The organism is Streptomyces hundungensis (assembly GCF_003627815.1).
GTDB lineage: Bacteria > Actinomycetota > Actinomycetes > Streptomycetales > Streptomycetaceae > Streptomyces > Streptomyces hundungensis_A.
Genome location: NZ_CP032698.1, coordinates 4,687,141 through 4,744,811, shown reverse-complemented (window position 1 = coordinate 4,744,811; position 57,671 = coordinate 4,687,141). Strand labels below are relative to the sequence as shown.

Annotated in this window: 47 protein-coding genes, 1 tRNA gene and 1 pseudogene (2 of these 49 only partly in view); 21 read left to right on the top strand and 28 right to left on the bottom strand. The window is 69.5% G+C overall.

Annotated elements, in window-relative coordinates:
- From DWB77_RS21150 to DWB77_RS21120, 7 genes are all read left to right on the top strand, one after another.
- Positions 1 to 880, top strand: partial view of a hypothetical protein gene (locus tag DWB77_RS21150; RefSeq protein WP_120722734.1) — the 3' portion only. The gene continues 665 nt to the left of window position 1, outside the view; the window shows 880 of its 1,545 coding nt (coding positions 666-1,545); its start codon lies off the left edge, out of view; the stop codon is at positions 878 to 880.
- A 302-nt stretch (positions 881 to 1,182) separates the two neighbouring features.
- Entirely contained in the window at positions 1,183 to 2,661 is a 1,479-nt protein-coding gene (locus DWB77_RS21145) for an ATP-binding protein (RefSeq protein WP_120722733.1), read from the top strand.
- Between the two features lie 62 nt (positions 2,662 to 2,723).
- Positions 2,724 to 5,501, top strand: a complete 2,778-nt coding sequence (locus DWB77_RS21140) for a Z1 domain-containing protein (protein ID WP_120722732.1) — start codon at positions 2,724 to 2,726, stop codon at positions 5,499 to 5,501.
- Positions 5,498 to 6,517, top strand: a complete 1,020-nt coding sequence (locus DWB77_RS21135; RefSeq protein ID WP_120722731.1) for a PD-(D/E)XK motif protein — start codon at positions 5,498 to 5,500, stop codon at positions 6,515 to 6,517. The genes DWB77_RS21140 and DWB77_RS21135 overlap by 4 nt, the downstream gene beginning before the upstream one ends.
- On the top strand, positions 6,510 to 8,519 hold the full coding sequence (locus DWB77_RS21130; protein ID WP_120722730.1) for an AIPR family protein: 2,010 nt from the start codon (positions 6,510 to 6,512) through the stop codon (positions 8,517 to 8,519). Before DWB77_RS21135 ends, DWB77_RS21130 begins: the two co-directional genes overlap by 8 nt.
- 216 nt (positions 8,520 to 8,735) lie before the next feature.
- Complete coding sequence (locus tag DWB77_RS21125) at positions 8,736 to 9,311, top strand: very short patch repair endonuclease (RefSeq protein ID WP_120722729.1); 576 nt, start codon at positions 8,736 to 8,738, stop codon at positions 9,309 to 9,311.
- Positions 9,308 to 9,937 (top strand): hypothetical protein, encoded by a 630-nt coding sequence (locus DWB77_RS21120; RefSeq protein WP_120722728.1) that lies wholly within the window; start codon positions 9,308 to 9,310, stop codon positions 9,935 to 9,937. Before DWB77_RS21125 ends, DWB77_RS21120 begins: the two co-directional genes overlap by 4 nt.
- Before the next feature lie 5 nt (positions 9,938 to 9,942).
- Here the strand turns inward: DWB77_RS21120 and DWB77_RS21115 are convergent, their stop codons facing one another.
- From DWB77_RS21115 to DWB77_RS21105, 3 genes are all read right to left on the bottom strand, one after another.
- Positions 9,943 to 11,751: a DNA cytosine methyltransferase gene (locus tag DWB77_RS21115; protein ID WP_342777984.1), complete on the bottom strand. Its 1,809-nt coding sequence runs from the start codon at positions 11,749 to 11,751 to the stop codon at positions 9,943 to 9,945.
- A gap of 642 nt (positions 11,752 to 12,393) precedes the next feature.
- Complete coding sequence (locus tag DWB77_RS21110; protein WP_120722726.1) at positions 12,394 to 12,876, bottom strand: NUDIX domain-containing protein; 483 nt, start codon at positions 12,874 to 12,876, stop codon at positions 12,394 to 12,396.
- Positions 12,877 to 12,886: 10 nt separating this feature from the next.
- Positions 12,887 to 14,107 carry a helix-turn-helix domain-containing protein gene (locus tag DWB77_RS21105; protein WP_120722725.1) on the bottom strand — a complete coding sequence of 407 codons (1,221 nt, stop codon included), beginning with the start codon at positions 14,105 to 14,107 and terminating at the stop codon, positions 12,887 to 12,889.
- A gap of 191 nt (positions 14,108 to 14,298) precedes the next feature.
- Between DWB77_RS21105 and DWB77_RS21100 the strand changes: the two genes are divergently transcribed.
- The 10 genes from DWB77_RS21100 (at position 14,299) to DWB77_RS21055 (ending at position 23,709) form a co-directional block, all read left to right on the top strand.
- Positions 14,299 to 15,192, top strand: a complete 894-nt coding sequence (locus DWB77_RS21100; protein WP_120722724.1) for an aminoglycoside phosphotransferase family protein — start codon at positions 14,299 to 14,301, stop codon at positions 15,190 to 15,192.
- An 80-nt stretch (positions 15,193 to 15,272) separates the two neighbouring features.
- Positions 15,273 to 16,523: a methionine adenosyltransferase gene (locus DWB77_RS21095; RefSeq protein WP_120722723.1), complete on the top strand. Its 1,251-nt coding sequence runs from the start codon at positions 15,273 to 15,275 to the stop codon at positions 16,521 to 16,523.
- Positions 16,523 to 17,455, top strand: a complete 933-nt coding sequence (locus DWB77_RS21090; protein ID WP_120722722.1) for an aminoglycoside phosphotransferase family protein — start codon at positions 16,523 to 16,525, stop codon at positions 17,453 to 17,455. Before DWB77_RS21095 ends, DWB77_RS21090 begins: the two co-directional genes overlap by 1 nt.
- Positions 17,452 to 18,168: a histidine phosphatase family protein gene (locus DWB77_RS21085; protein ID WP_120722721.1), complete on the top strand. Its 717-nt coding sequence runs from the start codon at positions 17,452 to 17,454 to the stop codon at positions 18,166 to 18,168. Before DWB77_RS21090 ends, DWB77_RS21085 begins: the two co-directional genes overlap by 4 nt.
- Complete coding sequence (gene serS, locus DWB77_RS21080) at positions 18,161 to 19,453, top strand: serine--tRNA ligase (protein ID WP_120722720.1); 1,293 nt, start codon at positions 18,161 to 18,163, stop codon at positions 19,451 to 19,453. The genes DWB77_RS21085 and serS overlap by 8 nt, the downstream gene beginning before the upstream one ends.
- The gene (locus DWB77_RS21075) at positions 19,454 to 20,476 is read left to right on the top strand and encodes a glycosyltransferase (RefSeq protein WP_120722719.1); all 1,023 of its coding nucleotides are present in this window, start codon (positions 19,454 to 19,456) and stop codon (positions 20,474 to 20,476) included.
- Positions 20,470 to 21,513 carry a hypothetical protein gene (locus DWB77_RS21070; RefSeq protein ID WP_174248594.1) on the top strand — a complete coding sequence of 348 codons (1,044 nt, stop codon included), beginning with the start codon at positions 20,470 to 20,472 and terminating at the stop codon, positions 21,511 to 21,513. The genes DWB77_RS21075 and DWB77_RS21070 overlap by 7 nt, the downstream gene beginning before the upstream one ends.
- A gap of 157 nt (positions 21,514 to 21,670) precedes the next feature.
- Positions 21,671 to 22,420, top strand: a complete 750-nt coding sequence (locus DWB77_RS21065; RefSeq protein ID WP_428985193.1) for a DUF317 domain-containing protein — start codon at positions 21,671 to 21,673, stop codon at positions 22,418 to 22,420.
- A 92-nt stretch (positions 22,421 to 22,512) separates the two neighbouring features.
- A complete protein-coding gene (locus DWB77_RS21060) occupies positions 22,513 to 22,920 on the top strand; it encodes a hypothetical protein (RefSeq protein WP_120722718.1) in 408 nt (135 codons plus the stop codon).
- Positions 22,921 to 23,025: 105 nt separating this feature from the next.
- On the top strand, positions 23,026 to 23,709 hold the full coding sequence (locus DWB77_RS21055; RefSeq protein WP_120722717.1) for a hypothetical protein: 684 nt from the start codon (positions 23,026 to 23,028) through the stop codon (positions 23,707 to 23,709).
- An 87-nt stretch (positions 23,710 to 23,796) separates the two neighbouring features.
- Here DWB77_RS21055 and DWB77_RS21050 read toward each other — a convergent pair whose 3' ends face one another.
- The gene (locus DWB77_RS21050) at positions 23,797 to 24,177 is read right to left on the bottom strand and encodes a hypothetical protein (protein WP_120722716.1); all 381 of its coding nucleotides are present in this window, start codon (positions 24,175 to 24,177) and stop codon (positions 23,797 to 23,799) included.
- A gap of 268 nt (positions 24,178 to 24,445) precedes the next feature.
- A complete protein-coding gene (locus tag DWB77_RS38295) occupies positions 24,446 to 25,849 on the bottom strand; it encodes a mobilization protein (RefSeq protein ID WP_246033589.1) in 1,404 nt (467 codons plus the stop codon).
- Positions 25,850 to 25,873: 24 nt separating this feature from the next.
- On the opposite strand from DWB77_RS38295, the gene DWB77_RS21040 reads away from it, so the two are divergent.
- Positions 25,874 to 27,019 (top strand): IS701 family transposase, encoded by a 1,146-nt coding sequence (locus DWB77_RS21040; RefSeq protein WP_120719399.1) that lies wholly within the window; start codon positions 25,874 to 25,876, stop codon positions 27,017 to 27,019.
- A gap of 173 nt (positions 27,020 to 27,192) precedes the next feature.
- Here the strand turns inward: DWB77_RS21040 and DWB77_RS21035 are convergent.
- The 5 genes and pseudogenes from DWB77_RS21035 to DWB77_RS21015 all read right to left on the bottom strand — a co-directional run.
- Positions 27,193 to 27,546: pseudogene (locus DWB77_RS21035) on the bottom strand (mobilization protein); the annotation flags it as partial.
- Positions 27,543 to 28,103: a MobC family plasmid mobilization relaxosome protein gene (mobC, locus tag DWB77_RS21030; RefSeq protein ID WP_120722715.1), complete on the bottom strand. Its 561-nt coding sequence runs from the start codon at positions 28,101 to 28,103 to the stop codon at positions 27,543 to 27,545. The pseudogene DWB77_RS21035 and the gene mobC, both read right to left, overlap by 4 nt.
- Before the next feature lie 321 nt (positions 28,104 to 28,424).
- Positions 28,425 to 29,309 carry a DUF2637 domain-containing protein gene (locus DWB77_RS21025; RefSeq protein ID WP_428985135.1) on the bottom strand — a complete coding sequence of 295 codons (885 nt, stop codon included), beginning with the start codon at positions 29,307 to 29,309 and terminating at the stop codon, positions 28,425 to 28,427.
- 395 nt (positions 29,310 to 29,704) lie between these two features.
- Positions 29,705 to 31,042, bottom strand: coding sequence for a DUF3631 domain-containing protein (locus tag DWB77_RS21020; protein WP_120722713.1), 1,338 nt, complete (start codon positions 31,040 to 31,042; stop codon positions 29,705 to 29,707).
- Between the two features lie 230 nt (positions 31,043 to 31,272).
- Complete coding sequence (locus tag DWB77_RS21015) at positions 31,273 to 31,503, bottom strand: hypothetical protein (RefSeq protein WP_120728056.1); 231 nt, start codon at positions 31,501 to 31,503, stop codon at positions 31,273 to 31,275.
- A 94-nt stretch (positions 31,504 to 31,597) separates the two neighbouring features.
- On the opposite strand from DWB77_RS21015, the gene DWB77_RS21010 reads away from it, so the two are divergent.
- Both DWB77_RS21010 and DWB77_RS21005 read left to right on the top strand, forming a co-directional pair.
- Positions 31,598 to 32,299, top strand: a complete 702-nt coding sequence (locus tag DWB77_RS21010; protein ID WP_120722712.1) for a helix-turn-helix domain-containing protein — start codon at positions 31,598 to 31,600, stop codon at positions 32,297 to 32,299.
- Positions 32,296 to 33,954 (top strand): tyrosine-type recombinase/integrase, encoded by a 1,659-nt coding sequence (locus DWB77_RS21005; RefSeq protein WP_120722711.1) that lies wholly within the window; start codon positions 32,296 to 32,298, stop codon positions 33,952 to 33,954. The genes DWB77_RS21010 and DWB77_RS21005 overlap by 4 nt, the downstream gene beginning before the upstream one ends.
- Before the next feature lie 128 nt (positions 33,955 to 34,082).
- Here the strand turns inward: DWB77_RS21005 and DWB77_RS21000 are convergent.
- The 11 genes from DWB77_RS21000 to DWB77_RS20950 all read right to left on the bottom strand — a co-directional run bounded on the left by DWB77_RS21000 (position 34,083) and on the right by DWB77_RS20950 (position 50,642).
- Positions 34,083 to 34,156 (bottom strand) — tRNA-Thr (locus DWB77_RS21000).
- A 95-nt stretch (positions 34,157 to 34,251) separates the two neighbouring features.
- Entirely contained in the window at positions 34,252 to 35,811 is a 1,560-nt protein-coding gene (locus DWB77_RS20995; RefSeq protein WP_120722710.1) for an alpha/beta hydrolase, read from the bottom strand.
- A 250-nt stretch (positions 35,812 to 36,061) separates the two neighbouring features.
- Complete coding sequence (locus DWB77_RS20990; protein ID WP_120722709.1) at positions 36,062 to 37,267, bottom strand: DNA polymerase III subunit delta'; 1,206 nt, start codon at positions 37,265 to 37,267, stop codon at positions 36,062 to 36,064.
- Positions 37,268 to 37,639: 372 nt separating this feature from the next.
- The gene (gene tmk / locus DWB77_RS20985; RefSeq protein ID WP_120722708.1) at positions 37,640 to 41,065 is read right to left on the bottom strand and encodes a dTMP kinase; all 3,426 of its coding nucleotides are present in this window, start codon (positions 41,063 to 41,065) and stop codon (positions 37,640 to 37,642) included.
- 140 nt (positions 41,066 to 41,205) lie between these two features.
- Complete coding sequence (gene topA / locus DWB77_RS20980) at positions 41,206 to 44,025, bottom strand: type I DNA topoisomerase (protein ID WP_120722707.1); 2,820 nt, start codon at positions 44,023 to 44,025, stop codon at positions 41,206 to 41,208.
- A gap of 188 nt (positions 44,026 to 44,213) precedes the next feature.
- Positions 44,214 to 44,429 (bottom strand): hypothetical protein, encoded by a 216-nt coding sequence (locus DWB77_RS20975; RefSeq protein ID WP_120722706.1) that lies wholly within the window; start codon positions 44,427 to 44,429, stop codon positions 44,214 to 44,216.
- Between the two features lie 235 nt (positions 44,430 to 44,664).
- Entirely contained in the window at positions 44,665 to 46,164 is a 1,500-nt protein-coding gene (locus DWB77_RS20970; protein WP_120722705.1) for a DUF7059 domain-containing protein, read from the bottom strand.
- 96 nt (positions 46,165 to 46,260) lie between these two features.
- Positions 46,261 to 46,914, bottom strand: coding sequence for a small secreted protein (locus tag DWB77_RS20965; RefSeq protein ID WP_120722704.1), 654 nt, complete (start codon positions 46,912 to 46,914; stop codon positions 46,261 to 46,263).
- Between the two features lie 168 nt (positions 46,915 to 47,082).
- On the bottom strand, positions 47,083 to 49,476 hold the full coding sequence (locus DWB77_RS20960) for a sodium-translocating pyrophosphatase (RefSeq protein WP_120722703.1): 2,394 nt from the start codon (positions 49,474 to 49,476) through the stop codon (positions 47,083 to 47,085).
- A gap of 260 nt (positions 49,477 to 49,736) precedes the next feature.
- Positions 49,737 to 50,183 carry an ATP-binding protein gene (locus DWB77_RS20955; protein WP_120722702.1) on the bottom strand — a complete coding sequence of 149 codons (447 nt, stop codon included), beginning with the start codon at positions 50,181 to 50,183 and terminating at the stop codon, positions 49,737 to 49,739.
- A 105-nt stretch (positions 50,184 to 50,288) separates the two neighbouring features.
- Positions 50,289 to 50,642, bottom strand: coding sequence for an STAS domain-containing protein (locus DWB77_RS20950; protein WP_053728100.1), 354 nt, complete (start codon positions 50,640 to 50,642; stop codon positions 50,289 to 50,291).
- A 79-nt stretch (positions 50,643 to 50,721) separates the two neighbouring features.
- Here DWB77_RS20950 and DWB77_RS20945 point away from each other — a divergent pair, with 79 nt between their 5' ends.
- Positions 50,722 to 53,199 (top strand): DEAD/DEAH box helicase, encoded by a 2,478-nt coding sequence (locus DWB77_RS20945; RefSeq protein WP_120722701.1) that lies wholly within the window; start codon positions 50,722 to 50,724, stop codon positions 53,197 to 53,199.
- On the opposite strand, the gene DWB77_RS20940 is transcribed toward DWB77_RS20945, so the two are convergent.
- The 7 genes from DWB77_RS20940 to ssd all read right to left on the bottom strand — a co-directional run.
- Positions 53,141 to 53,494 carry an Rv3654c family TadE-like protein gene (locus DWB77_RS20940; protein WP_342777983.1) on the bottom strand — a complete coding sequence of 118 codons (354 nt, stop codon included), beginning with the start codon at positions 53,492 to 53,494 and terminating at the stop codon, positions 53,141 to 53,143. The two genes, DWB77_RS20945 and DWB77_RS20940, sit on opposite strands and share 59 nt — an antisense overlap.
- An 80-nt stretch (positions 53,495 to 53,574) precedes the next feature.
- Positions 53,575 to 53,952 carry a TadE family type IV pilus minor pilin gene (locus DWB77_RS20935; RefSeq protein WP_120722700.1) on the bottom strand — a complete coding sequence of 126 codons (378 nt, stop codon included), beginning with the start codon at positions 53,950 to 53,952 and terminating at the stop codon, positions 53,575 to 53,577.
- Positions 53,939 to 54,172: a DUF4244 domain-containing protein gene (locus DWB77_RS20930; protein ID WP_428985134.1), complete on the bottom strand. Its 234-nt coding sequence runs from the start codon at positions 54,170 to 54,172 to the stop codon at positions 53,939 to 53,941. Before DWB77_RS20930 ends, DWB77_RS20935 begins: the two co-directional genes overlap by 14 nt.
- A gap of 140 nt (positions 54,173 to 54,312) precedes the next feature.
- On the bottom strand, positions 54,313 to 55,107 hold the full coding sequence (locus DWB77_RS20925; RefSeq protein ID WP_120728050.1) for a type II secretion system F family protein: 795 nt from the start codon (positions 55,105 to 55,107) through the stop codon (positions 54,313 to 54,315).
- Positions 55,104 to 55,976 (bottom strand): type II secretion system F family protein, encoded by an 873-nt coding sequence (locus tag DWB77_RS20920; RefSeq protein WP_120728048.1) that lies wholly within the window; start codon positions 55,974 to 55,976, stop codon positions 55,104 to 55,106. The genes DWB77_RS20925 and DWB77_RS20920 overlap by 4 nt, the downstream gene beginning before the upstream one ends.
- Positions 55,977 to 55,987: 11 nt before the next feature.
- Positions 55,988 to 57,190 carry a TadA family conjugal transfer-associated ATPase gene (locus tag DWB77_RS20915; RefSeq protein WP_120722699.1) on the bottom strand — a complete coding sequence of 401 codons (1,203 nt, stop codon included), beginning with the start codon at positions 57,188 to 57,190 and terminating at the stop codon, positions 55,988 to 55,990.
- Positions 57,191 to 57,219: 29 nt separating this feature from the next.
- On the bottom strand, positions 57,220 to 57,671 hold the final stretch of the coding sequence (gene ssd / locus DWB77_RS20910) for a septum site-determining protein Ssd (RefSeq protein WP_120722698.1). It continues 652 nt past the right edge of the window; the window shows 452 of its 1,104 coding nt (coding positions 653-1,104); its start codon lies off the right edge, out of view; the stop codon is at positions 57,220 to 57,222.

Here is a 57,671-nt window from a genome sequence, read left to right as displayed (position 1 = left end):
GGAGACAGCGCACCGGCTCTCGAGACTGGAGTCAACGCTCGCTCACATGCCGATTCCACGGCTGATGGCTCTCCTCGCGGACATGTGCCCGACCGTGTCGGAGGCTCATCGCGCCCTCGCAGTGGAGAGGCTCACCTACCGCACCGGACGTTCCTGCAGGACGTCCCCGCTGGTGCCGTACGGTGACTCCGTGATCATCTGCCCGCCCCTGATCACTCCCCGGGCCGTGGACCCGATCATGCTTCGTTCCGCTGCCCACGACTCCCGAGGGTTCGGCAGTATCGGACGTGAACTAGGCAACCGTGCAACCGCATGGACCGAATGGCTCCGCGCGACCCCAGGTGCTCTCGTCGCCGAGCGAGTGCCCGCGACGAGAGCCGACGGCCGATCTGCTGGCGACCTGGACGTGGTAGCCGTGGACCCGGCCAGGCGTGTGGGCCTGTGCTTCGAGATCAAGTGGCCGATCGAGGCGCTGTCACTGCCCGAGGCGATGAAGGTGGAGAACTGGGCCACCTCCGCCGCCCGCCAGTTGGAACGGCTGAGAGAAGAACTACGCGCGGGAACGGCGACGGCCCTGCTGCCGAGCGGCTGGCCACCTTTCGAGTCGATCGACTGGACCTGGTGCGTCGGCACTCCACAGCAGCTCTGCCTGCGTCCGCTCCCAGCGCAGGCCATGCGTGTCACATCCCTTCGTTACGTACAGGCTCTGGGAACGCCACCCGACCTGGCGACCTTGTCAGACGCGCTCGTGAGGCCCGACCTACCGACCGAGGGGGTGCATTTCAAGGTCGCCAAGAGATCTTTCCCCGTGGGAAGTCGTCAGGTCCATCTCGATGCGCTGGGACTGATCCCTGGCCACTGGCGCCCCCGATTCCGGTGAAGGTCGACGAGGTGGACGGCCTGTTCGACGGGGTCACTGCGTGAGCAGGTCCGAAGCCGTTGCCGGGAGGGACAGGAAGTCTCGACCCCATCCCACCTCCCGAAACCACGGGTCCGGCGAACTCCGGCCGGCATGCGGTGCTGCTCTCGTAGCATCGATTGGTGGTGGAGTGTGTCGCCCTGAGTGAACGAACGCACGCAGCGGCCCCTCTTGGTCCGGGGTCGCATCCGCCCGGTTTCAACGAGTCTCCGGGACGGTCACCTCCGGAGAACAACGTCACGGGGAAGCAGAGCCGGGCACATATGACGTACGACATCGCCGCCCCCGAGCCGGCAGGCATGGTGGCTTCGCTCAGCTCGCTGGGTTACTCGCTGCCAGCTGCCGTCGCTGACCTCGTGGACAACAGCATCTCCGTCGAGGCCCGGACCATCGATGTGGAGTTCACCTGGGACGGCGCCGACTCCTGGATCGCGGTTGTCGACGACGGCTGGGGCATGACCGCCGAGGAACTCGTCACGGCCATGACGGTGGCCGCCCGCGGCCCCGCGACGCCACGTTCGGCCACCGATCTCGGCCGGTTCGGCGTCGGCCTCAAGTCCGCCTCGTTCTCCCAGGCCAGGCAGCTCACCGTGAGCTCGGCCAAGGCCAGGGGTCAGTGGCACACCCGAACCTGGGACCTTGACGTCGTCGAACAGTCCGGCCAGTGGCGCCTGCTCCACGACGCGGACACCGACACCATGGCCGTACTGGACAGACTCCGGGGAGATTCCGACCACGGCACCATCGTTCTCTGGCGGCGGCTCAACGGATACCACGCCGATGAAGTGAGCACCGGCGACGAGGGCACCCAGAAGCAGTTCTACGCCGAGGCGACGCGAACCGAGTCACACCTCGGCATGGTCTTCGCTCGGTTCCTCACCGGTACCCGGCGCCGTGACCTGCGGGTACGCGGAACCACGGTGGAAGCCTGGGATCCCTTCCTGCGCAACCATCCCTCGGTACAGCCCCTGCAGCCGGAGGAGCTGCCACTGGGTGACAGCTCGGTTCGAGTCGAGCCGTTCATCCTGCCCGGCTCCCACCGGCTCAGCTCAGAGGAGTACGCCCAGGCAGCCGGCCCTGAAGGCTGGCTCGACCAGCAGGGCTTCTACGTGTACCGCCGGAACCGCCTGATCCTCGCCGGTGACTGGCTGGGGCAACGGGGAATGCGACGTGAGGAGAAGTACAACCTGGCGCGCATCGCCGTGGACATCCCGACCGAGACGGATGCCGAGTGGAGCGTCGACGTGAGGAAGTCGAGCGTCGTCCCACCCGTCGCCCTCCGGCCGCATCTCAACCGCATCGCGCGCAAGGCCCGGTCGACCGCGGCGGACGTGCTCCGGTACCGGGGGCAGGTCGCCGCCCGCACTCACGGCGACCCGCTGTCGTACGCGTGGCTCGTACGCCGCCCCGAAGGCAGAGTCACCTGCAAGATCAACCGCAGCCACCCGCTGGTCCAGTCTGCTCTGCGTCCGGGCGGCAACACCAGCGCCGACGTGCGCGCGTTGATCCGTCTCCTTGAGGAGACGATCCCCGTCGCGGCGCTGCGCGTGATGCACGAGACCGACAGCAGTGACGACCCGGAACCGTTCGGCGGTCCAGGCCCGGCTGACGACGCGGCCGTCGAGGTCGCACAGCGCATCTACGAGTCCCTGGTCTCGGGTGGCCGTTCTCCGTCCGCCGCCAAAGATCGGCTGCGGACCATGCCACCCTTCGACCAGCTGCAGGGTTTCTGGAGCAGATGACGCGTTGTCAGTAGCCGCCCCTACGCTCCCAGACATCGACTTCGACCGACCGGAGGTTCCACATGAGCGACGTTCCCGACGACCCCATGGCCAAGGCCCGGCGCCTGGTGCTCAGTTTCCTGCCTCAGGACCGGCAGCCGAAGTCCGACGAGGTGTACAACGCGGTCAACGTCATCTTCGGCATGATGGCCGCACAGGGTGAGGCCGTCGACCGGGACGTGCTGGTCAAGGAGATCGAGGCCCTGACAGCCGTCTTCCAGGAGCGGTCCCTCGCCCTCACCGAGGGCGAGGGCCACGAACCGTGGCTGCCCGAGGCGAAGAACGACCGCGACTGGGACTTCTGGGAGCGCTACCGCAGGTACCTCGAAGACGTGGTCAGCCTCCCCCCGTGGGTCGTGCGCCGACTGGACCAGAGCTCGGACGACGTACTGAGCCAGCTGGAGGATCCTCGCCGTCCGGGACCGTGGCGCCGCCGGGGCCTGGTGATCGGCCAGGTGCAGTCGGGAAAGACCGGCCAGTACATCGGGCTCACGGCGAAGGCGGTGGACGCCGGCTACCGCTTCATCGTGGTGCTCGCAGGCATCCACAACGACCTCCGCAGTCAGACCCAACTCCGGATCGACGAGGGGCTCCTGGGCTTCGACACCCAGAACCAGAGCCGCTCGGACGAGAACGGGCGTTCCCGTGCCATAGGTGTGGGCAAGATGCCGCTGGCGAAGAAGCTCAAGATCGCCTCACCGACCAACAGCGGCGAGAAGGGGGACTTCGGTCTCGCGACGGCGAAGGCGATCAACTTCCCCCTGGGTGACTTCCCCGTCGTCCTCGTCGTCAAGAAGCACTACAAGATTCTCGAGTACGTACGTAAGTGGGTACTGGACGTACACGGCGTCGAGGACGAGAACGGTGACAAGGTCATCAGCGACCTCCCGCTGTTCGTCATCGACGACGAGGCCGACAACGCATCCATCAACACGGTGCGGGACCCGGAAGCGGATCCGACCAAGACCAACGCGGCCATCCGCAAGCTCATGAAGAGCTTCGACAAGTCCGCGTACGTGGGCTACACGGCCACGCCGTTCGCCAACATCTACATCGACCCGGAGGCGGACCACTCCGAGGCGGGCGAGGATCTGTTCCCCGCCAGCTTCATCCGCAGTCTGCCGTCCCCGTCGAACTACCTCGGTCCCGAAAGGGTCTTCGGTCTCCAGGTGGAGGATGAGGACGAGGACGACGTACAGGCTCTGCCGCTCGTCCGGCACGTGGACGACAGTGACGCCTGGCTCCGGTCCGGCCACAAGGCGGGCGACGTCCCCGCTGGGGACCTCCCGAAGTCGCTGCGCGAGGCGATCCTCTCCTTCGTGCTCTCCTGCGCCGCCCGCCGAGCCCGGGGACAGGCGAAGGTCCACAACTCGATGCTGGTGCACGTCACCCGTTTCACCGCTGTGCAGACCCTGGTGCACGAGCAGGTCCAGGACCACCTGCACCTCATCGTGGACATGATGCGGGATCGCTACGGAAAGGGGCCCCAGATCCGTGCCGAGTTCCGTGCCCTGTGGGAGAGGGACTTCGCCCCGACCACCGAGTGCTTCGAGCCCGAACAGGCCGAGCGCCTGACTTGGGATCAGGTCTCCGACCAGCTCCTTCCGGCCCTCCGGAAGATCCAGGTCAAGACCGTGAACGGCTCCTCCAAGGACGCCCTCGACTACTACGACAACCGCAGGAACGGCCTCTCGGTGATCGCCATCGGAGGGCAGAAGCTCTCCCGCGGCCTCACCCTTGAGGGCCTGACGGTCAGTTACTACCTGCGGCCGTCGAAGACGTACGACACGCTCCTGCAGATGGGCCGGTGGTTCGGCTACCGCCCCGGGTACGAGGACCTGTGCCGCCTCTACACCATGCCGGCTCTCGAGGACGCCTATGTGGAGGTCACAGCCGCCACCGACGAACTGCGCAGGGAGGTCGAGGAGATGGCGACTCTCGGCCTCACTCCGAAACAGTTCGGGCTCAAGGTGCGGGCCTCCTCGCTGGGTCTCACCGTGACAGCAGCCAACAAGATGCGGCAGAGCACGAAGATCATGCTCAGCTACTCCGGCGAGGGTCCGGAGACCGTGATCTTCAATCTCGCGAAGGGGACCGTCGAGCGCAACTACCAGGCCCTGGAATCGCTCGTCCGTCGCATGGGCGCGATCACCAAGCCGGTCCCTGCCGAAGCGCCGAACGGCAAGGTCCGGTGGAACAACGTGCCCGCAGAGATCGTCTCCGAATTCCTGACCGCCTACGAGACCGATCGCATGGCACAGCGTGTCCGCCCGAGGCTCATTGCGAAGTACGTGGATCAGTGCACGAGGGTCGGCGAGCTCGGCAGCTGGACGGTCTGTCTGGTGGGTAGCACGGCGTCGAACTCTCCTCAGGAGATCGCCGGGCACACGGTCGGACTCGTGACCCGTAAGGCACTCAACCCCAAGTTCGGGGACGAGGGTCGATACACCATCCGCAGGGTACTCAGCCCGCCGGACGAGATGATCGATCTCGATGACGACCAGAAGACAGCGGCCCGAGAAGCCGCCGAAAAGGCCGCGAAGCTGCAGGACAAGGCGTCGGCTCCCAAGACTCCGGCCGGCCCGCACATCCGGCGACAGCGGAGGACCGACCAGGGACTGCTGCTCGTATACCCCCTCACGGTGTCGGACACATCTGAAGCCGGTCGGACAACCCCCGTCGTGGGCTTCCAGGTGAGCTTCCCGCACTCCGAGTACCAGACCAAGACCGAGTACGAGGCCAACGCCATCTGGCTGCAGGAGGACATCTACACCAAGGACGAGGAGGATGACGAGGCGTGACGGTCACCGACGTCACCGAGGACGAGTGGCAGGAGCTGGAGAGCCCGCAGGACACCCCGGGGCGCTCCAGTATCCGCATGTACCCGGATTCCCCTCTCGACATCTTCCTCTCCGTCTCCCACCCCGATCGGCAGCGCATGTTGGTCTTCCGTACGGATGCCCGCTCCGCGGATCCCGTCGTACGGTCGGTCGGGCGTCTACCGAGGGCCGCCGGGATCGAGATGAACCTGAGCGCGGTGTCACGCCTGGAGTACGAGCTGCAGGTGATCCTGACCGAGAACGCACTCCGGGAGGTGTTCAACCCGCTAGTCGCGGACGTGGCCGCCACCGCGCAGGCGGCCTCGGGGGCCGCCGACGCCCTGGCTGCCGCCGTGTCACGGTTCGGTCGGTGGCAGGACCTGCTGCGTGCCGTAAGTACGGACGGGCTCAGCGCCGAGGCGCGGCGTGGGTTGTACGGCGAACTCCTGTTGCTGGGAGACACCCTGATCGCGGAGCTCTCCCAGTCCGAGGCAGTCGACGCCTGGACCGGCCCCACGGGGACCAACCAGGACTTCCAGCTGCCAGACGTGGCCATCGAAACCAAGGTCAGCACCGCCAAGCGGCCCCGGAACATCCGGATCGCAAGCGAGAGGCAGCTGGACAGCACCGGCACCCCCGCCCTCCTCCTCGCCTTCGCGCAGCTGGACGAGCGGCGCGGAGGTTCTGGCGAGAGCCTGAACAGGCGAGTCGACCGCATTCGGCAGCAGCTCACGAACCCCGCCGCCCGAGCCCGATTCGACGGTCTGCTCATCCAGGCGGGCTACCTGCCAGCGCACCGGGATTGCTACGACGAGCCTCGGTACACCGTGCGGGACCTGCGCTTCTGGCACGTGCGAGACGGCTTTCCGAGGCTGACCGAGTCCGACCTCCCCGAAGGGGTCGGAGACTGCTCGTACCAGGTGAGCACCTCGGGTCTGGACGCCTTCCGCGCACAGATCGACGAGGTGCGGGAGATGATCGGGGGACCCAATGGCTGAGTCGGACCTGGACGAGTTCTCCCGTGGCTTGGTCGCCGACGTCCAGGCGACGGCCGACGCCGAGGGGACGACCACCCCGGAGGCGTTCACCAGGCGGGTCTTCGAAGACCTCGAACAGGCCGGCATCGTCTCCAACACCTTCACCGCCTATCACAAGGCGCACGGGCACGAGGTCCACGGCTACGGGATCGGGGAGTCGGGCGAGTCCCTGGACCTGTTCGTCACGGACTTCCATCTGGCGCCGCTGGGGACCAAGCTCAGCAAGGCACAGACCGAGACGTTCTTCAGACGGCTCCTGACCTTCGCTGCCCGCTGCCGTGACGGGTTGCAGCAGCACATCGACGAGTCCTTCGACGTGTACGACATGTGCGCGGCAGTCGAGAAGGCCCTCACTGAGGTGCAGCGGATCAGGCTCTTCCTGCTCAGCAACCGCATCGGCACCTTCACCGAGGTACCGGCATCCGACCTCGACGGCCTGCCGGTGACCCACGAGGTGTGGGATTTGGCCCGCCTGCACCGTCACGCGACATCGGGTTCGCTCGGCGAGCCCATCGTGGTGCCCTTCTCCCCGCCGCTCCCCTGCGTCGCCGCGCCTTCCTCGGAGGAGGACCACTCCGTCGCCTTGGCGGTGATACCCGGGCAGATGCTCGCTGAGCTGTACGCCGAGTACGGCACGCGACTCCTGGAACTGAACGTCCGTTCCTTCCTCCAGACCCGCGGCTCGGTCAACCGTGGAATTCGGGAGACCCTGCTGCACGCGCCGGGCCGTTTCCTGGCCTACAACAACGGGATCACCGCGACGGCATCGCAGGTCGACTTCGTGAAGGGCCCGGACGGCGAGCCCACCCACATCTCCGGGATCCACGGCCTGCAGATCGTGAACGGGGGGCAGACGACCGCCTCGCTCCACTACGCGCTCACCCGTGACAAGGCAGACCTGTCCGACGCGCGGGTGCAGATGAAGCTGACGGAGGTGGCGCCCGACCGGCTCGCCGAGATCGTTCCGAAGATCTCGGAGTACTCCAACACGCAAAACCGGGTGACCCAGGTCGACTTCAGTTCCAACCACGACTACCACGTGGAGATCCAGCGGATCACCCGCTCTCTGTGGGCCCCCGCTGCGGACGGCAGCGGCCAGGAGACTCACTGGTTCTACGAACGCGCTCGCGGCCAGTACACGGACGAGCTGGCCAAAGCCCGGACGCCCGCAAGGCAGCGGCAGTTCAAGAAACTCAATCCGACGAAGAAGAAATTCACGAAGGCGGACCTGGCCAAGTTCGTCCACTCCTGGCACCGGCTCCCTTACCTGGTCAGCCGAGGCGCCCAGAAGAACTTCGTCGAGTTCATGCTGCGCATCGAGGAGGCTCCGCCTCGGGTGGACCTCCAGTACTGCCAGCGGGTGATCGCCATGGCGATCCTGTTCAAGACCGTTGACCGCATTGCCGCCATCCACGGCGCAGGCAGCCACAAGAGCATGATCACCACCTACACCGTGGCGCGTCTCTCCCTGGCCACGGACCGTCGGATCGACCTCGACCGGATCTGGCGGGACCAGTCCGTGACGCCGGTCCTGGAATCCGCTATCCACGACCTTTGCCCACGAGTCATGAGGGCCGTGACCACACCGCTGGAAGGCAATCACGTCGGGGAATGGGCCAAGAAGGTGGCCTGCTGGGACGCGGTGTCCACAGTCCCCTGGACGATGCCGCGCGCTCTGTCCACCGAACTGCTCGACAATCCGTTGGACGAGGCCGCACTCTCCGGTGGTATCGGAACCGAGTCCGGAGCCGCCGAGGAGACAGCGCTGATCCCCGCCGACGAGTGGTACGCGATCGAACGCTGGGCCAAGGAGACACGCGCCCTCGAACCGTGGCAGCGGCAGCTGACGCAGTTCGTCGGCAGGAGGCTCGAACTGGAACAGGAGGTCCCAGAGGTCCAGGCCGTCCAGGCGCTGCACGCCCGCAACGAAGCACTACGTCTGGGGTTCAACCCCGCCCCTTAGAAGCCGAGTTCGGGCGATGAGGACAACCCGGCCCCGGACCCTGCACACCGCGGTTCACAGCATCCTCTTCTCGGCCCAGTCCCTGACCGTTTCCTCGGGGTGTGACTCAGCACGATGCGACCGTCGTGGGATAGCTGACTCCAGCGGCTTCACGGAGCACGAGGAGAGTGCGGCGCTCTCCTCCCAGGAGAACGTCAACAGGCTGGGGCTGAGATCGTGACGGGAGCGAGTGGACGGCCGTCGGCGGGACAGTGGGTCCCCACCACGAAGAGCGAACACCTTCGCGGTCGACGCACGAGGGACACGAAGCCCGAAGTGACCCTCAGGAAGGCCGTGCACCGGCTGGGCCTGAGGTTCCGCCTCCAGCGACGGGTCGCGCGGCGCTGCACCGCCGACTTCGTGCTCCCTCGGTACCGAATCGCCGTCTTCGTCGACGGCTGTTTCTGGCACGGCTGCCCGGAGCACTGCCCCGCCGAGTTCAAGGGCCGCAACGCCCTTCTCTGGCAGGAGAAGATCGCAGCGAACAGAAAGCGGGACCAACGCAACACCATGGAGGCCACGGAAGCCGGTTGGACCGTGGTGCGGATCTGGGAATGCGAGATTCGCCATGACACCGCGGGCGCCGCTCAGCGAGTGGCGACCGTGGTTCGTGAACAGGGCGGCAGCGTCCGCTCGCGTAGCGCTGCGAATCAAAGTACGCGGACCCGTGCCCGAATTCCGACTCTCGAGGATGGGCGAGAATCCCGGCGGCTCTCCCCCAATGACACGCTGTCCGTCATCATTGGCACATGATTCCCGAGTTCGAGATAGCGATCGGCCACAATTATCAACTGGCCGGTCTGAGCGGTGACTTGACGGCCGAGGAGGTGGCCAACGGTTTCACCGAGCATCACGAATACCACTGCCTCGGCCTGCCCAGCTGGGCAGAAGCAGAGGAGTGTCTCGAGAGAGAAGCTGAGGTCCTCGAGAGGGCGGCCTCATCGGACGCGCTTGACGGCGTCGAGGAGTTCCTCGACGAGACCCGGGAGACTGACGACCTGGGGTACTTCGACCTCATGTGCGTCCTTCAGGGCAACGACGTCGGAGTCGCCGGCCTCAGTCTCGCTCTCAGCGCAGCCCGGACAGCCACCTTCTATTCATGCTCTGGCGGGATCGACCACCGCCATCACGCCGACCACCCGTTGGTGGGGGTCGCCCCTGACCCGGAGCGCGGCGCATTGATCATCGAACTCGCGAAACTCGCGGGCTGTGGTGTCGACCAGCGTGGAGGGCGCTGGTACCTGTACGGCCGATCAGTGACCGATCTCCATGCCCTGGGTCGGGCGATCGTCGAGCATCGAGAGGCTTTCGACGCTCTGCCAGCCCCGGCATGGGTCGAAGGACTCGCCGAGGAACTCGAACGGGCCGACGACTACTGAGGGGTTCATTCCCCTGTGACAGCCAGAGTCAGCAGGTCGTCGGACAGCTCCCCACGGCGAGCACAGTGAGCGACGAGTGGGCAGTCCGAGCAGACAGGTTGCGTGTCCCGGCACAGGTCCGCACCAATGAGACGGACCGCCGCCATGCGGAGCGGTGCGTCGTTCCCCGCGCCCACGAGCTTCACCAGATTGACGCGCCCGTCGCTGAGCCGGTTCGCGTGGTCCTCGTCGACACCGTTGACCCTCGCAGCCACCCGAAGGTTCCCCGTGCCAACCAGCATGAGGTCCTCGCCGATCAGCAGCTTGTAGAGAGCCTCTTCGGCTGGCTTCATGGACAGCTTGGCCGGAATCTTGAGTCGCTGATCCACTCTCCAGGCGTTCGGCTTGTCGACCAGTGGCGTGAGACGGTCCACTCGCGCGCGAGCTGGCTTCGTGGGTGCCGCGTCGACCAGCTTCTTGAACAGCGTCGACGTCAGCGTCCTCGACTTCCTGACGATGTCCATGATCTCCGCCATGGCGTCCGGCCTGACCTTGGCACCGGACAGTATGGCCACGACAGCAGCATGGAGTGGCACGGGCTCTTCGCTCGGAAGCTGGTACCAGTCGCTTCCGGCGCGTCGCCGTTCCGCCCAGTCGGTGAGCGCGTTCCGGACCTCCCGCCAGCGGGGCTGGAGTCCGGACGTGGCGTCGGATCCGTCAACGGGCTTGAGTACCTCGGCTGCAGCCTCGCCCAGCAGCGGGGGCACGGCATTACCGATCTGCCGGAAGGCGTCACTTCGGGTGCCGGCGAAACGGAACCGGTCCGGGAAGGTCTGTACGCGTGCAGCCTCACGCACAGTCAAGGTCCGCAGCTGCTCGGGGTGGATGTACCAGTAGCCGTCCTTGGCGATGTGCGCCGTGATCGTACGGCTGAGTTCGTCCCAGGCCAGCTTCTTGTACTTGTCCGTGTACTTGTCCGGGCTGTACCGCTGGTACTTCCTCTCTTCCCCGTCCAGCTTCTCCTGTAGCTGGGAGTACTTGGTGGTGGAGTCCATGACCTGGAAAATCCGGTGGTCGTCTGCGCGGACCCTTCGGGTCATGTGATCCCAGATCACGCCGCGGGTCGCGCCCTTGCGCATCTCCTCCGCGAAATCCGAGATCTTGCGCGGCTTGCGGTAGTCGATCTTCCGCTCGCCGACTCGCTCGGTGGCGACGACCTTCAGCTCCGGGAGGTCGCCGATCGCGTCACGCAGCGTGGTGCGCCGCGGAGCGGGCTCACGCCAGGTGAAGTCGTCGACGTCCCTCCTAGCGAGGAGGATCAGGCGCTTCCGGTGCTGCGGGACACCGTAGTTCCACGCGTCGACGAGTCGCACCTGCGTCGCGTAGCCGAGTTCCTCGAGCTCCTCCTCGATCGTCCGGATCACGAAGAAGTCGTCGTGCAGCCCCATGTCAGGAACGTTCTCCATGAGAACCACCCGCGGCCTGATCCGCTTGACCATGTCCAGATAGGCGCTCCACAGCTCTTTCCGGCGGTCCTCCGGATCACGCCCGTGCTTCTTCACGAGGTGGCGGATCTTGTTGCGCCCTGCCCTGCTGAAGGGCTGACACGGAGGCCCACCCGCGACGAGATCAATCTCTGCAGGCCCGAGGATTGCCTCCAGCCTGTCCCGCTCCTTGGGATCACCAAGATCCATCTGCAGGCCCAGGCCGGGGAAGTTCGCTCTGTGGGTCTCGAGTGCACGCTCGTCGGTGTCCACTGCTGCGGCGGTGGTCCACCCAGCCCGCTCGACGCCCGCGCTCAGCCCACCGGCACCAGAGAAGAGGTCGACGGCCAAGCGCCTGCCCTTGCCGATGTTTTCCAGCCAGTCCTGGAAGGACTCAGGAGTGCAGCTGTGAGGGTGAAGTGGCAACTCCAGACAGTCACTGCGTTCAAGAGGTACTCCGTAGTGCCCCTTACTCACAGCACAACCCTCCGTGACTCATGACATGAACGAGCACCAGGAGACCACAGACGCACTGGTAGAAGCAAGGTTTTCGGCAGGTCCCCCAACCGGATCCGCAGAGCTGACGGCTGATGTTCCCCCGACGCAGCCACCGCTTCCACGGAGCCTCCGACCTGCAGCTTCGAACCGTAGTTCTGTGCCCCAAGACGATCGATCATAGTGGAATCCACTGCCCTCGCGTGCGATATGGGCAGGTGCAATGCGACACCGCTGTCCGCTGCCCTGACAAACGACGCAACGCCGATGAAGACACGTTCGAGTCGCGTACGTATCCCCCGAAGAGCAGGGAGCAGATCGGCAACGAGTCACCACCTCTGCCTCGTGCAGGACCTCAACAGCGGCAGCCTCAGTCGAGGCACCGGTAGCGAACGGCGAAGTCCCTGTGGCCGGTCCTCGCCTAATTCAGGATCGAGATAGGTGTCGCCGAGCAGGGCTGGCGGTCATTCTTCGCCAAACCAGGTCGGTGTTCACCGATCACGAAGTCGCCTCCGGCGCCGTTCCATGCTCCAGGTAAGCAGTTACGCCGTTGACGCGGGCCTCGACGCCTGCGGTGATGCGGCGTGCAAGGCGGGGGATGGTGAGCCCCGACAGCTCCCTGGCGTCGTGGAAGGCGTATCCACGGAGCTCGTCGGCTTGAAGCTCGATATGCCCGCACTCATCCTCGGTGAGACGGCCTCCGTCGAAGAGATAAAGGACCTTGTCTCCCTCCCCCGGATTCGGCGCCCAGTCCACGACGAGCAGCCGCCCGATGGCGGGCTTGATGCCCAGCTCCTCATGGACTTCGCGCACGCAGGCTTGCAGTGGAGACTCGCCGGTCTCGACGTAGCCGCCGGGGATGTCGCGGTAATCCTTGTACGAGGGTTCGACGAGCAGAACCCGGTCGGCGTTGTCGAAGAAGAGCGCGCCGGCGGCCATCCGCGGGTGGGCCATCTTCGCTTCGTGCTCGTTCTCGGTCACGGAACGGACTCTAACCGCCGACCACGCCGAGCCGACGAGCCAGGTCGGCCACTGGCTGGGACGGGCGGCCTCTGGTGCCGCGGATCCACCCGATGACCAGTTCGCGGCTCAGGTAGTGGTGGCGTACCTGCTCGGGTGCGGCTCGCTCGGCGTCCAGCAGCGTGGCCAGGGCCTCGTCGGTCCGGTTCCAGGCGCTGAGGGCTCGGGCGACTTCCAGGCTGTGCCTCACGCGCCGCTCCACCGGCAGGCCGCTGGTGTCGATGCGCTGCCCGAGGTCTGCGGCGATCTGGATGTCGCCGAGTTCTCCTGCGGTGGCGACGCAGTGGGTGGCCACGTTGGTCGGGCCGAAGGCCGTCCAGAGGTGGTTCGCGTCGGCACCCAGTCGTTGTGCGACCTCATCCGCTTCGCGGAGGAAGGTCTGGGTGGTTGCACGGTCCTCCGCTCGGGCGGCGGCCATGGCGCCGGCGAGGAAGAGCGTGCCGTAGACCGAGAGGTACTCGTCGTTCGCGGTGCCCAGGCCGGGCTGCATGACGGCCGCCGCGTCGTTCACCAGCTGGATCGCCGCGGTGAAGCGGCCAGTGGCCATCAGGCAGTGCGTGACCGCGCGGAAGAGCGAGCCTGTCACCGTGCTCTTGCCGCTCCGTTGCGCTGCCGTCAAGCCGCGGTCGGCGGCGATCCACGCCAGTTCCGACTCCCCGACCTTGCCCAGCACCATGGCCGCACCGTGATAGGCCAAGGCGAGTTCGGCATGGGCCTCCTCCCCGTCACGCCCTGAATACAAGCGGGAGGCTGCGAGGGCGTCGGCGAGGACGAGGGGAAGCCGTCGAGTCGCGAAGCCGTACTGAGACACCTGGTAGGCGTCGAGGACTTCCTTCACTGCGCCCCGCAAGCCCGCCAGGGGCGGCGGTTCGTCGTCGGGTGGGAGCCCCAGCAGGGGCGTGAGCTGCTTGTAGTCCATGAGCGCGTCACGCAGAGCGGGCACCGTGCGGCGGCCGCTGTCACTCGACCACTCCAGGAGCGTCGGCTCGGCGAGGAGATCCCCGAGCGAGACGTCGAGAGCCTCGGCGAGTGAAGTGATCACCGAGAGGCGGTCGAGCTCGATCCGGTTGTTCTCCGCTTTGCTCAGCCAGTCCGTGGTGCGGCCGACGAGGCCGGCCAGGACTTCCTGGGAAAGTCCGCGTCGGCGCCGGTACCAGGCAACGCGTTCGCCGATGGTCAGGTTCTCTGTCATCCCTCGCATGTCCTGAGCATCACCTCGTGGCCGGAATCGACCCCGGAAGGTTTTTCCGGGGTGCTGCGGGGTGCCGCGCCTACTGTCGCAGCAGACCGAGAAAGCCGCAGGGCGATGGAGGTAACTGCCTTCATTCCAACGGACTTTGGCGATCGGTTCTGCTTCTCGAACGGGACGGAGGTGTGTGGAGGATGCGCAGCGCGGAGACGGCGGAGCCGTGGGCCGGACAAGGGCTGGGGCCGTTCGGCGTGGCAGTCCGCAAGCCGTACTCCAGAACGCGGTTCGCCACGGACGGCAGCGCCGTACTGAAGGTCTACGTCGGCATCGACCCCGAGGGCCGGCGCCGACGGGAGGCCACCACGGTCCAGCGTGCTGCCCTGCGCGGCATCTCGGTTCCGACCGTCCTTGCGACGGGATGCGACGAGGCCGGGTCCTGGACGGTGTTCCGGGCGGTGCATGGGACGCCGTGCTCGGTGGCCACCCGCAAGGCGACGGAGGACTACATCGGTCACGTCGTGGCGGTGAGCGGCATGCTTCACCGGCCCACTGCCGACACTATTCCTGGCCCCGGCTGGGCGGCGCGGACTGACAGCCCTGTTTCCGCGAGCCAGTTCCTGCTGGATCAGTTCTCAGCCCGCTGCCGGTGGATGCCCTGGTGGGCTGCGTTGCGGGAGGCCCTCCAAGCGATCGACGCCCACCCGACCGTTCATCTACATGGCGATCTGAAGCCCGAGCACCTCCTCGTCGACGGAGGGCGCCTGCATGTCGTCGACTGGGAGGCGAGTGCCTGCGGCCCAGCGGTTCTCGACTACACCGACGTCGTCTTCCACCTCGTACGGGACCTGCTGTACGAGGACGTAGCGCCGGCGCACATTCCAGTCGATCTCGCGGACCGCTTGCCGTTCTGCGGGCCGGTACTCGCCTGGCGTCTGCTCCTCTGGCTTGATCGCCGACGCACCCAGGACATCGACCTCGTCACGATCCACGACGTCGTCCGACTCGCTGCTGAAGAGCAGGCCGTCTCTGCGTACAGGTCGCTCGCAGAGATCTTGGCGCATCTCCGCGCCTCCGGCGTTCCCCGCTGAATTCTCGACCGCACCGCTCGTCCAGGCGTGCTGACGCCTGCGCTCATCCCCTTCTTCCCACCCCTGAACGGGAGTTCGTGATGCCTCGTGCGAGCACGATCATCGGCAACAGCCACCTCGTCATCGACACCGCCATGGCCAGACCGGACGCGACGACCATCGTCGAGCGGAAGGGCCTCGGCCACCCGGACACCCTCGCCGATCACCTCGCCGAGCGACTGTCCCGCGCCTATAGCCACCACACCGTCGCGCGCTTCGGCGCCGTACTGCACCACAACTTCGACAAGCTCGCCCTCCTCGGCGGCGCCAGCGAAGTCCGCTACGGGGCCGGCGAGATGGCGGCCCCGGTCCGAGTCCTAGTCAACGGGCGCGCGGCGCCCATGTGCGGCGGCGAGACGATCCCGGTCGAGGAAATCGTCGAGACCGAGGTGCGGGCGTTCTTCGCCGAGCGGCTTCCAGAGGTCTCGGACCACCTCGACATCGTCTTCAACATCACCAGCAACTCCAGTCCGGGAGCGGTCCTCACCGGCGACGGGACTCCCGACCGCACGCGCTGGTTCAACCCCCGTTCCGTCGACGACCTCCGCGAGCGACGGGTGCGGCTCTCGAACGACACGTCGCTGGGGACCGGCTGGGCCCCCGAGAACGCCTTCGAGACCTTCGTCCGCGACCTGGTGAACCACTTCTCCGGCGAGAGCGAGTTCACCCTCTCCCACGCGTGGTGCGGGTCCGACGTCAAGCTCATGGGCTTCTGGGACGGCGACGAGGCCGACATCGTCCTGTGCGTGCCGCAGAAGTCGCGGCACGTCGCCGGCCGGGCCGAGTACATCCGTAACAAGGAGACCGTCCTCGCCGAGTGCCACCGGCTGGCCGGCCTCCGACTGCCAGGCGCCCAGGCGCGCTTCCGGCTCAACGCCCGCGACGTCCCGGAGAAGGACGAGCTGTACCTGACCTACACCGGAAGCTCGATCGAGTCAGGGGACGAGGGCGTCGTCGGGCGCGGCAACCGAGTCAACGGGCTGATCACGCCGCTGCGGCCCATGAACCTGGAGGGCGCCAACGGCAAGAACCCCGTTTACCACGTCGGCAAGCTCTACAACATCGCCGCGCAGCGCCTGGCCCACCGCCTGCACGAGACCACCGACGGGCACGCGGAAGTGCATCTGGTCAGCACCACCGGCCAGCGTCTGGACGAACCCTGGCGCATCCTCGTCCGTCTCTCCGCCCCGGACGCCGAGGTCGACAAGGTTCAGGCCCTCGTCGCGGAGGTGCTGGGCGAGTTCCCCGCCCTGACGGACGAGCTCGTCTCGGACGGGATCGAGCTGAGCTGATGACGAAGCGGACGCTCGGAGAGATCCCCGCGGGGTGCAGGCAACGGCTGCTCGCGCACTACGGGCCTGCGGTCAAGCCGTGGCTCGACGCAGTCCCGGGGCTGCTGGCACGTGCGGCAGGGAGGTGGAAGCTGACGCTCGTGGCGTACCACGACGCCGGCCACGCCTCGGTGATCGCGATCGCCGCCCGACCCGACGGGCGTCCGCTGCTCCTCAAAGCATGGGTTGATCCATCTCGCTTTCGCCACGAGGTGGAGGCATTACGGCTCTGGGCCCGCGGACCCACGGTCGAGGTCGTGGAGGCCGCAGACGACCTCGCCATGGCCGCGCTCGAACTCATCGGCGGGCAACCCGGCGGCGCGGGTCGGCCGCGACGGGAGCTGCAGATGGTGGCGGCGGCCGTCCACGGGCTCCATACCTTGGGGCGCCACAGGCTCCGGTCGGAGCAGCTTCCGCTCCTCACCGACTACCTCGCCCACGAAGTCCGTCCGCAGATCGAGCGGCGGATGAGCGAACTCGACCTTGGTGGCTGGCGTCCCCTCGTCGAAGCAGGGTTCGCTGCCGTCGCCGATCTGGAGGAAGGCTCCCGCCGAGCGACGGTGCTGCACGCCGACCTGTACCGGGAGAACGTCTTGTTCGACTGGCGGGGACATCCCCGGCTGATCGATCCGCTCCCCATGGTGGGTGACCCCGCGTTCGACTGGGCGTTCTGGACCGTCTACTACGAGCTCGGACGCGGGACGACCGCACTGCTGGCCGTCGCCTCACGTGCGTCTCGGATCCCCGTCCCCGCGCTCGCACCCTGGTGCCGACTCCTGGCGATCCACGGCCTCCTCTTCTACGTGGAGTCCGGCGACCCACGCGCGACGTTCATGGCCACCGTGCTCAGCGATCTTCTGGCGACAGCGACAACCCCTCGGAGCGGATCGTGACGACGTACATCCTTCGCCATGGACAGACCGACTACAGCAAGCGGTACCTCGTCAACGGCGACCCGACCAAGCAGATCCTTCTGACCGACGAAGGCCGACAGTCGCTCGGCCGTGCGTGGAACGTCCTCCCTCTCCATTCCGTGGCTACCTGGCTGACCAGCGAATTTCCCCGAGCTCGACAGACCGCCTCGCTACTCATGGGCGTCCCCTCGCCCGAGCTGGTTGTCGACGCCCGGCTGAACGAACTCGACTACGGGGAGTTCGAGGGAAAACCCTTCCTCGAATACGCGGCCTGGCTCGACGAGCACGGCCCGCGTCGGCGCCCGCCGGGCGCCGCGGAGTCGCAGCACGAGGGCATACGCAGGCTGCTCACCGGCGTCCTCGCCGCTCTGGAGCACCCAGCGCCCCGCGTCCTGGTCGGGCACGGCCTGCTGGTGTCCGTCCTCCACTGGCATGGAGATCGCGCGACTGGCGAGCCCATGCCGCTGTTCTTCCCCGAGGCTCCCTATATCGAGCCGCTCGCCATCGGCGACGACGATCTTTCCCTCTTGGTCACGGAGCTCTTGGATGATCTTGAATCGGCCGCTCTGCGCGAGATCACCGCCGGTGGTGACGCGTCGATATTGCGGATCGGCGAGGGTCCGGCGGTTGCTACCGTCGATGCGGTATCCCCATCCCACTCGCCGGATAAGAAGGATCTTCCCCATGCATGATGCCCGCGCCCTGATTGAACTGGGTGCCGAAGCGGTACGTCGGCTCGCTCGTCGCGGTTACTCCCTGGACCTGTCCCGGCTGGAAGACCTCCAGTCCCGGCGCAACCAGAGCATCCGCTCGGCCGACGAGCTGCGGGCGGAGTCCAAGCGGGTGGCGAGCGAGGTCCAGCAGACGGCCAAGCAGGGTGGGGACATCTCCAAGCTGAAGGAGCGCGCCCGCGAGCTGAAGGACCAGATCCGCGACATCGAGGCCGCGCAGGAGAAGGTCCAGGAGGAGCTCACCGAGCTCCTCCTGACCATCCCGAACCTTCCCGACGACGAGGCCCCGGAGGGCGACTCCGAGGAGTTCGCGGTCGAGATCCGGCGCGTCGGCAACCCGCCGGCGTTCTCCTTCGAGCCGAAGGACCACGTCGACCCGGGCGAGGCCACCGGCATCCTCGACTTCGCCCGCGCCACGAAGCTGTCCGGTTCGCGCTTCGCGGTCTCCCGCGGCGCCGGCGCCGCCCTGGAGCGCGCGCTGGCCACGCTCTTCCTCGACATCCACACCCGCCGCCACGGCTACGTCGAGCACGGTGTCCCGTACCTGGTGACCCGCAAGACGATGACCGGCACCGGCCAGCTGCCGAAGTTCGAGGAGGACCTGTTCAAGACCGGCGCCGCCGATCGCGACCTGTTCCTCATCCCGACGGCCGAGGTCCCGCTGACCAACCTCTACGCCGACGAGATCATCCCGCCCGCCGAGCTGCCCCTGGCCCTCACGGCGCACACCCCGTGCTTCCGCTCGGAGGCCGGCTCGTACGGGCGCGACACCCGCGGCCTGATCCGCCAGCACCAGTTCTCCAAGGTCGAGATGGTCAAGATCGTCGACCCGGAGACGGCGGACGCCGAGCTGGAAACCATGGTCGGCCACGCCGAGGCGTGCCTGAAGGAGCTCGGCCTCGCCTACCGCGTGGTCAAGCTGGCCGCCGGCGACACCGGCTTCTCCGCCCAGCTCACGTACGACATCGAGGTCTGGATCCCGAGCCAGAACACCTACCGGGAGATCTCCTCGATCTCCAACTTCGGCACCTTCCAGGCCCGCCGCGCCAACATCCGCACCCGCGGCGAGGACGGCAAGCCCAAGCTCGTCGCCACCCTCAACGGCTCCGGCCTGCCCGTCGGCCGCACCCTGGCCGCGCTCCTCGAACAGTGCCAGCAGCAGGACGGCTCGCTCGTCCTCCCCGAATCTCTCTTCCCGTACCTCGGCTTCCGCCGGATCTCGGCGGACGGAACACCGGAGGCATAAGTGCTCGTCGGCGTCTGCGACTTCCCCGGTAGCTACGCCTTTCCACCCGCCGGATACGGCGGGATCGAACGATGGCTGTGGGCGGTCGCCGTAGGCGCCCGAGCCGCAGGCGCCGACGTACACCTCCTCGGGCCGGGCTGGCTCACGGACCTGGAACACGACTGGGTCCGCAAGCCGGTCCGCTTGGAGGACATCACCGCCGGATCGCTCGCTGAACGCGAGCTCCGCGCCAACGACTACGACCTCCTGGTCGTCGGCCACGAATACCCCTCGCTGCCCGCGTGGACCCGCACGTGGAGCGAACTGGACTGCGACGTCGCCACGTTCCAGCACTCGCCGGTCTTCCAGCACACCGACGCCGCGTTCGACGGCAAGCGGTCCCGCCTCTACTGCTACTCGCCCGAGATGATCGAGCGGTACGCCAACTGCCAGCCCATCCCGGAACTAGCCGTACACCTCGGCCTCGACGAAGACGAGCCACCCGCCGTCGCCGGGCGCGACCTCGTATGGCTCGGCCGCGTCGACGCCGAGAAGGCGCCCCATCTGGCAGCCCGTGCCGCCCAGTTACTCGGCCGCCGGATACGGATCGTCGGCCCGGTCTTCGACGAGAAGTACGTACGCCGTCACGCCCGGCTCCTCAACGCGGACCACGTCGAGTGGGTCGGCGAACTCGGCGGCCCCGCCAAGACCGCCGCCATCCGCGACGCCTCCGTCTTCGTCTACACGTACGCCCGCACCTACGTGGAGGCCGGCGCCGCGGTCTTCGGAGAGTCGCTCCGCGCCGGCACGCCTATGGCTGCGCTCACCTGGCGCACGGGCACCTGCGCCGAAGCCGCCCTGTGCGACGCGACCGGAACGATCGCCGTGGCCGATCCCGAGGTGGACGACGAGACCGCCGCCCACCAACTGGCACACGCCGTCGCGAAGGCTGAGAGCCTGGATCACCGGCACATCCAGGAGATCGGCCTCCAACGCTTCGACCCGGCACGGCACTTCACCGCGATGGCGGCACAGCCGTGCTGACCCGATCGCCCAGCTCGGCCGGGGGCACGCTGGCCCGACAGATACCTGCCGTGCTCCGCGCGAAGTTGGGACCGCACTGGGAGTTCACGACCACCGCCGACTGCGTCGAAATCCGGCACCCACACCGAAGCACTCCCTACAGACCACCACGTAGAAGCCCCTCGTGGAGAGACCTGCTCGACAGCCTGGAGACCTCCTTCGCGAGCAACGGAGCCGCCCGCGACACCTGCCTTCCCCTCCGCTGGGGCAGGGAGACGGAACTGACCATCTCCGCGGTACAAGCCCTCGACCCGCTCCTCAAGGACGGCAGGCCCCACACCTACCGAAGCGGCTTCCTTGCCCAGCCGGTCGTCCGCTTCACCGGCCAGCGCGATGCCACAGGCCTCCTGAAGGACGGGTTCCTCACCTCCTTCGTCAACGTCTCCCGCGTCCAGCCCGTGAACAAACTGGACGAGTACGGGGGCATCCTGGACGGCTGGCTTACCACGCTCTCCCAACTCGGCTTTCACGCACGCCACTTGCGGATCTACGGGGCGTTGCGACCGTGGCGTCGGCGACAGGTCGAAGGCATCACGCTCCGCTTCGCCCACCTGAACCTCACCCTCGGGGACATCGTCCTCCTGTGGCACACCGACCACCCCGATCGCCTGGCGGTGGACCTCGGCACGGGCCTGGAGCGTCTGGCATGGGCACGCACCGAGGCTCGCTGGGACGAGCTGATCTACGGTCGCTACGCCTACGCGGCACCACCGGCGACGCTGGACGCTATCCGCACCGCCACACTTCTCCTGGGCTCCGGGATCGCCCCGGCGGCCCAGGGCGCCGGCGGGGTCACCCGGCGCGTCGTGGGCACGATCGCCCCGGATGCTGTGCGCCTCGGTGTCAGTGCCATCGTCCGAGACGCGCACGACTACTGGTCCCTGTTCAGCCCTCTGAGTGCCCCATGGCCAGAAGTCGCTCGCGCCGTCGAGACAGAGATAGAGCGGCAATCAGGACAGCCGACGCCGACGGAAGTTGGCTCTGCGCAACATCTGTGACCTGAGTCGCGACCCACCGTGCCTCGTCTGCCTGGGCGGCTCCTCCGTCGATTTCCCAGTTCGCCTATGGCAGACGGGAAAGAGTTCGGAATGACTGGATCACGGCGTCATGGCATGTCAACGTACAACACCCTGATGGAAGTTGGTCCCGCACCACCTGGAGGTGCCCCTGCACTCGCGTCGCTCCGACGAACCTTTCCCACCCGACTCGCAGGACCCGGTGTACTGGGTCGCCCCGCGTCACCTGGCCGGTGACGACGGTGTTCTTGCCGAGCGGGTCGGTGACACTCTGACCGCTCTTGGCTGGCGGATGTGGTCGACCGCCCGCAACACCCTGCTGTACGTCAGCCCGGACGGGTTGCGCGGCGCCGAATGGCTGTTGGCCTCCTACCCGTTCGAGCTGGGCGGCCTGCCTGTGGCCTGGCAGGTGAGCGCCCGATCGCGCGTCGATTCCGTGATGACGGAGTGGAACGCGTACTTCACCGCAGGAGTGCCGTACGAGGCGGTTACGGACTTCCTCCTCGCGCTCGACGCCCGCCTGGCGCCGGACGAGGGCTTCGACGGGCCGGACGTGGTGCTCCAGGAGCTGGGTGCTCAGGGCTGGTTCCGTGATGCCGACCGTCCTCGTACTGCCGCCTTCGACCTGGGTTTCTCCGCCGGCGTCTCGCTGGAGTTGCTGCCTCCGTTGGTTCAGGACTCGGATCCGCGTCCTGGCCAGATGGGCTGGCAGGCATGGGCGGAGCCTGGTCTCGGCGATCCGTACCTGTGGTGCGCGAGCTTCAGCTCCAGCGTCCCGCATGACCTGGTCGCGGTGTTCGCCTCCTCGTTCGCCGCGACGGCCCCTGTGCCGCGCCGCTCGCTGCCTGCGAACGCGGAGGATCGACTCACCATCGTCCGCCGCAGCTGACAACTGGCCTGTTGGGAGAGCCCGTTGGGCTCCGTAGCGCCCTCCGTGGACCCCCGTTCCCGCACCCGCCCGATGAAAGAGATGGAGACCTCATGTTCCGACGCCGTTCCCGCGCCGACCGGGAGTTCCTCGAAGCTCAGCGCGCCGGTCAGGCGCTCCTTGCTTACACCACCCGCCTGCCCTGGCCGGAGGCACCCACCACGGTGCCGGAATTCCTGCCGCCGGAGTTCCGGGCGCCGTGCCGCCAGGATGTCTCGGGCTTCATGATGCGCTGGGACCTGCCGCTCGTCATCGACGGCGAAGTCCACGCCTGCCACTGCGGCGCGTACCGGAACTGGATCGTCTTCAACATGCGCGACGACTCGGTGTGGCTGCGCTGCGAGGCTGGCCATGAGACGCAGGAGTCCCGGCTGGACACCGCCTGGTACAACCGCAACTCCGGTCCGGTCGATCGCTTCCACCCGACCCTCGAAGACGGCCTGCGCCACCTCGGCCACTGAAGGTGCGGAACCCCTCCCCCTCACCCCTGCGTTCGTCGGCACCGGGAGGGCCGACCAGGTCAGACCATCCGTCTCGGATCACCAAATCACCAAAGGGGTTTTCGCATGCGCCGCTCCACGACAATCGGCCTCGGTCTCAGCGCCCTCTGCACCACCCTCGCCCTCACCGGCTGCGCTGGCCACGCCGACTCGGCCGACTCCTCCGCCCCTGCACACCCGGGCGCCAGCACGCCCACGGCGTCCGGGCCACTGTCATCGACACAGCTGAACCAGCGGCTGCTCAACGAGAACGACCTGGGCACCGGCTACATCCGCAAGCCCGAAGTGCCTCGCCGCAGCGACGACGTGACCGTGATCGGCTGCCCGGCACTGGAGAAGCTCGGCGGCGACACAGCCGCGGGCTCCGGTCTCGACTTCGCCCGCAAGGCGAAGGCGTCCTTCACGTACACCGGCAGCAGCACTTCCGAGGTGAGCGAGGAGCTGTACAGCGACAGCCCAGAGAAGCTCTCCACGGGCATCTCGACGGTCTTCAACGCGATGCTCTCCTGCCCCACCTACCAGGTCGCTTCAGGGAGCACGATCGTCGACATGGGCACCGCGAAGTCGGCCGTGCCCGACCTCGGGGATGATCAGTGGAGCCAACTGCTCACCTTCTCCACCGGCGGACAGCGCAGCGTCGTCAAGCAGACGGCGATCCGCACCGGCAACATCCTGGTCGTCGTCTCCGGCTCGCCGGGGCTCGTAGACACTCAACTGGCGCGGGCCGTTGGAAAGGCGAGCGTCCACTGACCCTCGGGTACACGAAGGGGCCTGCGGCCGGGAATCTTCCCGGCCGCAGGCCCCTTCCTCGTGTCAGTGTCCGGATGGAGCCGCCTGTCAGAAGGCGTAAGGGGCCGCCGTGAGAGGCGATCCGTCCACAGCGTGGAGCAGTCGCTCGAGTTCGTCCTGTTCGGTCGCGGTCATGTCCTCGACGATCGTGCGGAGGTGCTTTTCGATGAGCCGCTCTACGAATGGATCGAGAAAGCGGTTCAGCTCCCTCTGGGCCTTGTTCATTCCACGTCGGTACTCCAGGTAGTGCGCGAGATGCCCTCCGGTTTCCATGGGCTGGCGCTGGGTGACCTGTTCGACGGTGTACTGCTCGTCTTGGGTGAAGGGACGCCCGTCACGGTGCGACCAGGTATTGGTGGCTGGCCGGTACGTGAAATCCGTGTCGCACATCAGGTCGATGATCCGACGATTCTGTTCCTTGCTGCGCATGTGAGTGCTCCTTACAGGGGGCGGCTGGGAACACAAAGGATCCGGAGATTCCCCGGTTTCGGTAACCGGGGATGTGCGGCTACCATCCGCCCGCGCTCCTGCCGGTTATCGCCTGCGACAGATGCCACCAGCTGCAGCTCGACCCTCATATCGGCCTTCTCGCAGCCGCACTCTGGCCTGTACGCCTCGAACGTGTGACGTCGCAGGGAACGGCCGCCAGGCGGGGTCTTGCCCACCTGCCGTTGTACGGGCCGCCGCCCGTGCCCTGTCACCGCCGTGGACGGTTGTCCCGTCCCGGAGCGGAGGATGGCTCGCCCGTCGGGTGTGCGGGCGACACCGCACTGCCGGCCACTGACGCCCACATGGTCGAGCTCCGTCGTGCCGCTTCCGCTCGGCGGTTGGGTACGGGGTTTCGGCTGGTGTGCTGGATGCGGGTGATCAAGACGCGGGCGGGTTGGCGGGCGGTGCCCAGTTCGCGTTGCTCTGCGGCCTCCTTGAGGAGTTGGTGCGGCTTGTGGCCGCCGGCTTCGGCATCGGCGAGAAGCGCGGCGAGGGCGGGCCACCTCCGGTCGGCGAGGATTCGTTCGGCGTGGTCGGGGACTGCGGTACGTACATCACTGGCCAGGGTCCGGCGGGCCTCTTCGCGCGGCTGGTGGCGTGCCAGTTCGGTGAGCGTGGGGGCCAGGGCGTGATCGGCGGCGGCTTGGAGGTGTCGGAGGGTTTGGCGGGCGGCGTCGGCCTGGTGGGCGTGGTTCTTCGCCTCGTGCCACCGCCCGGCGAGGATCGTCGCCCAGACCAGAGCCGCGAGCATGGCCGCGAGCGCGCTGCCGTCAGGGCCTGTGGCGGTGTGCACGATGTCACGGGCTGCGATGCGTACCGCGTCAGCGGCTCGGTCTTCGGCACGGATCTGGGAGCGCTGGGCGCGAGCGAACGCCCGTGATGCGGCTCGGAGTTCAGCTTGCAGGTCCTTGGGGGTGTGCTGTGCGGTGGCTTCGATCAGTTCGCCGAGCGCGACGATGTGGGCCTGGGCCCGCGCGTCGCTGCCGGACCCGTCGTCACCGGTGGCGTCGGTGAGCTCGGCGTGGAGGCTGTCGAGGGCGTCGGTGGCCTGGTGCCAGGGGGTGGCGGTCCGCGAGCGTCGGGCGGTGGGGTGCTCTTCGGCCGTACTGGTCGCCAGGCGGGCCTGCAGCTTGGGCAGGCTGAGGTCGGGGGCGATCTTCCCGCCCGGCTTGTAGATCTGCTCGCCCTTCGCGTTCATGTCGCCGGGGCGGCCGACGGCGTAGCCGAGCAGGTCTCCGGAGGGGCCGCGCCTTGGCTTGACCGCGAGACCGTCGGCTTCGAGGTACGTGAGTAGTTCCTCGGCGTCGGTGACGTGCGGGATGGCGGCGCGGATGCGGTCTTCGAGCCACTGTTGGCTGGTCTGTTCCCAGCCGAGGCGTGTCGCCTTGTGCATATCGGCCTGGGTCGGCCGACGGTTGGCGGTGCCGTCGCCCTTCTTCAACTGGCGAAGCCCGTAGTCCTTCTCGATCTTGCGGCACTCGTCGCCGACGCGTATGCCGCTGTTGTGGAGTTTGGGTCGGCGGCCGTCCTCGCGGACCGTGGTGGCGAGGATGTGGATGTGGTCGTCGGCGTGACGTACGGCGATCCAGCGACAGGCTAGTACTGCAATCACACTTGTGTGTGGTTGAGTTGGTGTATGGCTGAGCTCGGGGTGGGGTTGGTTGGGCAGTGGGACGGGGTGCTGGCGGGTTTACATGCCAGGTTCGCGTCGCGTTTCGTGAGGTCGGAGCCTCGTGCGCGGGCGCTTGCGTATATGCGAGGCCTGATCGCTCCATTGGAGCGGAAGAACGGCTGGACTCTGGCGGAACGGGCTGGTGACCGGCTGCCGATCGGGATGCAGCGGCTGTTGGGCGAGGCGGACTGGGACGCGGACGCAGTCCGTGACGATGTGCGGGACTACGTTGTGGAGACGATCGGTGACAAGGACGGCGTCCTGATCGGGGACGACACTGGCTTCCTGAAGAAGGGTGTGCGCTCGGCCGGCGTCCAGCGGCAGTATTCCGGAACGGCTGGACGTACGGAAAATTGCCAGGTCGGCACCTTTCTGGCCTACGCCTCGCCGAAAGGCCGGGCTCTGATCGACCGGGAGCTGTATGTGCCCGCCTCGTGGACGGACGACCGTGAGCGGTGCCGGGACGCGGGGATTCCGGACGAGGTGTTGTTCGCGACGAAGACGGAGCACTTCAAGGCCATGCTCCTTCGTGCGGTGGAGGCCGGCGTCCCGTTCGCGTGGGTCACCGCGGACGAGGCCTACGGACAGTCGAAATCCCTCAGGTGCTGGATGGAACAGCGGGCCATCAGCCATGTGATGTGCGTGAAGACCAGCGACACCGTCATCACCCGCGGCATGGGTGAACGCCGTGTCGACGACCTCGTCACCGGTCTCGCGCCGCAGGCGTGGAAGCGCCTGTCCGCCGGGAAGGGATCCCATGGCGAGCGCATGTACCAGTGGGCGCGGATCCCGATCCGGATCTGGTGGGAGAACGGCCACGGCCACTGGGTCCTGGCCCGCCGGAGCCTCAAAGACCCCACGGACCTCGCCTACTACGTCTGCTACGGCCCCGTCGCTACCCGGCTGAAAGACCTGGTCAGGGTGGCCGGCGCCCGCTGGGCAGTCGAAGAATGCTTCCAGACCGCGAAGGGCGAGTGCGGCCTGGACCACTACCAAGTCCGTCTCTACCACGCCTGGTACCGGCACATCACCCTGGCCATGGCCGCCCTCGCGGCCCTCACCGCCGTCCGCGCCTGCGAACTCTCAAAAGGGGAAACAGCGGTGGCCTGATACCGCTGTCCGTAGCGGAGATACGCCGCCTCATCGGCCACCTTCTCCACCCCGCCCACCTCACCATCCACCACCATCTGCACTGGTCACACTGGCGAAGACTCAGCCAGACACGTGCCCGCGACAGCCACTACAAACAACGCGGACACACCCCATAACTGTGATTGCGGTACTAGGTCGTCGCCTTCCGGCGCGATGCCGGCCGCGTGCACGATGCGCTGGGCGATCTCACTCCACTCGGCGTCGGAGAGGTAGCGGTCTTCGGGGGCGGCTCGGACAGGGCAGTGCCAGACGTGGTCGGTGACCGGTTGTCCGAACTCGCTGTTGCGCAGCCGTACAGGCTCGTCGAGGTAGCGGCCGAGTTCCGTGAGGGTGGCGTTCTCGTCGCGGCCTGGGTCGGGCATGGCGAGCATCGCGAAGCCGGCCACGATGTGCGGATCGAGGTGCTCGTCGTGCCAACCGGGTCCATAGAGGTAGGCGAGCAGACCGCGTGTCTTGGTCCCTGCGGGTTTGATAGCGGCGATCATGCGGCCAGGTCCTCTGTCGGGTCGGCGGGCTCGCGCAGGGCCTCGGCGATCAAAGTCAGCAGGTGGTCGAGTTCGTCGAGCCGCTGGCGTATGTCAGGTGGGGTGAGGTCGCTGTTGAGCGCTCGGGCGATCTGGTTGACGTTGACACCGATCCGGTTGAGCTGGCGCAACACCTGGGCGCGGAACATGTGGGTGCGACGGCGGTCCTCGGACAACGGCAGGTTTGCGGTGAAGCGGCCGTCCAGGAAGGCGAGGACGACGTCGGCGCAGAACCCGGACTCTCCTTTGTAACCGTGCTCGGCGGTGGTCTCCCGGAGGCGTGCACGCTCATCGGAGCGGAACTGCAAGGGGCCGACGCGTTCCGTGCGCTTGTCACCTGTGAAGCGGCGAATCGTGGGCTGCACGCTCTTAACGGTCGGCTCGCCGGCGACGGTCTCGGTTACGGAGGCGGGGCGCAGAATGGCGCGTTGGACGGCGTGGCGCGTGTCCAGGTCGGGGCCGCCCTCGGCCCCGGCCTCCGGGTCCGGCGCCCCCTGGCGCGGGACCGTCTCCGCCACCCCCGGGGCGGAGATCCCCGAAGACCGGCCTTGAGTCGGACTCGGGGTACTACTGGCTCCGCCAGGGGCTGCCCGTCCGAATGCGTGGCGCAAACGCCCCAGCAGCGTAAGGGACTTCGTCAGCGGCAACGGCTCGTCCGAGGAGTCCTCGGGGTGGTGCGGGTCGTGCGTCATGGGCGGTGCTCCGGGGAAGGCGGGATGGGCAGGCGGATATGCGGGGCTGGCGAGGTGTGCGCTGCAGGCATCGCTCTATCCACGGGTGTGGATAAGCGGGGTGGTGGCCGGGTGACCGGAAGGGTTCCGGTCACCCGGTGTGGGCGGTCAGCCTCTGGCGGAGACGGTGATCCCGGCGGTTTCGAGTTCCGGCCGGAGGATGCTCATCACCTTGGTCATCCGGCCGCTGCCGATCGTCAGGCCCTTGTCCTCCACGGCCTCTCGGAGCAGGGCCCGGGTGAGCTTGCGGTGTTCGTAGGCTGTGATCCGGCCGATCTCCGCAAGTTCCTCGATCGTGGCTTTGGGCGGTCGGCCACCGCGCGATCTGCCCTGTTCAGCCTGTGCCAACGGTTCCGCCGGCCGGGCAGTTGTGGCGGATGGTGGTTCGCTCAGGCCGGTGGAGGCAGCTGTGTGTGCCAGCTCCTGGCCGAGGGCGTTCAGTTCCTGCGGGGCACTCTCCGTCCGCTGGCCGGTGGGGGGTTCCGGCCGGTTGGCGGGCCGGTCGACGAGTTGGTGGATCTGCCGCATCAGGACACCGAAGGCCAGTAGCGCTGCGGTCGGGGGAACCGCGGCGACCACATAGTCGAGGACGGGCACGCTGCCGACGTTGCCCGTGCTGTAGACGCCGGCCACGTTCAGCGCGATAGAGCCGGTCGACCCGGCGGCGGTCACCCCGATCGCCCACTTGTCGGTGATCTGGCGCAGACCCGCGTGGAGCATCAGCAGTTCGCCCGCGACGATGAACGCGTCCAAGGTGGCGGGCCATGCCCAGCGGCGTATTGGTGAGCTGCCCAGCCCGTGCTGGCCCGCGACCTCGGCCAGGTGCGCGTATGAGAGCCAGAATGCGCCGACGGTGAGGATCACGATGACGCCGCCTGCGCCGATGAGCGCGTACCGCTCGACAGCCTGCTTCGTCGACGGTGGCCGGCCTTGGCCGAGCGGGGTGGCCGGTGGCGGACGGCGCCTGAGACGGGGAGGGATAAGGGTGAGCAAGCGGGAGTCTCCTGGGGTGGTGTGAATGCCGTCTTGGCAGTCTTGGCCGTTGTATGCGCAGGTCAGGTCAGGTACGGCAGTGGCTCGGGCCGTCCGTCTTGGCGTGTGTGGTCGGCGTCTTCGCGCCTGGGCTCGCTTCCGTGGCGGCCGCTGTCCCGAGTCGGGACAGCGGCACTGCACGTTCCGTCTCGGCGGACAGGTCTGTGACCTGTGGCGATACGGCACAGACGCACAAGACGGCGTAGGACGGATCTGGGCAGCGTCTTGGGTGGGCAGCGCGCCAGTCATGATCGCGTTGCCGTCTCGGTCCCGGCTGCCGTCTTGCCGATATGCCGTGTGACCTGCGAGATCACGGCACGGACGGCAAGTACGGCAACCGGAGGCGGGGATGGGGCTCAGCCCTCGCCGAAACTCGCCGGCCCGGTGTTCCCTGAGGGAACAAGCTGCTGGGTGTCCACTGGGTGGACGGTGGGGCAGTAGCGGCGCCAGGCGTCGAGGAACTTGTTGCGCATGTAGCCCTTGCGCTGGGTTCCGTCGGCCACACGGACGTTGCCGGGCTTGATGCCGAACTCGCGCAGCATCGCGCCGAGGCCACGGGCGGTCAGCCCGCTGCGTCCCCACTCCGCCCACGGGCTTTCGGGATCCTGGCGCAGGAGGTACAGGAGTTCCTCAGTGCTGAGGCTGTCGGGCTCACCCCGGCCCACGAAGACGCGGCGGATATCGGCGAGGATGCGCGCCCCGCTCGGGTGGTCCTCCTCGGCCGCCGCTTCGGCGGCGACCATCTGCGCGCACGCGACCCGCACCAAGCGGGGCCAGCGCCCGCCGGCGAGGTCGGCGACGATGACCAGGGGTTCCCAGGTATCGGCAGCACGATCCTCGACCGGCATGTCCGGCTCCAGGCTCGCGGCCTCATCCAGCAGCGGGCGAGCCCACGCGTGGATACGGTCGCGCAGCTCGTGCAGGGCCGGGATGTCGCGCCGCGAGCGGAAGGGCTTGACCTTCTCGCCCTCGGCCCGGCGCCGCATGCGGATCACCACCGACCGGTCCATGACCGTGTCAGGCAGGTCTCCGATCCCCGCGATGGCCGCCATGGCGAAGGTGGCGAACCGGTGCGGGGTGTGGTCGTTGCCGACGACCCGGGTCACGTACCGGCCCCGCTGGTGACCGGCGTTGAGAAGTCCGCGCGTCTCCTCGTTCTTCTCCGCCACCTTGGGGCCGAAGATCGTGTCAGCCTCGTCCACCAGCAGCGTCGGCGGCTCCTCCTCGTTGATCGAGCGGAAGATCGCCGCAGGTGTGGTGTTGATGGTCAGCATCGGATCGTGGACCGTCTCGGTCAGCACATCCAGCAGCCGCGACTTGCCGCACCGCTTCGCCGGCCCCACCACCGCCAGGCGCGGGGCATGCTGCCACGCGGGCTGCAGATGCGTCGCCGCCACCCACAAGGTGATCGCATCCAGCGCCTGGGGCGAGGGCGGAATGACGAACTGGGCTATGTGCGCACGCAGTTCGTCCAGCAGCTTCGAGCCGACCGTCGGCTCCGCATCGGGTATCGCCTCCAGCCCGCTCGCCGTATCTGCCTCGTCGCCGCTGCGGGCGACCGCGTTGTCGCTCGGGTCCTGACGGTCGCCTGCCTGTGAGGCGCGCAGGTGGGCGCCAGGCCGACCGGGGATGGCGGTTGCAGGCCAGGTCGCCTGGGCGGGAGCGGAATAGGACTCGGGGTTCTCAGGTTGCACTCGGCAGCTCCTCTGGCGGTTGCGGGCGCGTATGCCCTTGTCGCCGGGTCGGTTCGCATCGGATTGGCGGGGAGCCTTGGGGCCTCCGGCGTTGCACCGCCGGGGGCTCTCCCCCTTCTCGCAGGCGTCTCGGTACCGCGAGGGACCACGGACAGTACGGTCACGCCCGTTCACAGTCCAGCGATTCTGTGTCAGCTCAGCGCAGAAGCGTCTGTCACGGACCCGCCCCCTCATGCGGCCAGCCCCAGCAGGGCCAGCAGGTCGGCAGTCACCACCCGGTAGGCGTTGCCCAGCCGCAGCACCCTGCACGGGTACTGGCCACGCTTGGCGAGCTCGTACCCCTTGCTCCGCCCGAGCCCCAGCGCCCGATTGCCGGTGTCCAGGTCAATAGCGGCGGGAAGCCCGAGCAGCTCCTCTCGGCTCATCCCCTTCGCCCGGCCGGCGGGCTCGTTCTCACGCATGCGCGCTCCATCCATGACTGAGCCCTCGGCGAACGTGACGATCACGCCCGGCTCCAGGCCACTGAATCCAGGATGGCGAAGCTAATGTGTCCCCATGACACAACACGATTTCGATGCTGGATACGAGGACGAAGACGAGGACGACATCCCCGAGTGGGCCGACCACGTCATGACCACCGTGGCCGCCGAGGTCCGACGCCGAAGGAAGGAGCTACGTATGAGCGCCCAGGACCTCGCCGACCGCTGCGAGGAGATCGGCCACCCGATCCCCCGCAACGTCATCGCCAATATGGAATCCGGCCGCCGCGCCAACCTCCCCCTGGTCGACGTCATGGTTCTGGCCAAGGCACTGCGCACGAACCCGATCTGCCTCATCTACCCGATCGGTTACGCCGCCGAGGTCCAGCGGCTCCCGTACGAACAGCGAATCGCTCCGTGGGAGGCCATGGTCTGGTTCATCGCCCAGGACAGCGGCTCCCTGGCCGACCGCGACATGCTCCGCTACCAGCGCGAGCACATCGAGGCCCTCAGCGAGGCGCGCTCCGCGATGACCAGCGAGAGCTACGCGCAGTACGCCGTAGAGCAGGCGACCAGCGCCACAGAACGGGCGGAGGCCCTGCGCGACCAGGCCACCTGCCTGGAGCGCATCGACAAGGCCAAGCAACGCCTGCGCGTCGCCCGCTCCTTCATCCGCCGCGACCGCGGCCTCCTCCCCTACCTGCCCCCCGAACTCGCCGACGTCGACCCACCCGAACCCGGCAGCAACACCAACACCACCAAGGAGAACGATCTTTGAAGGGCTCCACCTACCGCCGCTGCTCCTGCCGCGACCCCAAGACCGGCAAGGAACTCGGCACGTCCTGCCCCAAGCGCAACAGCAGGAACCACTGCACCTACTCCATACGCCAGGAACTGCCACCCCGCGAGGACGGCAGCCGCAGGTCGTTCGCCCGTGGCGGCTACGACAGCCGCAAGGCCGCCCAAGCCGACCTCGACCACGTCCGCGCCCTCCTGGGCCTGGCCGAGTCGGACGATCCCGAAGGCACGGAGCTGATCGCCGCCATGCTGATGGAAGTTGGCCGCGAGCGGACGCCCCTGCCCGAAGTCGAGGAGACCCGCAGGCGCCTCAACGCCGGCCAGGACCTCATCGGCAGCCTCACCGTGGCCGAGTACCTCGACCGGTGGCTGGCGGGCAAACGCATACGCAAGTCCGGCATCAACCGCTACGAGACCGACATCCGAGTGCACCTCAAGCCACGCATCGGCCACCGGCGCCTCGACCGGCTACGCGTCAGCCACCTCAGCGAGATGTTCACGGACATCCGCGACGCCAACGCCCAGATCTTGGAGCAGAATGCTCAACGGCGAGCGGCGATCGATGAGTTGGTGACCGTGCCATGGAAAGGCGTGGACAACCGTGCCCGCCGCAAGGCCATGAAAGCCGCGATCGACGAGATGCCGCCCTTCCGTCGGGTCACCGGCTCCGCCACGCGCCAACACGTGAAGGCCACTCTCCGCGCGGCCCTGAACGACGCCATCGGGCAGCAGATCATCACGTTCAACCCTGCGGCCCACGTCGAGATCGACCCCGTACGCAAGCCGAAGGCGCTGGTGTGGACTGACGAGCGGGTCGCCAAGTGGGAGCAGACGGGCGAGAAGCCGTCGCCCGTGATGGTCTGGACGCCCCAACAGACCGGCGCCTTCCTCGACTTCGTAGCCCAGGACCGGCTGTACGCCATGTGGCACCTGATCGCCTTCCGCGGCCTGCGCCGTGGCGAGGCGTGCGGACAGCCGTGGTCGGAGACGAACCTCGACACCCACTCCCTCACCGTCTCCGCCCAGCTCGTGCAGGACGGCTGGGAGGTCGAGGCATCCGACCCGAAGACGGACAGCGGCTACCGCGTGGTGGCGCTCGACGACGACACGGTCGACGTCTTGAAGCGGCACCGCGAGCGGCAGGACGAAGCCCGCGCAGAGTGGGGCTCGGCCTGGGTCGAGACCGGCCACGTCTTCACCCAGGAAGACGGCTCCTGGCTCCACCCCGGCAAGGTGACCGACCTCTTCGAGCGCCTCGTCGCCGCCTCCGGCCTCCCGCCGATCCGACTGCACGACCTGCGCCACGGCGCGGCCACCCTCATGCTGGCCGCCGACATCGACATCAAGATCGTGTCGGACACCCTCGGTCACAGCGACACCCGTATCACGCGGGACATCTACCAGAGCGTCCTGCCACAGGTCGGCAAGAGCGCCGCCGAGGCGACCGCGAAGCTGGTCCCACTGCAGCGCAGGGCCGAGGCCGAGAAGGCGGCCCGCAAGGCGGCGAAGAAGGCGAAGGCCAGGAAGGCCGCGGCCAAGAAGCCCGGCAAGGGCACCGGCGGCAAACCGAAGGGCGATGCGAACGCTCACGCCAAGGCCAAGAAGAAGGCCAAGCGGCAGAAGCCCAAGAAGTAGGTCCCCGAGCCGCTCCGCTCACGCATCGCTCACGCAAGCAAAGTCACGGCACCCCGGCCGCGTGATGCACCATGCCCCGAGCAACAGAAAACCCCAGGTCACGGGGTGTGTGACCTGGGGTTTCTCTGAGCCGCCTTCGGGATTCGAACCCGAGACCTACGCATTACGAGTGCGTTGCTCTGGCCAACTGAGCTAAGGCGGCACCGCCCTGCGCACCATGGTGCGAGCAGCAGCGTCGCCAAGTCTACACAGTTTCTGGAGTGGTCCCGACCAGGGTCGGGGCAGCGGCCGCAGGGGCTACGAGCAGCGCTTTCCCTTGGCCGGCGGGGTGCCGTCGAGGAGGTAGGTGTTGATCGCGGTGTCGATGCAGTCGCTGCCGCGCCCGTACGCGGTGTGGCCGTCGCCCTCGTAGGTGAGGAGGGTGCCGGAGGAGAGCTGGGCGGCGAGTGACTCGGCCCACTTGTAGGGGGTCGCGGGGTCGCGTGTGGTGCCGACCACCAGGATCGGGGCGGCGCCCTTGGCCTCGATGCGGTGCGGGGCGCCGGTGGCCTTGACCGGCCAGTACGCACAGTTGAGGCTGGACCAGGCGAAGCCGTCGCCGAACACCGGCGAGGCCTGTTCGAAGGCGGGCAGGGCCGCGGTCACCTCGGCGGGGCCGGTGAAGGACGGCGGCAGGTCCAGGCAGTTCACGGCGGCGTTGGCGAACATCAGGTTCGCGTACTTGCCGCTCGCGTCACGCTCGTAATACGAGTCCGCCAGCGTCAGCAGGCCCGCGCCGTCGCCCTTCATCGCGCGGGACAGGGCGGTGCGCAGTTCGGGCCACGCGCTCTCGTCGTACATCGCGGCGATCACGCCCGTGGTGGCGAGGGCCTCGCCGAGCGGGCGGCTCTGACCGGTGGGGATGGGCTTGCCGTCCACGGCCTTGAAGAACTTCCGCAGCCGGTCCGACGCGTCCGCGACGGAGTCGGTGCCAAGGGGGCAGTCCTTCTGCTTGATGCAGTCCGCGGCGAAGGACTGGAAGGCGGTCTCGAAGCCCGCGGTCTGGTCGCGGTTCATGTTGAGGGACGACAGGGCCGGGTCCATCGCCCCGTCGAGGACGAGCCGCCCGGTGCGGGACGGGAAGAGCTCGGCGTACGTCGCCCCGAGGAACGTGCCGTACGAGGCGCCGACGTAGTACAGCTTGCTGTCGCCGAGGACCGCCCTCAGCACGTCCATGTCACGGGCCGCCTCGACCGTGGAGACATGCGGCAGGACCTTGCCCGACTTCGCCTCGCACCCCTTCGCGAAATCCTTGAACGCCTGGGCCAGCGCCGCCTGTTCGGCCGCGTCGTCGGGGGTCTGGTCGACCTCCGTGTATGCGTCCATCTGCTGGCCCGTCAGGCATTCGACGGGTTCGCTGCGCGCCACCCCGCGCGGGTCCACGGCCACCATGTCGTAGCGCGCCCGCACCGGCGCCGGATAGCCGATGCCGGCATACGACTGGAGGTAGCCGACCGCCGAGCCGCCCGGGCCGCCCGGGTTGACCTGGAGCGAACCGATCCGCTTGCCCGGGCCGGTCGCCTTCACCCGGGCCACCGCCAGGTTGATCGAGGGGCCGGCGGGTTTCGCGTAGTCGAGCGGCGCCTTCATCGTGGCGCACTCGAACTTGGCGACCCCGCACGCCCGCCAGCTCAGCTTCTGCGTGTAGTAGGGGGCGAGTGCCTCGGACGACGGGGTGTCGCCCGGCCCCGCCTTGGTGGCGTCGTGCGCGGAAGCGGTGGCGGACGTGGACGAACTGCCCGACGAGCAGCCGGAGATGAGCAGGCCGGCCGTCGCGGCGGCGATGGCTGAAGTACGGAGCAGGCGCCTTGAGTCCATCTGGGGAGCGTATCCGGCCCGTGACGTGATGTACGCGGTGCGCGACGGTGCGGCTCGTACGGGTGATCCGGTCAACCACGGCTGCGCCCCGGTGCCGCCCTAGGTGTGGTCGCTCTGCTCGCGGCCGCGGGCTCGGGTGTCGGCGGCCCCGGACCGCGCCGATGCGTCGGCGGTGGGTGTGCCGGCCGACCCCGGAGCTCCCGGTGCGCCCGGTGCCGCTCCGCCTCCTCGCCCCCCTTTCGGTCCTGTCTCAGCCCGCTCGCAGGGCCAGCGTCATCGACTCCACCGCCAGCAGCGGCGCCACATTGCGGTCCAGGGCCTCGCGGCAGGCCAGGATCGACTCGATGCGGCGCAGGGTGCGCTCCGGTCCGGACGCCCGGGCGACCCGCTCCACCGCGTCCCGCACGTCCTCGTTGGCGATGGGCACCCTGGTGCGCAGTTGCAGGGCGAGGACGTCGCGGTAGAAGCCCGTCAGCTCGCTCAGGGCCAGGTCCAGGCTGTCGCGCTGCGTGCGGGTCTTGCGGCGCTTCTGCTTGTCCTCCAGCTCCTTCATCACGCCGGCGGTGCCGCGCGGCATGCGGCCTCCGGCGACGCCTCCCATCGCGGCCTTGAGCTCCTCGGTCTCCTTGACGTCGACCTCTTCGGCCATCTGCTTGGCGTCCTCGGCGGCGGTGTCGACCAGCTCCTGCGCGGCCTTGAGGCAGCCGCCCACGTCGTCCACGCGCAACGGCACCTTCAGGACCGCGGCCCGCCGGGCCCGGGCCGCCGCGTCGGTGGCCAGGCGGCGGGCCCGGCCGATGTGGCCCTGGGTGGCGCGGGCCGCGGCATGCGCTACCTCGGGCTCGACGCCGTCGCGCCGTATCAGCACGTCGGCGACGGCCTCGACCGGCGGGGTGCGCAGAGTGAGGTGGCGGCAGCGGGACTTGATGGTGGGGAGCACGTCCTCCAGGGACGGCGCGCACAGCAGCCACACCGTGCGGGGGGCGGGCTCCTCCACCGCCTTGAGGACGGCGTTGGCCGCCTGCTCGGTGAACCGGTCGGCGTCCTCGATGATGATGACCTGCCAGCGGCCGCCCGAGGGCGACATCTGGGCGCCCCTCACGAGCTCGCGGGTCTGCTTGACGCCCACGGTGAGGCCCTCGGTGGTGATGACCGTGACGTCGGCGTGCGTCCCGATCAGCGCCGTGTGGCAGCCGTCGCAGAAACCGCAGCCCGGTGCGCCGCCCAGCGCACGGTCCGGACTCACGCACTGGAGGGCTGCCGCGAATGCCCGGGCCGCGGTGGGACCGCCCGAGCCGGGAGGGCCGGTGAACAGCCAGGCGTGCGTCATCTTCGACGCTTCGGGGCGCGGCTCGCCGGAACGCTCGGCGGTGACCAGCGCATCGGCATCCCGGGCGGCGGCACCCAGCTGCTCCTGCAACCGGTCCTGGCCCACCAGGTCGTCCCACACGGCCATCTACTGCCCCTCCGTCCCTTCGTCCCTCCGGTCGCTGCTGCGCCCCATTGTGCGCCACCCCACTGACAACGGACGTCGGCGGGCAAACCCCCGCAGGTCAGGGCGGGCCGGCCGATGACGCGACCCGTCCGGGCAGCATCGGCGACGCGACCCGTGCGGGCGGCCTCGGTGACGCGACCCATGCGGCCGTCATCGAGGCACGACCCGTGCGGCCGTCGTGGGCCGCACGGCTCGTGCGGTCATCGGCGGTCGCCCGTCCCGCGGCACTGCAACTCTAGAAAATCCCGGCCCCCGAAACGATCGTGCTGGCACGCACTTCCAGCTGCGTACCAGCACGAGTGCCCCCAGGGGGCCAGCACGAGTCTCCGGGGGTCAGCGCTTGCGGCGGCCGCCCCGCGGGGTGTCGTCCTCGTCGTCGCGCGAGCCGAGGAGTTCGTCGGCCAGCGTCGGCAGGTCGTCCAGGGGGGTCTCCTCCGCCCAGTCCGAGCGCCGTCGCGACCGCTCCTGGCCCGTCGCCGGGTCGATCTGGGGCAGTTCGCGCGTACGCTCGTTGCCCCCGTCCGAGGAATCACCCGCGCCGCGCTCGTCGCGGAAGAGACCCGGCGGCACCCGGTCCGAGGGATCGGCGCCGCGTACCGGCGGCAGCACCGCCGTCTCGTCGGCGGCCCGGGCCTCACGCCCCGCGTCGTGTCCCGCGTCGGGCACCGACGGCAGGACGGTCGTCTCCTCGGCGTCGGAAACCCGCCCCGGCCGCGCCCCGGCAGCGTCCCGCGCGCCCGGTTCGGGCACCGGCACGGGCTGGGTGATCTCGTTGGGCTCGGCGACCGGGACCTGCTGGGTCACCTCGTTCGGGCTGACCACCGGGGTGGGAACGGTGAGCTCCGACTCCGCGACGTCAGCGGGACGACCGGCAGGACCCGCAGAACCCGCGGAGCGCTCGGATCGCTCGGATCGCTCGGACCGCTCGGACCGCTCGGATCGCTCGGACCGCCCGGACCGCTCAGACCGCCCGGACCGCTCGGACCGCTCGGACCGAGCAGTACCAGCTGCCTCGGACACGCCCGAGCCGGCCGCACCGCCCGAGCCGGCCGCACGCGAGGTGCCGGTCGCACCCGCCGCGCCCACCGCCCCGGACGCGTTCGTCGCGCCCGCGCGGGCCTGCTTGGCTGCCGCCTCCTCGGCGGCGGCAGCGGCGGCGGCCTCCGCCAGACGGCGGGCCTGTTCCGCGCGCAGCAGGGCCTCCTCGGCCTTGCGCTGCTTCTCCAGGCGGCGCGCCTCCGCCTCCGCCCGCAGCCGGGACTCCTCCTCCGCCTGCTTGCGCAGGCGTTCCTGCTCGGCCGCGCGCGCCTTCTCCTCGGCCTCGCGCCGGACCCGCTCCTCCTCGGCGAGCCGCCTGGCCTCCTCGGCCCGGCGACGGGCCTCCTCCGCCTGGCGTTCCTCCTCGCGACGGCGCGCCTCTTCGAGCTCGCGCCGCTTGCGCTCCTCCTCCTCGGCGCGGAGCTTGGCGAGCTGCTCCTGTCGCTCGCGCTCCAGGCGCTCCTCCTCGGCCTTGCGCGCGGCCTCTTCCTCCGCGCGCTTCCTGGCCTCTTCCTCCGCCTTCCTGCGCGCCTCCTCCTGGGCCCTCACTTCGGCCTCGGAGAGCGGCAGCATCTGGTCGAGCCGGTGGCGTACGACGGTGGTGACGGCCTCCGGCTCCTGGCCGGCGTCGACCACCAGGTAGCGCGAGGGGTCGGCGGCGGCCAGCGTGAGGAACCCGGACCTGACCCGGCCGTGGAACTCCGGCGGCTCCGACTCCAGGCGGTCCGGCGCCTCCGTGAAGCGCTCGCGGGCCGTTTCGGGCGAAACATCGAGCAGAACGGTCAGATGCGGTACGAGTCCGCCAGTCGCCCACCGGTTGATTCGGGCAATCTCGGTCGGAGACAGATCACGACCGGCCCCCTGGTAGGCCACGGACGAATCGATGTAGCGGTCCGAGATGACGATCGCACCGCGTTGCAGGGCAGGCCGTACCAGCGAGTCGACGTGCTCCGCGCGGTCGGCCGCGTACAGCAGCGCCTCGGCGCGGTTGGACAGGCCGGCCGACGACACGTCCAGCAGGATCGACCGCAACCGCTTGCCCACCGGCGTGGCCCCGGGCTCGCGCGTGACGACGACTTCGTGGCCCTTGGCGCGGATCCATTCGGCGAGCGCCTCGGCCTGGGTGGACTTGCCGGCTCCGTCGCCGCCCTCCAGGGCGATGAAGAAGCCGGTGGCGGCCGGTGCCTGTACGGGGTCGGCGCCCCGCACCGCGTCGGCCAGGTCGCGCCGCAGGGGCACGCCCTGGCGGTCGTCGGCCTTGGCCAGCACCACGGCGGCCAGCGGCAACAGCAGCGCGCCGACCAGCATCAGCGTGAAGCCGGCGCCGCCGTGCGCGAAGACGAACGAGCCCGACTCGAGCCGGTGACTGCCGATGGCCGCGGCGAGCAGCGGCGCGGCGATGGCGCCGAGCCCTATCGCGACCCGTACGACCGCCTGGAGGTGCTCGGCGGTGCGGGCCCGGCGGTACTCCTCGGTCTCCTGGTCGATCAGTACGTGCCCGGTGTTGGCGGCGACGCCCGCGCACACGCCCGCGATCAGGGCGATGAACAGCACGGTCGCGAGGTCCGGCACGAGGCCGAGGGCGAGCAGCGCGATGCCGGTGACGGCGATCGCGAGGGACAGCAGACGGCGCCGGGAGAGCACCGGAAGGATCTTGGAGGCGGTACGGATGCCGAGCACCGTGCCACCCGTCAGGGCGAGGACCAGGAGCGCGAAAGCGGCCGGGCCGCCGCCCAGGTCCACGGCGTGCAGCACGGCGACGGAGACGGCCGCGGCGATGGCGGCGGCGACCGACGCGCAGGCGAGCACGAACAGCGGGATCGCCCCGGTGCGGCCCTTGTCGGGGCCGTTGCCGGTGCTGGGCCTGCGCAGCCCCTCCAGCGGCGAACGGGGGCGCGGCGTCTGGGTGCCCGGCAGTTCGAGCAGCGCGACCACGGAGATCGACGCGGCGAAGAGGCCGGCGGCGAGGTACGAGCCGAGGGCGGCCTGGTGCAGCTTGAACCAGTCGATGCCCGTGCCGAGCAGGTTGCTGATGAGGGCCGCGACGAGCAACGCCGCCGCGCCCAGCGGGATCGCGACGAAGGTCGTACGCAGCGAGAGCCTGCGCAGGGCGTCGAGGTGGTCCGGCAGCGGCCGGACGGCGGCGCCCTCCAAAGGAGGCGCGGGCAGCAGCGCGGGGGCGGCGCTCTCCTTGGCGACCGTCCAGAACCGTTCGGCGACACCCGCCAGGAACGCGGTGATCAGGACCAGGAGCAGCGCGTGGCGCGGGGTCCAGTCGATCCACAGGGGGGCGACGATCAGCAGCGCGGCCCGTACGCCGTCGGCGCCGACCATCGTCCAGCGCCGGTCGAGGGGGCCGCCCGGCGCGGTCAGCGCGGAGACCGGGCCGAGCAGCGCGGCGCCGAAGAGCACCGTCGCGAACGCCCGGGCGCCGAGCACCGCTGCCACGGCGAAGGCTGCGCCCCGGTATCCACCCCCGAACGACTGCTGCTCCAGGGCGGCCTGCAATGCCAGCAGCAGCGTGACGAGCACGGCGAGCGCGTCGCCGATCCCGCCGATGAGTTGGGCGCTCCACAATCGTCGCAGGGGCGGGATGCGCAGCAGGGCGCGGACGGCGCGCTCCCGTGAGTCTGCGGTCAGGGCGTCGGAGGTGGGGTGCACGTCCGTGGGGGTACCCACTGCTCCTTGGGAGCTTGGGGGATGCTCGGCTCCTCGCGTCATCCGCCCAGCCTATCCGGAGCGTGCGGATCCTTGAGGGGGCGCCCGAACATATGGGCGGACCACATGACTCGGGCTCCACCGGGGCTCAACGCGCGGCGGGGGGCCGGGGCGACTGCCCCGACCCCCCGTCCACCGTCGACCTACTCCGCGGCCGTGGCCTTCTTGGCCGCGGTCTTCTTCGCGGGAGCCTTCTTCGCGGCGGTCGTCTTGGCCGCCGTCGTCTTCTTCGCCGCCGTCTTCTTGGCAGGTGCCTTCTTCGCGGCGGCCTTCTTGGCCGGGGCCTTCTTCGCCGTCTTCTTGGCGGGCCCCTTGGCGCGCTTCTCGGCGAGCAGCTCGAAGCCCCGCTCCGGGGTGATCTCCTCGACGCTGTCGCCGGTCCTGAGCGTCGCGTTGGTCTCGCCGTCGGTGACGTACGGGCCGAAGCGGCCGTCCTTCACCACGACCGGCTTCTCGCTGACCGGGTCGACGCCGAGCTCCTTGAGCGGGGGCTTGGCGGCGGCGCGGCCACGCTGCTTGGGCTGGGCGTAGATCGCCAGCGCCTCGTCGAGCGTGATGGAGAAGAGCTGGTCCTCGGTCTCCAGGGAGCGCGAGTCGGTGCCCTTCTTCAGATACGGCCCGTAGCGGCCGTTCTGCGCGGTGATCTCGACACCCTCGGCGTCGACGCCGACCACGCGGGGCAGCGACATCAGCTTGAGGGCGTCGTCCAGGGTGACGGTGTCCAGGGCCATCGACTTGAAGAGCGAGGCGGTCCGCGGCTTGACCGCGTTCTTGCCGGTCTTCGGGGTGCCCTCGGGCAGGATCTCGGTGACGTACGGGCCGTAGCGGCCGTCCTTGGCGACGATCTGGTTGCCGCTCACCGGGTCCGCGCCCAGCTCGAAGTCGCCGCTCGGCTTGGCGAGCAGTTCCTCCGCGTACTCGACGGTCAGCTCGTCGGGCGCCAGGTCGTCCTGCACGTCCGCGCGCTGGTGGCCCTCGGAGTCCTTCTCGCCGCGCTCGACGTACGGGCCGTAGCGGCCGACGCGGAGCACGATTCCCTCGCCCACGGGGAACGAGGAGATCTCGCGGGCGTCGATCGCGCCGAGGTCGGTGACGAGCTCCTTGAGCCCGCCCAGGTGGTCCCCGTCGCCGTTGCCCGCGGCCGAGGCGGCACCGGCCGTCGCCGCGTCGCCCTCGCCGAAGTAGAAACGCTTCAGCCACGGCACCGACTGGGCCTCGCCGCGTGCGATGCGGTCGAGGTCGTCCTCCATCTTGGCGGTGAAGTCGTAGTCGACGAGCCGGCCGAAGTGCTTCTCCAGGAGGTTGACCACGGCGAAGCTCAGGAACGACGGGACGAGCGCCGTGCCCTTCTTGAACACATACCCGCGGTCCAGGATCGTGCCGATGATCGAGGCGTACGTCGAGGGACGCCCGATCTCGCGCTCTTCCAGCTCCTTGACCAGCGAGGCCTCGGTGTAGCGGGCCGGCGGCTTGGTCGCGTGGCCGTCCACCGAGATCTCCTCGGACGACAGTGCGTCGCCCTCGGCCACCAGCGGCAGGCGGCGCTCGCGGTCGTCGAGCTCGGCGTTCGGGTCGTCGGCGCCTTCCACATAGGCCTTCATGAAGCCGTGGAAGGTGATCGTCTTGCCGGAGGCGGTGAACTCGGCCTGCCGGCCGTCGCTCGCCCGGCCCGCGATCTTCACGGTCACCGAGTTGCCGACCGCGTCCTTCATCTGGGAAGCGACGGTCCGCTTCCAGATCAGTTCGTAGAGCCGGAACTGGTCGCCGGTGAGGCCGGTCTCGGCGGGGGTGCGGAAACGATCACCCGAAGGGCGGATCGCCTCGTGCGCCTCCTGCGCGTTCTTGACCTTCCCCGCGTAGGTGCGGGGCTTGTCCGGCAGATAGTTGGCGCCGTACAACTGCGTCACCTGCGCCCGGGCGGCCGAGATGGCCGTGTCGGACAGCGTCGTGGAGTCCGTACGCATATAGGTGATGAAGCCGTTCTCGTACAGCTTCTGGGCGACCTGCATGGTCGCCTTGGCGCCGAAGCCCAGCTTGCGCGAGGCCTCCTGCTGAAGCGTGGTCGTACGGAACGGGGCGTACGGCGAGCGGCGGTAGGGCTTGGACTCCACCGAGCGCACCGCGAAGGAGGAGTCGGCGAGGGCGGCGGCCAGGGACCGCGCGTTCGCCTCGTCCAGGTGCAGGACGTCACTCTTGAGTTGTCCGTCGGGGCCGAAGTCACGGCCCTGCGCGACGCGCCGGCCGTCGACCGTGTTCAGCCGGGCCACCAGGGTGGACGGGTCGGAGGCGTCGCCCGTCCGACCGGTGGAGAACGTGCCGGTCAGGTCCCAGTACTCAGCAGAACGAAAAGCGATGCGCTCGCGTTCCCGCTCCACGACGAGACGGGTGGCCACGGACTGGACGCGCCCGGCGGACAGCCGCGGCATGACCTTCTTCCACAGGACCGGCGAGACCTCGTAGCCGTAGAGGCGGTCGAGGATGCGCCGGGTCTCCTGGGCGTCGACCATGCGCTGGTTGAGCTCGCGCGGGTTGGCGACGGCGTCCCGGATGGCGTCCTTGGTGATCTCGTGGAAGACCATCCGGTGGACCGGGACCTTGGGCTTCAGAACTTCCTGCAAGTGCCACGCGATGGCTTCGCCCTCGCGGTCCTCATCGGTGGCGAGGAAGAGTTCGTCGGACTCGGCCAGAAGCTCCTTGAGCTTCCTGACCTGGGCCTTCTTGTCGGCGTTGACGACGTAGATCGGCTGGAAGTCATGTTCGACGTCCACGCCGAGCCGGCGCACCTCGCCGGTGTACTTCTCGGGCACCTCGGCGGCGCCGTTCGGCAGGTCGCGGATGTGCCCGACGCTCGCCTCGACGACATAACCGGGGCCGAGGTAGCCCTTGATCGTCTTCGCCTTGGCAGGAGACTCGACGATGACGAGTCGGCGGCCGCCCTTTGCGGTCTCGCTGGTCGGGGACAACTTCGCTCTTCTCTCCGGTCGGCACTCGGGTGTCAGTACGTGACGCTGCGGAGTGTGACGGTACAACCCGCCCCCGTGTCAAACAGCAAAAGGCCGCAGCGGCCACTCGAACGGTAACCCGACTTACCGCGATCCTGCCGCCCGGACCGTCCCGAAGCCTTCTGAAAAGCGTTTCATCCCCTTTCGGGCTAGATCCGGGCGAAGCACCAGAGCCCGAGCAGGAGGAACGCCACACCGAAGACGCTCGCGAGCACCGCGGCCGGAACCGGGGAGGCGCCGTGGGCGACCGGGACGCGGCGGCACACACAGGACGCCGTCCACAGCAGCAGAGCCCCTCCGAACAGCACGAACACCGCCCCCGCGAAGACGGCCGGCCCCGTCTCGGTCCCTCCCAGTGCGTTCATGGCCGCGATCCTGGCCGCCGCGCGACACCCCCGGGCAGCACCCGGGCCGCATCGCGGCGAACGCCGGGTGAACGCTCACCCGATCATGCACATTTCAGCCAGATCCGCCCGTCCCGCGCCCCGAACGCGGACGTCCGCCCTCCGGACCCGAACATCCGCGCCCCGACCAGGACTTCACCCGCCCCCAGCCGTCGTACGGCCAACTCCCCTCCCCCCGAGGCCGCCCCGGCGGGCCCTACTCGGCCACCGGCTCCAGGAAGCCCTGGTCCACCAGGAGTCGGATGGACTCCGGTGTACGGTCGCGCAGCAGCACCGGGTCCTCGTCGATCAACTGGGCGATCGCGTCCAGAATCCGGCCCGCCGACAGCTCGCCGTCACAGACGCCGGCGAAACCGGCGCCCACCGTGTCGACCTTGGTGGCCCGGCGCATGCCGCGGTTCTGACGGAGCACCACATGCTCCGGGTCGTCGGCGCCCGGCAGCCCCACCTGCTCCTGCACCACCTCGTCGGCGAGGCGGAACCGGTCGGCGAGCAGCGCCGCGTCGTCGTGCTCGCGCAGATAGTCCTGCCGCTCGAAGTGCGCCCGCACGGTGTCGCCGAGCGGCTGCTCGACGGGGTGCGGCCACTCCTCCGCCACGATGGACGGCCGGTCGCTGTCGGTGCGGCGCAGGGTGATCCAGCCGAAGCCGACCGCCTTGGTCTTGCGCGCCTCGAACTCGTCCAGCCAGGCCTCGTAGCGCTCCGCGTAGCGCGCCGGGTCGCTGTGGTGGTCCCCGGCGTCGCGCAGCCACAACTCGGCGTACTGGGTGATGTCCTGGACCTCGCGCTGCACGATCCAGGCGTCGCAGCCGCGCGGGATCCAGGAGCGCAGCCGGTCCTGCCACTCCTCGCCCTCGACGTGCTGCCAGTTGGCCAGGAACTGGGCGTATCCGCCGGGGTTGAGCCGCTCCCCCGCCCCTTGAACGAGCGTGCGGCACAGATCGTCCCCGCCCATACCGCCGTCGCGGTAGGTCAGCCGCGCTCCGGGCGAGATCACGAACGGCGGGTTGGAGACGATGAGGTCGTAGGTGTCCTCGCCGACCGGCTCGTACAGCGAGCCCGTCCGCAGCTCGGCCTCCGGCGCGCCCGACAGCGCGAGGGTGAGCCGGGTGAAGTCGAGGGCGCGCGGGTTCAGGTCGGTGGCGGTGACCCGGGTGGCGTGCTGTGCGGCGTGCAGCGCCTGGATGCCGGAGCCGGTGCCGAGGTCGAGGGCCGAGCCCGCGGGCACGCGGACCGTGAGGCCGGCCAGCGTCGTGGAGGCGCCGCCGACGCCGAGCACCATCGCCTCGTCGCGCCCGCTTGCGCCGCCCGCGCCGCCGACCGCGCACCCCAGGTCGGAGACGATGAACCAGTCCTGCCCTTCGGGGCCGCCGTAGGGCCGCACGTCGACCGTGGCCCGCACCTCGTCGCCCGCGCGGACCACCCAGCCGTCCGCGAGGGCCTCGTCGAGCGGCAGGGCCGCCCGGGCGCTCTCGTACCCGACGGGCTGCTGGAGCAGGAAGAGCCGCACCAGAGTGTCGAGCGGGGTCCGACCCCGGGTGGCGCGCAGGGCGGGGACGGTCTCGCTGCGGGCCAGCGCCGCATACGCAGGGGCGCCGAGCAGGTCGAGCAGGCCGTCGGCGGTGAAGGCGGCGGCGAGCAGGGCGTCGCGCAGGCGGGCTGCGTGACCGGGCGCGGGAAGACTGGTCGTACTCACCCCGCCATTGTCGCCGCTGCCTCTGACAATCACCCCCTCACGTCCGTGGCCCGGCCCCCACGAGGGAGCCGGGCCACGGACGAAGGCGCACGGAGATTACGACGACTTGGCGCTCTGCGAGGCCGAGGGCGACGCGGAGCCGGAAGGCGAGGCCGACTTGTCGGCCGGTGCGCCCGCGCCCGAGCCCGACGGCGCGGGGGAGGACGGCGTCTGCTTCTGGCAGCCGGGCTGCTTCTGCATGGCCTTGCCGACGTCGCCGGACTCCAGCTTCTTCAGGGACGCGTCACCCGTCGAGCTGATCTTGCCGAGCTCGGTCGCGATGTCCTCCAGGCCCTTGGCGAACGCCGCCTGGTCCCCGGCGTTGAGCGCGTCCACCTTCTTCTTGAGGTTCGCGTACGACACGGAGGAGGCGTTCAGTTCCTTGACGGCCTCCTGCTGGGTGGTGGCGCCGTCCTTGACCGGCGGAGCCCCGGCCTTGTCGACGGCTGCGCCCAGCGCCTTGTAGGCGTCCGAGATCTGCTGGAAGGCGGCCGAGTCCGTCTTCTGCACATCGGCCGGCTTGCTGTCGTCGCGCGTCTGCGCCTGGATCGCGGCGTTGGCGTCGGTGATCTTCTTGAACTGCGGCTGGGCCGTGTTGCAGAAGGTCTTCGCCCAGTCGTCGACCTTCTTGCTGGAGTCATCGCTACAGCCCGACAACATCAGGGTCAGTACCGCACCGCCGGACAGTGCGGCTGCAAGCTTCTTGTTCACCGGTTTGGTCCCTTCCAAGGCTCTCGGCCCCGGAACATACACGCCAAGTGGGCGACAATCGCTTGCCGTCCATGTGATCTGCCCCCTATTGCAGCCATTTGCACCAAGCGAAACGGGCGGACGGTGTGTCAAACCCCACCGCCCGCCCGCCCTTTGCTCCTTGAAGGGTTACGAAACCACCGCCGGGTCCGCCGGCTTCGCCACCCGCTCGCTGGTGCCGTCGTCACCCACGGCCACGCTGCGCCGCTTCGACACGTACACCGCGCCGATGATGACCAGGATGGCGAGCGCCGCCACGATCCCGCGGACGGCGGGGTTCGCGTCGTCGCCGTAGCTGAACTTGACGATGGCCGGCGCGATCAGGAGGGCCACCAGGTTCATCACCTTGAGCAGCGGGTTGATCGCGGGGCCCGCCGTGTCCTTGAAGGGATCGCCGACGGTGTCGCCGATGACGGTGGCGGCGTGGGCGTCGCTGCCCTTGCCGCCGAAGTGGCCGTCCTCGACCAACTTCTTGGCGTTGTCCCAAGCGCCGCCCGAGTTGGCGAGGAACACCGCCATCAGAGTGCCGGTGCCGATCGCACCCGCCAGGTAGGAGCCGAGCGCGCCGACGCCGAGCGTGAAGCCGACCGCGATGGGGGCGAGCACCGCGAGCAGGCCGGGGGTGGCCAGTTCGCGCAACGCGTCCTTCGTACAGATGTCGACGACTCGTCCGTATTCCGGCTGCTCGGTGTAGTCCATGATCCCGGGGTGCTCGCGGAACTGCCGCCGCACCTCGAAGACCACGGCCCCGGCGGAGCGGGACACGGCGTTGATCGCGAGCCCCGAGAAGAGGAACACGACCGCCGCGCCCAGCATCAGCCCGACCAGGTTGTTGGGCTGTGAGATGTCCATGCTCAAGGTCAGTTCCCCGGCCTTGGCGTGGACGTCGTTGACGGCCGTCCCGATGGCGTCCTTGAAGGAGCCGTAGAGCGCCGAGGCCGCGAGGACGGCCGTGGCGATGGCGATGCCCTTGGTGATGGCCTTGGTGGTGTTGCCCACGGCGTCCAGGTCGGTGAGCACCTGGGCGCCCGCTCCCGTGACGTCGCCGGACATCTCCGCGATGCCCTGGGCGTTGTCGGAGACCGGGCCGAACGTGTCCATGGCTACGATCACGCCCACGGTGGTCAGCAGGCCGGTACCGGCCAGGGCCACCGCGAACAGCGCGAGCATGACCGAGGTGCCGCCGAGCAGGAAGGCCCCGTACACGCCGAGACCGATCAACAGGGCGGTGTAGACGGCCGATTCGAGACCGATGGAGATGCCGGCCAGGACGACGGTGGCGGGCCCCGTGAGCGAGGACCTGCCGATGTCCTTGACGGGGCGCCGGGTCGTCTCGGTGAAGTACCCCGTCAACTGCTGGATCAGCGCCGCCAGGACGATGCCGATGGCGACGGCGACCAGGGCGAGGATCCGCGGGTTGCCGTCATGCCCCTTGATCACGTCGTCCGTGACGCCGTTCAACTGGGCGTACGTGGACGGCAGGTAGACGAAGACCGCGACGGCCACCATGGCCAGCGAGATCACCGCCGAGATGAAGAAGCCGCGGTTGATGGCCGACATTCCGCTGCGGTCGGCGCGCCGCGGGGCGACCGCGAAGATACCGATCATCGCGGTGACCACGCCGATCGCCGGGACGATCAGCGGGAAGGCGAGGCCCGAGTCGCCGAACGCCGCCTTGCCGAGGATCAGCGCCGCGACCAGGGTCACGGCGTAGGACTCGAACAGGTCGGCTGCCATGCCGGCGCAGTCGCCGACGTTGTCGCCCACGTTGTCCGCGATGGTGGCGGCGTTGCGCGGGTCGTCCTCGGGGATGCCCTGCTCGACCTTGCCGACCAGGTCGGCGCCGACGTCGGCGGCCTTGGTGAAGATGCCGCCGCCGACTCGCATGAACATCGCGATCAGCGCGGCCCCGAGCCCGAAGCCCTCCAGGACCTTGGGCGCGTCGGCCGCGTACACGAGCACAACGACGGAGGCACCGAGCAGGCCGAGGCCCACCGTGAACATGCCGACGACGCCACCCGTGCGGAAAGCGATCTTCATCGCCTTGTGGGAGACCGTGGTGAGATCTTTTTCGGGTTCGCCCTCGGCGGGAGTCGCCTCTCGGGCGGCTGCCGCGACACGCACATTCGCGCGTACGGCGAGACGCATCCCGATGTATCCCGTCGTCGCCGAGAAGACGGCGCCGATCAGGAAGAACACGGAACGGCCTACGCGCTGCGACCAGTTGTCGGACGGCAGCAGGAACAGCAGGAAGAACACCACGACGGCAAAGACGCCGAGGGTGCGCAGCTGCCGGGTCAGATAGGCATTGGCGCCTTCCTGTACGGCCGCCGCGATCTTCTTCATCGAATCGGTGCCCTCGCCCGCGGCGAGGACCTGGCGCACCAGCAATTGCGCGACGATCAGGGCCGCCAGCGCGACAGCCGCGATGACGATCACGATCAGCCGGTTGCCGTCGGTCAGGACCGCGGCAGCCAGGGATGTGGGGTGGTCGAGTTCCGTTGGGTTGAAGAGCCCCGCCATTCGTCCTCCTTGACGCTCAGAGCTCAAGATGTGGACGGATTGTAGGTAGCGGAACACGATCAAAACAGGGCGCCGCAAATGGAATTGACCTTCGTTGGCTCATCAGAGAGAGATCCGGTCACGAAAGAGCCCCCGAAAGCGGTAATGGGGCAAAAGCATTGACGCGTGATCGATGATCTAGCTGCGAGCCGGTAATTTTGGATCAAGAAATGAAAAAGGCCCTGCTCAGCAGGGCCCGTCTCAATATCAAAAAAAGTGGATCAGGGAAGCGTCGTGACCGGTGTGGTGGGCCAGCTCATCCGAATGACACCACCGGACTCGCCGGAGGTGACCTCCACATCGTCCACGAGCCCGCTGATGACGGCGAGGCCCATTTCGTCCTCCGCGCCGTCGTCGAGATCGCCCTCGGGCGCCGAACCGCGCACGCCCGGCACCGCGGCGGCGCCACCACCCGACCCCGGCACCTCGTCGCCGACCTCGATGGAGAACAACTTCTCCTCCTCGGTCAGGACGACAAGGACGGGGGCATCGACGCCGTGCGAACGGTGCAGCCCGACAGCACGGCTGCACGCCTCACCGACGGCGAGTCTGACCTCGTCGAGCACTGCCTCGTCGACCCCGGCCCGGCGCGCCACGGCGGCCGCCACGAGACGGGCCGTCCTGACGTGTTCGGGCTGGGCACTGAAACGGAGTTCAACGGTGGCCATTGGCGATCCCCCTCGAACGTACGGGCGAACATCTCAGGGGCCCCGGGCCACAGTGCCGCCCGGCGCCCCTGTCCTACCTCCGGAGCCGTCGAAGGACGGCCGCCGTCAGTCGGTCGCGTTGACGGCCTCGTCGACCGAGCCGTGGATCGGGAACACCTTGGTGAGCCCCGTGATCCGGAAGATCTTCAAAATGCGCTCCTGGTTGCAGACCAGGCGCAACGAGCCCTCGTGCGCACGCACACGCTTGAGCCCGCCGACGAGCACACCCAGGCCGGTGGAGTCGAGGAAGTCCACGCCCTCCATGTCGACAACCAGGTGGTAGCTGCCGTCGTTCACCAACTCGACCAACTGCTCGCGCAGCTTGGGCGCGGTATACACATCAATCTCGCCACCGACCTCGACGACCGTACGGTCGCCACCAGGGCCGGACACATTGCGAGTCGACAGGGACAGGTCCACGGATCCTCCAGCACCTTGCTATCGAGCGGCCGCCCCCTGAGACTCCCCGGCGGAGCCAGAGAACGGATCGCCAGCCGCGATGGCATTCAATCACTTACCAGCAGCCATGCACGACGCCTTGGGACCATTGTCCGCTACGCCAGTGACACACTCGGTGCCGATGGCCAGGAATCACCGCCCCAGAACACCCGCCGACAGCACGGGTGAACGACCCGACCCCGGCACGGTCCTCGACCGACTCGCCACGGGGGCAGGCCGGGCTGCGCGCATCACTCATACGGAGCACTTGCCCCCGCGCGCGGGCCGTCATGCAGTCTGGCCGCACCTCATCCGCCCGGAAGTGATCAACGCCATCCAGAGCGCCGGCGTGGAGCATCCCTGGGCCCACCAGGCCACCGCCGCCGAGCACGCCCTCAACGGCGAGTCGGTGGTGATCGCCACCGGCACCGCCTCCGGCAAGTCGCTGGCCTACCTGGCGCCCGTCCTCAGCACCCTCCTGGACGGCTCCGAGGCCCCGAACGGCCGCGGCGCGACCGCGCTCTACCTCGCCCCGACCAAGGCCCTGGCGGCCGACCAGCGCCGCTCGGTGAAGGCCCTCGCGGCCCCCTTGGGCAACGCGATCCGGCCCGCCGTATACGACGGCGACACCCCGGTCGAGGAACGCGAGTGGGTGCGCCAGTACGCCAACTACGTCCTCACCAATCCGGACATGCTGCACCTGGGCATCCTGCCCTCCCACCCCAGGTGGTCCTCCTTCCTGCGCTCCCTGCGCTATGTCGTCATCGACGAGTGCCACACCTACCGGGGCGTCTTCGGCTCCCACGTCGCCCAGGTCCTTCGCCGGCTGCGCCGCCTGTGCGCCCGTTACGGCGCCGACCCGGTCTTCCTGCTCGCCTCGGCGACGGCCGCCGAGCCCGCGGTCGCCGCGGGACGCCTGACCGGCCTGCCCGTCGTCGAGGTCGCCGACGACGCCTCCCCGCGCGGCGAACTCGTCTTCGCCCTGTGGGAGCCCCCACTCACCGACCTGCCCGGCGAGAAGGGCGCCCCGGTGCGCCGCACCGCCATCGCCGAGACCGCCGACCTCCTCACCGATCTGGCCGTGCAGGGCGTCCGCACGGTCGCCTTCGTCCGCTCCCGGCGCGGCGCCGAGCTGATCTCGGTCATCGCCCAGGAGCGCCTGTACGAGGTCGACCGGACCCTCGCCCGGCGTGTCGCCGCCTACCGGGGCGGCTACCTGCCCGAAGAACGCCGCGCCCTGGAGCAGGCCCTGCACTCCGGCGAGCTCCTGGGCCTCGCCGCCACCACCGCCCTGGAACTCGGCATCGACGTCTCGGGCCTCGACGCCGTCCTGATCGCGGGCTATCCGGGCACCCGCGCCTCGCTGTGGCAGCAGGCCGGCCGGGCCGGCCGCTCGGGCGAGGGCGCCCTCGCCGTCCTGATCGCCCGCGACGACCCGCTGGACACCTACCTCGTCCACCACCCCGAGGCGCTGTTCCAGCAGCCCGTCGAGTCCACCGTGCTCGACCCGGACAATCCGTACGTCCTGGCCCCCCATCTCTGCGCGGCGGCCGCCGAACTGCCGCTCACCGAGGCCGACCTGGAGCTTTTCGGGCCCGCGAGCCCCGACCTCATGCCGCAACTGGAGCGGGCCGGGCTGCTCCGGCGCCGCAGCAACGGATGGTTCTGGACCCGGCGCGAGCGGGCCGCCGACCTCACCGACATCCGGGGCGGTGGCGGCCGCCCGGTCCAGGTCGTCGAGGCCTCGACGGGACGGCTGCTCGGCACGGTCGACGCGTCCGCCGCCCACACCGCCGTCCACGACGGCGCCGTCCACCTCCACCAGGGCCGTACGTACCTGGTGAAGCACCTGGACCTGGAGGACTCCGCCGCCCTCGTCGAGGAGGCCAGCCCGCCTTATTCGACCGTCGCCAGGGACACCACCTCCATCTCCGTACTGGCCACCGACACCGAGATCCCGTGGGGAGCCGGCCGCCTCTGCTACGGCTCCGTCGAGGTCACCAACCAGGTCGTCTCCTTCCTGCGCCGCAAACTGATCACCGGCGAGGTGCTCGGCGAGACCAAGCTGGACCTGCCGCCCCGCACCCTGCGCACCAAGGCCGTGTGGTGGACGGTCACCGAGGACCAGCTCGACGCCGCCCGCGTCAACCCGGAGATCCTCGGCGGCGCCCTGCACGCCGCCGAACACGCCTCCATCGGGATGCTCCCGCTCTTCGCCACCTGCGACCGCTGGGACATCGGCGGCGTCTCCATCCCGCTGCACCCGGACACCCTGCTGCCGACGGTCTTCGTGTACGACGGGAACCCCGGCGGCGCCGGATTCGCCGAGCGCGCCTTCCACACCGCCGCACGCTGGCTGACCGCGACCCGCGAGGCGATCGCGTCCTGCGAGTGCGAGGCCGGCTGCCCGTCCTGCATCCAGTCACCCAAGTGCGGCAACGGCAACGACCCCCTGCACAAGCGGGGCGCCGTCCGCCTCCTCACGGAACTGCTGCGGGGCGCCCCGTCGGACCCGGGGGCGGCCCCGCCCGGGCCCTGACGCTGGGTGCGTACGGGCCGAACCTCGCCCGCACCCGTACGTCCGCGATCTCTCCGGTCACCGAACAGCGCACCATCCGCGCACCCTGGGCCGCGGCGACCTCGGCGGCCTTGGCACAGGCATCCGTCGCGCCCCACAGGGCCCGGTCGGCCGCCGCGAGGGCGGCCAGATCGGCGGCCCCGCCGGCCCGGTGCCGCGCAGCCACCGCCTGTCCGAGGCACAGCACCGCCGCGAACACCGCGCACATCGTGGCGGCCGTGAGCGCCACCCACACGGTGGCGGAACCCCGATCCACACAACTCGCTTCCCTTATAGACCAGTTCAGCCTCCATCGAGTGGACAGGCACCGGTTCGTGGCGCTTGGCTCCCGCCCCTTCACAGGGCCTCCCCCACCGTGTCCTCGGCCAGGGCCGCCGCTTCCGCGCTCAGCGTCAGGGCCAGGTGGTGCGGGCCCGGGGTGGCGGACTCCACCCGGACCCGCCACAGCTCACCGGTCCGCCGCACCGTGACCGTGGCACCCTTCGGCGCCGCCGACCGGGCAGCCGCCACCGCGACGGTCTCCGGTTCGCTGCGGGCCACCGCACGGGCCCCGGCCCGGGCCGCGTCCACACACCGGATCTCCGCGGAGGCCGCCGTCAGCGCCCAGAGCAGCGCCAGCGCGAACCCCACCAGGGCCGGGATCGCCACCGCCGTCTCGGCCGTCACGAAGCCCCGGTCGCGCCGCCACCGCCCGGAGCGCTCAGAACTGCACATCGAGCGCCTTGGTGATCAGCTGGGTCAGCGCCGTGACGACCCCGCCGCTCGTGACGACCTTGTACAAGATCGCGGCGAAAGCGCATGCGGCAAGCGTGCCCACGGCGTACTCGGACGTCGACATCCCGGCATCACCCCGGATCCGGCGCCGCAGCGCCAGCCGCCAGAGCCGCATCCGTCGCTTCGTGGCATCCGCCGGGTGGTTCATGATCGCAGTCATGGTGTTGAACTCCCTTGATGAGTACGTTCGTTGAGTGGTTCGTGTGCCGCGCGGCACATGGCCCGCGCGTTACGTGGCCCGCGCGCTACGTGGCCCGTGCGTTCCGCGGCGCCCGTGCGTTACGCCGCCCACGCCCTGGTTCACCGCCTCAGCAACCCGCCCGCAAGCCCGATCACCACCGGGGCGACGCCCGCAGCCAGGAAGGCCGGCAGGAAGCAGAGCCCCAGGGGGCCGGTGATCAGTACGCCCGCGCGTCTGGCCCGGGCCGAGGCCTGGCGGGTTCGTTCGGCGCGGCAGCGCTCGGCCACCCGCGCGACCGGGCCCGCCGCCGGAGCCCCGGACGAGGCGGCCCGCTCCAGGCAGCGGGCCAGCTCCGACGCCCCCGGTATCGCCCCCAACCTCCCCCACGCCTCGACCGGGTCGCCGCCCATGCGCAGTTCGGCCGCCACCTTCCCGAGCCGGGCTCCGACGGGCCCCTGGAGGGATGCTCCGACCGCTCCCGCCGCCTCGCGCGGCCCGGCACCGGCCGCCAGGCACGCGGCCAACAGGTCGGCGGCGAGCGGCAGTTCGCGTGCCGCGGCCCGTGACGCCTCGGCGCCCTGCCCCCGGGCCCGCTGTCGGCGCCCCCACGCCCGGGTCCCGTACGCCGCCGCCAGGCCGACGAGTACGCCCGCGACCCCGCCGACCAGGACGTAGCAAGCAACGAGTGCGCCGAGTGGTGCGGCCCAGGGCTTCGCCCGCGCCGTCCACCGTGGATCCCAGCGCCGGCGTGAGGGCGGGGTCATCGCCTCCAGAGCCAGCAGCGCGGCCATTCGGCGCCGCACCCTGCGTTCCTCTCCGCGCCGCGCCACCGCCAGGGCCGCCCACAGGGCGAGGGCGGCCACCCCCACCACCGCCCCCAGCCTGTGGGCAACGTCCGGTCCGAACAGGCTCATCGCCCCTCCCCCGCCCGTACGATCCGGGCCGCCCACCACACCCCGGCGGCCTCCAGGACCCCGGCCACCAGCAGGCATCCGAAGCCGGCCGCGCTGTGCAGCAGCACCCGTAACGGTCCCGCGCCCATCGCCGTACCGAGCACCAGTCCCAGGGCCGGCAGGAGCGCGAGCAGCAGTACCGTGGTGCGCGGGCCCGCCAACTCCGAGCGCAGCGACTCCTGTTGTTCCCGCTCGGCCCGCAGCGCGCCCTCAAGACGCTCCAGCCCGGAGGCGAGCCCGGCGCCGCCGTCCACCGCTACCTGCCAGCACGCGGCGACTCCGGCGAGGCCCTCGGCGCCCGGCTCCTTGGCCGCCTCACGCAGCGCGCCCGGCACATCGCCGCCGAACGTGGCGGCCGCCACCACCGGCGCCGTCGCCGCGCCCAAGGCCGTCGTGTCCCGGGCGGCCAGCGCCAGCGCCCGGCCGGGTTGGCGGCCCGCCCGCAGCTCCCCGGCCACCGCGGCACACCAGGCGATCACCTCGTCGGCGCGCCGCGCCCTGGCCCGCTCACGCTCTCGGGCACGCAGCCGCCGTCCCACCAGCGGCACCGCCAGGGCCCCGGCGACCAGCGGAAGCACCGACCCGCCGAGGACGGCGAGCGCCAGGCCCAGCGGTAGGCACAGCCACTCCACGCGCGGGCGCGATCGACTCCGCACTCGCTCGATCCACCGTCCCAGGGGCGCCGGCCCGAGCCCGGAGCCGTCCCCAGCAGCGCCCCCGCTCGCCGCGCCCGCGAAGATCAGCCGGGCCCTTCGCATCCCCTGGTCCTGGCCCGTCCACATCCACGCCGCGGCCCCCGCGCACATCGCCGCCCAGGCGGGCAGCCCCATCGACAGGGCCGTCACCACGCACCCCCGATCAGTGTCCGCAGCCGCTCCCAGCCCGAGTCGTGCTCGAACCCCGCCTCGCCCCACCGCAGCGCGGGCACCGTCCTGACCAGGCCCGCCGGGTCGCGCTCCAGGACGCGCACCTCGGCGATGCGGCGCTGCCCCGCCCGGTCACGTACGAGGTGGACCACCACCGACAGCGCGGCCGCCAACTGGCTGTGCAGCGCGGCCCGGTCTAGCCCGGCCGCCGTGCCCAGCGCTTCGAGACGGGCCGGCACATCGGCCGCCGAATTCGCGTGAACCGTCCCCGAACCTCCCTCGTGGCCCGTATTCAAAGCGCCCAGCAGGTCGGTCACCTCGGCGCCCCGCACCTCGCCCACGACCAGCCGGTCCGGCCGCATGCGCAGCGCCTGGCGCACCAGGTCCCGCAGGGTCACCAACCCCGCGCCCTCCTGGTTGGCGGGCCGCGATTCGAGGCGCACCACATGGGGATGGTCGGGCCTCAACTCGGCGGAATCCTCGGCCAGGACGATGCGCTCCTCCGCCCCCACGAGGCCGAGCAAGGTGGAGAGAAGCGTGGTCTTGCCGGTGCCGGTGCCGCCGCTGACCAGGAACGAAACCCGCGCTTCAATCAACGCCCGCAGCAGCCGTTCACCCCCGGGCGGCACCGTTTTGGCCGCGGTGAGTTCGGCCAGGGTGAACGCCCTGGGACGCACCACCCGCAACGAGAGGCAGGCCGAGCCGACGGCGACCGGGTCCAGGACGGCATGCATCCGGGTGCCGTCCGGCAGCCGGGCATCCACCCAGGGCCGGGCGTCGTCCAGCCTGCGTCCCGCCACCGCGGCCAGGCGCTGGGCCAGCCGGCGCACCGCCGCCGCGTCGGCGAAGCGGACGCCGGTCAGTTCGAGCCCGCCGCCCCGGTCCACCCACACCCGGTCGGGTGCGGAGACCAGGACGTCCGTCACCTCGGGGTCGGCGAGCAGGGGTTCCAGCGGGCCCGTCCCCACCAGCTCGCACCTCAACTCCTCGGCCCCACCCAGCACTTCGGCATCGCCGAGCAGCCTGCCCTGGGCGCGCAGGGCGGCGGCGACCCTGGCCGGGGTGGGTTCGGCCCCGCTCTCGGCCAGGCGTTGCCGTACGGCGTCGAGCAAGGGCGGTCCGGCTCCCCGCGCGAGATCGCCGTGCGCCCGTGCCCCGTCGTCGACCGGCACCGTCATACCCGGATAGCGCGCATTCCGCGTCCCCCTCATGACAGCGCTCCCCCGGTGAGGCCGCCGGCCAGCGCCTGGTCCCAGAAGGCCGTACAGAATTTGGCCAAGGGTCCACGGGGCGCGCTGCCCGGCGGCGCGCCTGCCTCCTGGGCTTCCAACAACCCGGGCTCCACCGGCAGTTCGCCGGCCAGCGGCAGCCCCAGGGCGTCGGCCACCCACTGTTCGTCGAGACCGGACGCGTACGGGCCGCGCACCACGGCGCGCAGATCGCGCAGCACCATCCCGACCGAGGCGGCGACCCGGTTGGCCGCGGCGACCGCGCGCAGTTCGGCCGGGACCACCAGCAGTCCCAGGTCCAGCTGGGCGAGTGCCTCGACCACCGAGTCGTCGACGCGGCGCGGCAGGTCCACGACGACCACCCCGCCGCGCCTGCGGGCGGCAGCGAGCACGGCGCGCATCGCTTCGCCCGGGATCACCACCGAGTCCC

Excerpts from the sequence above, each read along its gene's own strand:
- DWB77_RS21120 (WP_120722728.1), top strand. The coding sequence starts at position 9,308 with ATGATTCCCGAGTTCGAGATAGCGATCGGCCACAATTATCAACTGGCC.
- DWB77_RS20975 (WP_120722706.1), bottom strand. The coding sequence starts at position 44,429 with ATGAACGCACTGGGAGGGACCGAGACGGGGCCGGCCGTCTTCGCGGGG.
- DWB77_RS21055 (WP_120722717.1), top strand. The coding sequence starts at position 23,026 with ATGCGCCGCTCCACGACAATCGGCCTCGGTCTCAGCGCCCTCTGCACC.
- DWB77_RS20915 (WP_120722699.1), bottom strand. The coding sequence starts at position 57,190 with ATGACGGTGCCGGTCGACGACGGGGCACGGGCGCACGGCGATCTCGCG.
- DWB77_RS20955 (WP_120722702.1), bottom strand. The coding sequence starts at position 50,183 with ATGGCCACCGTTGAACTCCGTTTCAGTGCCCAGCCCGAACACGTCAGG.
- DWB77_RS21105 (WP_120722725.1), bottom strand. The coding sequence starts at position 14,107 with ATGACAGAGAACCTGACCATCGGCGAACGCGTTGCCTGGTACCGGCGC.
- DWB77_RS21100 (WP_120722724.1), top strand. The coding sequence starts at position 14,299 with ATGCGCAGCGCGGAGACGGCGGAGCCGTGGGCCGGACAAGGGCTGGGG.
- DWB77_RS21140 (WP_120722732.1), top strand. The coding sequence starts at position 2,724 with ATGAGCGACGTTCCCGACGACCCCATGGCCAAGGCCCGGCGCCTGGTG.
- DWB77_RS21040 (WP_120719399.1), top strand. The coding sequence starts at position 25,874 with ATGGCTGAGCTCGGGGTGGGGTTGGTTGGGCAGTGGGACGGGGTGCTG.
- tmk (WP_120722708.1), bottom strand. The coding sequence starts at position 41,065 with ATGACGCGAGGAGCCGAGCATCCCCCAAGCTCCCAAGGAGCAGTGGGT.
- DWB77_RS21090 (WP_120722722.1), top strand. The coding sequence starts at position 16,523 with ATGACGAAGCGGACGCTCGGAGAGATCCCCGCGGGGTGCAGGCAACGG.
- DWB77_RS20920 (WP_120728048.1), bottom strand. The coding sequence starts at position 55,976 with ATGGGGCTGCCCGCCTGGGCGGCGATGTGCGCGGGGGCCGCGGCGTGG.
- DWB77_RS20935 (WP_120722700.1), bottom strand. The coding sequence starts at position 53,952 with ATGTGCAGTTCTGAGCGCTCCGGGCGGTGGCGGCGCGACCGGGGCTTC.
- DWB77_RS20995 (WP_120722710.1), bottom strand. The coding sequence starts at position 35,811 with ATGGACTCAAGGCGCCTGCTCCGTACTTCAGCCATCGCCGCCGCGACG.
- serS (WP_120722720.1), top strand. The coding sequence starts at position 18,161 with ATGCATGATGCCCGCGCCCTGATTGAACTGGGTGCCGAAGCGGTACGT.
- DWB77_RS21010 (WP_120722712.1), top strand. The coding sequence starts at position 31,598 with ATGACACAACACGATTTCGATGCTGGATACGAGGACGAAGACGAGGAC.
- DWB77_RS20990 (WP_120722709.1), bottom strand. The coding sequence starts at position 37,267 with ATGGCCGTGTGGGACGACCTGGTGGGCCAGGACCGGTTGCAGGAGCAG.
- DWB77_RS21015 (WP_120728056.1), bottom strand. The coding sequence starts at position 31,503 with ATGCGTGAGAACGAGCCCGCCGGCCGGGCGAAGGGGATGAGCCGAGAG.
- DWB77_RS20930 (WP_428985134.1), bottom strand. The coding sequence starts at position 54,172 with ATGACTGCGATCATGAACCACCCGGCGGATGCCACGAAGCGACGGATG.
- DWB77_RS21060 (WP_120722718.1), top strand. The coding sequence starts at position 22,513 with ATGTTCCGACGCCGTTCCCGCGCCGACCGGGAGTTCCTCGAAGCTCAG.
- DWB77_RS20925 (WP_120728050.1), bottom strand. The coding sequence starts at position 55,107 with ATGAGCCTGTTCGGACCGGACGTTGCCCACAGGCTGGGGGCGGTGGTG.
- DWB77_RS20960 (WP_120722703.1), bottom strand. The coding sequence starts at position 49,476 with ATGGCGGGGCTCTTCAACCCAACGGAACTCGACCACCCCACATCCCTG.
- DWB77_RS20945 (WP_120722701.1), top strand. The coding sequence starts at position 50,722 with ATGGCATTCAATCACTTACCAGCAGCCATGCACGACGCCTTGGGACCA.
- DWB77_RS21050 (WP_120722716.1), bottom strand. The coding sequence starts at position 24,177 with ATGCGCAGCAAGGAACAGAATCGTCGGATCATCGACCTGATGTGCGAC.
- DWB77_RS21130 (WP_120722730.1), top strand. The coding sequence starts at position 6,510 with ATGGCTGAGTCGGACCTGGACGAGTTCTCCCGTGGCTTGGTCGCCGAC.
- DWB77_RS21145 (WP_120722733.1), top strand. The coding sequence starts at position 1,183 with ATGACGTACGACATCGCCGCCCCCGAGCCGGCAGGCATGGTGGCTTCG.
- DWB77_RS21095 (WP_120722723.1), top strand. The coding sequence starts at position 15,273 with ATGCCTCGTGCGAGCACGATCATCGGCAACAGCCACCTCGTCATCGAC.